The 45,272-nt window shown below is 62.9% G+C and carries 33 protein-coding genes and 3 tRNA genes; 9 read left to right on the top strand and 27 right to left on the bottom strand.

Features of this window, described 5'->3' with window-relative positions:
* The coding region (locus CSE6_RS24045; protein ID WP_152668636.1) for a GGDEF domain-containing protein at positions 1–605 on the top strand (605 nt) is incomplete at its 5' end.
* Between the two features lie 29 nt (positions 606–634).
* Here CSE6_RS24045 and CSE6_RS24040 read toward each other — a convergent pair.
* From CSE6_RS24040 to CSE6_RS24030, 3 genes are all read right to left on the bottom strand, one after another.
* On the bottom strand, positions 635–1,735 hold the full coding sequence (locus CSE6_RS24040; RefSeq protein WP_059441664.1) for a zinc ribbon domain-containing protein: 1,101 nt from the start codon (positions 1,733–1,735) through the stop codon (positions 635–637).
* 70 nt (positions 1,736–1,805) lie between these two features.
* The gene (locus tag CSE6_RS24035; RefSeq protein ID WP_059441663.1) at positions 1,806–2,663 is read right to left on the bottom strand and encodes a DUF2145 domain-containing protein; all 858 of its coding nucleotides are present in this window, start codon (positions 2,661–2,663) and stop codon (positions 1,806–1,808) included.
* A gap of 21 nt (positions 2,664–2,684) precedes the next feature.
* Positions 2,685–3,191: a hypothetical protein gene (locus tag CSE6_RS24030; RefSeq protein ID WP_045840195.1), complete on the bottom strand. Its 507-nt coding sequence runs from the start codon at positions 3,189–3,191 to the stop codon at positions 2,685–2,687.
* Between the two features lie 269 nt (positions 3,192–3,460).
* On the opposite strand from CSE6_RS24030, the gene CSE6_RS24025 reads away from it, so the two are divergent.
* The gene (locus CSE6_RS24025; RefSeq protein WP_193751169.1) at positions 3,461–4,153 is read left to right on the top strand and encodes a DUF3047 domain-containing protein; all 693 of its coding nucleotides are present in this window, start codon (positions 3,461–3,463) and stop codon (positions 4,151–4,153) included.
* A 10-nt stretch (positions 4,154–4,163) separates the two neighbouring features.
* Here the strand turns inward: CSE6_RS24025 and CSE6_RS24020 are convergent, their stop codons facing one another.
* Together CSE6_RS24020 and CSE6_RS24015 are read right to left on the bottom strand one after the other, a co-directional pair.
* A complete protein-coding gene (locus CSE6_RS24020) occupies positions 4,164–6,116 on the bottom strand; it encodes an MFS transporter (RefSeq protein ID WP_059441661.1) in 1,953 nt (650 codons plus the stop codon).
* Positions 6,117–6,221: 105 nt separating this feature from the next.
* Positions 6,222–7,022 carry a hypothetical protein gene (locus CSE6_RS24015; RefSeq protein WP_059441660.1) on the bottom strand — a complete coding sequence of 267 codons (801 nt, stop codon included), beginning with the start codon at positions 7,020–7,022 and terminating at the stop codon, positions 6,222–6,224.
* Positions 7,023–7,132: 110 nt separating this feature from the next.
* On the opposite strand from CSE6_RS24015, the gene CSE6_RS24010 reads away from it, so the two are divergent.
* From CSE6_RS24010 to CSE6_RS23990, 5 genes are all read left to right on the top strand, one after another.
* A complete protein-coding gene (locus CSE6_RS24010) occupies positions 7,133–7,864 on the top strand; it encodes a helix-turn-helix transcriptional regulator (protein WP_003065639.1) in 732 nt (243 codons plus the stop codon).
* 200 nt (positions 7,865–8,064) lie between these two features.
* Positions 8,065–8,469 (top strand): YXWGXW repeat-containing protein, encoded by a 405-nt coding sequence (locus CSE6_RS24005; protein ID WP_034377972.1) that lies wholly within the window; start codon positions 8,065–8,067, stop codon positions 8,467–8,469.
* A 211-nt stretch (positions 8,470–8,680) separates the two neighbouring features.
* A complete protein-coding gene (locus tag CSE6_RS24000) occupies positions 8,681–9,691 on the top strand; it encodes a tripartite tricarboxylate transporter substrate binding protein (RefSeq protein WP_034352982.1) in 1,011 nt (336 codons plus the stop codon).
* A gap of 198 nt (positions 9,692–9,889) precedes the next feature.
* Positions 9,890–11,353, top strand: coding sequence for an NAD(P)-binding domain-containing protein (locus CSE6_RS23995; protein WP_059441659.1), 1,464 nt, complete (start codon positions 9,890–9,892; stop codon positions 11,351–11,353).
* 15 nt (positions 11,354–11,368) lie between these two features.
* Positions 11,369–12,523 (top strand): peroxidase-related enzyme, encoded by a 1,155-nt coding sequence (locus tag CSE6_RS23990; RefSeq protein WP_083994807.1) that lies wholly within the window; start codon positions 11,369–11,371, stop codon positions 12,521–12,523.
* 241 nt (positions 12,524–12,764) lie between these two features.
* Here the strand turns inward: CSE6_RS23990 and CSE6_RS23985 are convergent, their stop codons facing one another.
* The 4 genes from CSE6_RS23985 to CSE6_RS23970 form a co-directional block, all read right to left on the bottom strand.
* The gene (locus CSE6_RS23985; protein WP_003065653.1) at positions 12,765–14,015 is read right to left on the bottom strand and encodes an FIST N-terminal domain-containing protein; all 1,251 of its coding nucleotides are present in this window, start codon (positions 14,013–14,015) and stop codon (positions 12,765–12,767) included.
* Positions 14,016–14,087: 72 nt separating this feature from the next.
* Positions 14,088–14,948 (bottom strand): PhaM family polyhydroxyalkanoate granule multifunctional regulatory protein, encoded by an 861-nt coding sequence (locus CSE6_RS23980; protein ID WP_059441658.1) that lies wholly within the window; start codon positions 14,946–14,948, stop codon positions 14,088–14,090.
* A gap of 127 nt (positions 14,949–15,075) precedes the next feature.
* Complete coding sequence (locus tag CSE6_RS23975; protein ID WP_059441657.1) at positions 15,076–15,591, bottom strand: copper chaperone PCu(A)C; 516 nt, start codon at positions 15,589–15,591, stop codon at positions 15,076–15,078.
* Between the two features lie 139 nt (positions 15,592–15,730).
* Complete coding sequence (locus CSE6_RS23970) at positions 15,731–16,132, bottom strand: hypothetical protein (RefSeq protein WP_045840201.1); 402 nt, start codon at positions 16,130–16,132, stop codon at positions 15,731–15,733.
* A gap of 115 nt (positions 16,133–16,247) precedes the next feature.
* Between CSE6_RS23970 and CSE6_RS23965 the strand changes: the two genes are divergently transcribed.
* On the top strand, positions 16,248–16,907 hold the full coding sequence (locus CSE6_RS23965) for a glutathione S-transferase (protein ID WP_059441656.1): 660 nt from the start codon (positions 16,248–16,250) through the stop codon (positions 16,905–16,907).
* A 44-nt stretch (positions 16,908–16,951) separates the two neighbouring features.
* Entirely contained in the window at positions 16,952–17,365 is a 414-nt protein-coding gene (locus CSE6_RS23960; protein WP_003065663.1) for a VOC family protein, read from the top strand.
* Between the two features lie 219 nt (positions 17,366–17,584).
* Here the strand turns inward: CSE6_RS23960 and recD are convergent, their stop codons facing one another.
* From recD to CSE6_RS23870, 18 genes are all read right to left on the bottom strand, one after another.
* Positions 17,585–19,675 (bottom strand): exodeoxyribonuclease V subunit alpha, encoded by a 2,091-nt coding sequence (gene recD / locus CSE6_RS23955; protein ID WP_059441655.1) that lies wholly within the window; start codon positions 19,673–19,675, stop codon positions 17,585–17,587.
* Positions 19,672–23,481, bottom strand: coding sequence for an exodeoxyribonuclease V subunit beta (gene recB / locus CSE6_RS23950; RefSeq protein ID WP_059441654.1), 3,810 nt, complete (start codon positions 23,479–23,481; stop codon positions 19,672–19,674). The genes recD and recB overlap by 4 nt, the downstream gene beginning before the upstream one ends.
* Positions 23,478–27,065 (bottom strand): exodeoxyribonuclease V subunit gamma, encoded by a 3,588-nt coding sequence (gene recC, locus CSE6_RS23945; protein ID WP_059441653.1) that lies wholly within the window; start codon positions 27,063–27,065, stop codon positions 23,478–23,480. Before recC ends, recB begins: the two co-directional genes overlap by 4 nt.
* Before the next feature lie 240 nt (positions 27,066–27,305).
* Positions 27,306–27,381, bottom strand: a tRNA-Phe gene (locus tag CSE6_RS23940).
* Between the two features lie 176 nt (positions 27,382–27,557).
* Positions 27,558–27,633, bottom strand: a tRNA-Phe gene (locus CSE6_RS23935).
* A gap of 84 nt (positions 27,634–27,717) precedes the next feature.
* Positions 27,718–28,383: a response regulator gene (locus CSE6_RS23930; protein WP_034382905.1), complete on the bottom strand. Its 666-nt coding sequence runs from the start codon at positions 28,381–28,383 to the stop codon at positions 27,718–27,720.
* Positions 28,384–28,422: 39 nt separating this feature from the next.
* Positions 28,423–30,744, bottom strand: a complete 2,322-nt coding sequence (locus CSE6_RS23925; RefSeq protein WP_012836793.1) for an ATP-binding protein — start codon at positions 30,742–30,744, stop codon at positions 28,423–28,425.
* Positions 30,744–31,313: a DUF4390 domain-containing protein gene (locus CSE6_RS23920; RefSeq protein WP_034359628.1), complete on the bottom strand. Its 570-nt coding sequence runs from the start codon at positions 31,311–31,313 to the stop codon at positions 30,744–30,746. Before CSE6_RS23920 ends, CSE6_RS23925 begins: the two co-directional genes overlap by 1 nt.
* A 43-nt stretch (positions 31,314–31,356) precedes the next feature.
* Positions 31,357–32,742: a 16S rRNA (cytosine(967)-C(5))-methyltransferase RsmB gene (rsmB, locus tag CSE6_RS23915; protein ID WP_059441652.1), complete on the bottom strand. Its 1,386-nt coding sequence runs from the start codon at positions 32,740–32,742 to the stop codon at positions 31,357–31,359.
* A gap of 207 nt (positions 32,743–32,949) precedes the next feature.
* The gene (gene rpoC, locus CSE6_RS23910; protein ID WP_003065685.1) at positions 32,950–37,173 is read right to left on the bottom strand and encodes a DNA-directed RNA polymerase subunit beta'; all 4,224 of its coding nucleotides are present in this window, start codon (positions 37,171–37,173) and stop codon (positions 32,950–32,952) included.
* A 121-nt stretch (positions 37,174–37,294) separates the two neighbouring features.
* Positions 37,295–41,407 (bottom strand): DNA-directed RNA polymerase subunit beta, encoded by a 4,113-nt coding sequence (rpoB, locus tag CSE6_RS23905; RefSeq protein WP_003065687.1) that lies wholly within the window; start codon positions 41,405–41,407, stop codon positions 37,295–37,297.
* A gap of 274 nt (positions 41,408–41,681) precedes the next feature.
* Entirely contained in the window at positions 41,682–42,059 is a 378-nt protein-coding gene (gene rplL, locus CSE6_RS23900) for a 50S ribosomal protein L7/L12 (protein WP_003065690.1), read from the bottom strand.
* 36 nt (positions 42,060–42,095) lie between these two features.
* The gene (gene rplJ / locus CSE6_RS23895; protein ID WP_003065692.1) at positions 42,096–42,620 is read right to left on the bottom strand and encodes a 50S ribosomal protein L10; all 525 of its coding nucleotides are present in this window, start codon (positions 42,618–42,620) and stop codon (positions 42,096–42,098) included.
* A 227-nt stretch (positions 42,621–42,847) separates the two neighbouring features.
* Entirely contained in the window at positions 42,848–43,543 is a 696-nt protein-coding gene (gene rplA / locus CSE6_RS23890) for a 50S ribosomal protein L1 (RefSeq protein ID WP_003065693.1), read from the bottom strand.
* Entirely contained in the window at positions 43,544–43,975 is a 432-nt protein-coding gene (gene rplK, locus CSE6_RS23885; RefSeq protein WP_034359623.1) for a 50S ribosomal protein L11, read from the bottom strand. It abuts the gene before it with no gap.
* Between the two features lie 125 nt (positions 43,976–44,100).
* The gene (nusG, locus tag CSE6_RS23880) at positions 44,101–44,688 is read right to left on the bottom strand and encodes a transcription termination/antitermination protein NusG (protein ID WP_003065695.1); all 588 of its coding nucleotides are present in this window, start codon (positions 44,686–44,688) and stop codon (positions 44,101–44,103) included.
* Positions 44,688–45,071: a preprotein translocase subunit SecE gene (secE, locus tag CSE6_RS23875; protein ID WP_012836790.1), complete on the bottom strand. Its 384-nt coding sequence runs from the start codon at positions 45,069–45,071 to the stop codon at positions 44,688–44,690. Before secE ends, nusG begins: the two co-directional genes overlap by 1 nt.
* A gap of 87 nt (positions 45,072–45,158) precedes the next feature.
* Positions 45,159–45,234: transfer RNA gene (locus CSE6_RS23870), tRNA-Trp, on the bottom strand.
* Between the last annotated feature and the right edge of the window lie 38 nt (positions 45,235–45,272).

Raw genomic sequence — 45,272 nt, 5'->3', positions numbered from 1 at the left:
CGCTGTCATTTCGCGTGGGGCTATGCATGCTGGTGCTGGGCCCGCTGGCGGTGGCCGGATCGCATATGGCTCGCAACGAGCTGATGCAAAAGCTCAGTCATGCCGTCAACCACGACTTTCTGACCGATATGCTGGCACGCGGTGCCTTCATGAAGCAGGGGCAAAGAATACTGGAGCGTTGCCGCCAGGATGGCCAGCCCTTCGCCATTCTGATGCTGGATCTCGACCACTTCAAACAGATCAACGACAGCTTCGGCCATGCGGGAGGCGACCAATTGCTGCGCAGCTTCAGCCAGACCCTGAGCCAGGTGCTGCGCGCTCAGGACATCGTGGGCCGTATGGGAGGCGAGGAATTCGCCGTGGCCCTGCCCAAGGTGGACGCAACCGCTGCGCAGGAGATCGCCAAGCGCATCAACCGCGCCATCCGGGAGCTGCGCGTGCCCATGAATGACAAGACGATGAGTGCCACGGTCAGCATTGGCCTGGTCCATACCGCAAGCCTGCAAGCGCATCAAAGCCTGGACCTGCTGCTGCAGCAGGCAGACCAGGCTTTGTATGAGGCCAAGGCCGCCGGGCGCGATCGCGTCAGTTCACAGCTTTGCTGAGCGCGACATGCCGATAGCCCGGCCCAAGGTCATCCGGGCTCGCCGGACCCGGAGGCGAGCGGTGCTGCCTCCGCCGCATCGGGACGCGGCAGCATCTTGCCGGCCGCAGTGCCGCAGCTATGACAAAAGCGTGAGAACGCGCTCTTGCGGGTATTGCAGCTGCAGCAATGGTCGAACAGACCGATACCGCAATGGGGGCAGAAGTCGATCTCGGTGTTCTTGAGATCCACTGGGCGCTCGCAGCCCGGGCACACATTCTTGGACAGACGCTCCAGCGCCACGTCATAGCTCAGCTCCTCACGGCGCTGCTCTTCGGGCAAGGACTCCTGCAGCTTCTGTTTTTCCAGATAGCGGTTGAGCGCCAGAATGGCATAGCGCCCCAGCAATACCGTCACCAAAATGCCTACGATATAGCGCACATAGCCGCCGTAGTCGGGCAGATAAGGCACCAGCTCGACAAAGAAGGCGAACAGCGCAAAAAAGATAAAACCCCAGACAAATGGCCACCAGGTGCTCTTGCGCTTCTTGGCGAACAGCCAGCCCGCCACGCCCAGCAGGGGCAAGGTGATGGCCAGGCGGAACAGAAACACGCGCAGCTCGCTGGCTCGCATGGCGGCTTCGTACTGAGGATAGGCCTGCTCGCGCAGATTGCTCATCTCCGCCTCGGCGTTGGAGACTGCCTGATTGGCCTCCAGATGGGTCTGGGCCTCTTTCTCGCGCTCCTGGCGGGCCTTGTCCTCAGCCTGCTTGAGCTCGTCCAGCGCCTTGCTGCGTGCGACCAGTTCTGCATCCTGCTCGGGGCGCTCTGTCGCACGGCGGGTCGCCACCCAGTTGTCAAAGGTGTCGCGCGCCGACTGGTAGCGTGCACGCTCGGCGTCGAACTTGAGTTGAGCCCTGTCCAGCGCCTTCTGGGTCACGCCGGCTGTCTTCTGGGCCTGGTCGATTTCGGCCCGCACACGCTGTGCATCCGCCTCCGGAATGAAGGATTCGATCTCCAGCGAGCGATCGGGCTGCGGCAGATTGCCCACCACCAGCCCGCCCAGGCCTATTAGGAAGAAGGCAAACACCAGCGCCACCAGCCAGAGGCCACGGCGAAACCATTTCTCGGGCAAACGCAGAGACTTGCTCATTTTCAATTACTCCAAAAACGTAGCGCCATGCACATACTCAGCAAGGCCTTGAAGCCAACAAGGCTCAAACTCACTGCACCGTACGCACGGCCGATGCCAGTTGCGTGCGCTGCAACCACTGGGTCACGGAGTCCACCGTCACCGTCTCTATGCGGCTGGCATAGCGCTTTTCATTCGGATGATCGTCAAACGCGATATTGGCAGCCGTCATGCGCCCGCCCAGTCGCGAGAACGCCCGAATAATGAGCGCGCTGGGCTCATAGCCCTTGGACTGCAACCAGGCCTGAGCCTGTGCGCGGTTCTGAATCGCCGCCGGCTCCATGGCAGCGGCCAGCGTCTCGATCGCCCATTGGTTCGACTGCTGGTACTTGCTGCTCCAGACATAGCTGACCATGCTGTAGGGCTCGTTTTGCAGGCGCAGCACCGTGGGAGCGCTCAGGAACTTGAGCAGGGCCTGCTGCACCGCCGGTGTCGGGATCTGGATGGCGGCTTCGTAGCGCCACATATCGTCAAGGAAGAACTCGCCAAGGCCCTGGCGATAGATATGGCCGGAGGCAGTGCCGCACTCGTTGAGCTTGTGGGCCACGCGCCAGGGGCCGGCGGGCGTTCTGTAGGCCCAGCCATAGTGCGAGTACTTGAGATCGTATTTGCTCAAGTCCTGCCCTTGCCGAGCCAGCAGCACGACCTGGGTACCGTTCTTCTGAAACTCGGCATCCAGCGCCTTGGCGGTGCGCGCGGCCAGATTCAGCCCCTTGGCCATCACATCGGCGGTCAGCGGACGGTCTTCACAGCTGCGGCCGGCCTGGGCCGAGCCGGCCCAGGCAATCAACGCGGCGCCCAGCGCCAGCGCCACAGGGCCGGGGATGGGCATGCCGGCGCGTCGAGCGGGCGCCATGGCTTGTACAACGCTTGTCGCTTCCTTGATCATGCGAGCCTCCAGTTTCTTGAATTACAGACGCTCGTTGTGCATCAGCGCCTTGCCGATTTCGTTGGGGATGAAGGCCAGCACCTTGCCTGCCGTGGACAGAATCACGCCGGCCGCCGTGGCGCTGGTCTGCACCACCGTGCCCACGCCGACCGACAGGGCTCCTGCAGCCTGGCCAGAGACCTTGACCACGGCCGAAGTGCCGTCGGCCACATTCTTGAGCACATAGGTCACGCCTGTGGCACTGCTTTCCACGGCCTCAACGATCACGGATGCACCTGCCGCCGACAGAAACAGGGGTATTGCCACGACTTCCTCCGAAGCGCCACCCGATGCCGCTGCAACCACCGATGCCACAGGCAGGGCCGACAACACCAGAGAGGCTTCGCTCTGGGCGTGGACCGCACTGCCGCCCAGCAATGCAAAGGCCGCGCCCAGGGCGCACAGGCTGTTGCGAAGAGGACGGATAAAGGTCAGGACGTTGATCACAAATGGCTCCCAGTGGTTATTGAAATGGGCCGCGATTTGCATGCGGCGACGAACGAATCATCCATGCGCCCGAAACTTCGGCCCTGTGTTTTGTCAAAATCAGCAAGCGGCAGGTCTCGCAGTATCGCAAAGTGATACTCACCGCCCGCTGCCAGCGCTCAAACCAGTTGCAGCTTGCACATCTTGCCCCACTCCCGCGCCCACAACTTTCAAAAATCATCAGGCACTCCATGCGGCTTCACTCTCAGACCTTCGCCCTGCACAAACCTTCACGCCGGCAAAGCCGGCTTGTTGCAGCGCTCGCCACGGCCATGTCCACGCTAGCTGTCTCTGCACTGGCGCAGGGCAGCAGCATTCCCGCTTTTTCGCAGATGCAGCAGGGCCCTCTGGGAGGGCCCTGGCACTTTGCCACCCTGCCCAACAAGAACCCGACGGCATTCAATGTGGTGGACCAGGATGGCGGGCATGTGTTGCGCGTGAGCACACAGGACGCCTACGGCAATATGGTTCACACGCTGCACCTGACTGCTTCGCCCGATCTGCAACTGCAGTGGCGCTGGCGCGTGGATCAGCTGATCGACAAGGCCGACATCAAAACCAGAGCCGGCGACGATGCTGCGCTCAAGCTCTGCATGTCCTTCGACTTTGACAAATCGCAGCTGAGCTTTGGTGAACGGGCCAAGCTGCGCCTGGGCAGAATCAGCACCGGAGAGGATATTCCGGCCGAGACGCTGTGCTATGTCTGGGACAACAAGCAGCCCGTGGGCTCGGTTCTGCACAATGCGTTCACGCATCGCATGCGCTATATCGTGCTGCAAAGCGGCAGCACGCACAAAGGCCAGTGGGTGACGGAACAGCGCAATCTGACGTCCGACTATCTGCACGCGTTTGGCGACGAGTCCCAGGCCATGCCCACCATCATCGGCGTCACCGTCTCGGCGGACTCGGACAACACCCATGGCGAAGGACTGGCCTACATGGGTGATATCCGGCTCCTGCCCTGATCATCCAGCCTCAACGCCGGAGCAAATCCGCCACGTTCTGCTGCAGCAGGGCCGGCGTGACAGAGGCAGCCGCCACGGGCTCGCCCACTTCCAGCCCCACACGATTGAACAGGCCGCGGCGCAGCGGCTTGACCATGGCCACATTCCTGCCGCCGCGCGACTCGATGCGGCTGAAGTAGGAGCCCCAGAGATTGGTCAGCGCCATGGGAATGACGGGAACCTGCAGGCCGTCGTCTCGCGCGTGGTCGAGAATCTTCATGATGCCGCCCTTGAACGGCTGCAGCTGGCCGTCAGAGGTGATGCCGCCCTCGGGGAAGATGGCCAGCAGGTCGCCCTCGCGCAGCACCTCCGCGGCCCGCGCGAACGCGGCTTCATAGGTTGCAGGGTCCTCCTTGTGCGGCGCGATCGGGATCGCCTTGGCCAGCTTGAACAGCCAGCCCAGCACCGGCGTCTGGAAGATGCGGTGATCCATCACGAAGTGAATGGGGCGCGGGCTGGCCGCCATGAGCAAGATGGCGTCGACAAAGCTCACATGGTTGCAGACCAGCACGGCCGCGCCATCGCGCGGAATATGCTCGTCGCCACGCACCTTGAAGCGGTAGACAAAGTGGGTGATGACCCAGGCCACAAAGCGCAGCAGATATTCGGGCACCAGCAGGAACACATAGAGCGCCACGATGGCGTTGGCAATGCCGGTGATCAGAAACACCTGGGGAATGCTGCAACCTGCGGCCAGCAAGGCACCGGCCAGCACGGCCGAGGCGATCATGAACAGCGCGTTGAGGATATTGTTGGCCGCGATGATGCGCGCGCGGTGCGTGGGCTGGCTGCGCATCTGGATCAGCGCATACATGGGCACGCTGTAGATGCCCGCCGACAGCGCCAGCAGGCCCAGATCCAGCATCACGCGCCAGTGTTTGGCCTCGCCAAAAAAGGCGCTCACACCCATCAGCTCGGACGGCGGCAGCGCGCGCGTGGCGAAGAACAGATCAATCGCAAACACGCTCATGCCTATCGCGCCCAGCGGCACCAGGCCGATCTCCACCTGGCGGCGGCTAAACACTTCGCACAGCAGCGAGCCAATGCCTATGCCCACCGAGAAGATCACCAGCAGCAGCGATGCCACATGCTCGTCGCCATGCAGCACCTCCTTGGCAAAACTGGGAAACTGCGAGAGAAACACCGCGCCGAAGAACCACATCCAGCTGATGCCCAGCAGCGAGCGGAACACCACGGGCTGCTGGCGTGCCAGCTGGAGGTTGCGCCAGGTTTCGGTGAACGGGTTCCAGTTGATGACCAGGCCCGGATCGGTCGCGGGCGCATGAGGGATGAACTGCGCGCAGATGCGGCCCACGACCGCGACAACCACGCAGGCCATGGCGACCTGCATATGACCGACCTCGGGCACGGCGATCAGCAGGCCGCCAGCGACCTGACCGAGCAGGATGGCGACAAAAGTGCCCATCTCCACCATGCCGTTGCCGCCCGTGAGTTCGCGGTCGTTGAGCACTTGGGGCAGATAGGCGAACTTGACGGGGCCGAACAGCGTGGAGTGCAGCCCCATGAGGAACACGCACAGCAGCAGCACCGGCACATTGGCCTGGACAAAGCCCCAGGCCGCAATCAGCATGATGGCGATCTCGAGGTTCTTGACCAGACGGAACATGCGGGTCTTGTCCCACTTGTCGGTCAGCTGACCCGAAGTGGCCGAAAACAGCAGATAAGGCAGGGTGAACAGCGCACCGATCACCAGGCCGGCCATGGAAGGCGGCAGCCACGAGACGCTGAGCTGATAAGTGACCATCACCGTGAAGGCGAACTTGAAGAGATTGTCATTGCCCGCACCGGCAAACTGCGTCCAGAAAAACGGCGCAAAGCGGCGCTGGCCCAGCAGGGCGAACTGGTTGGGGTGGGCATGCTGCGGTGCAGCGGCGGCCGTATGCACGGTCGGCGTGGAATTCATGGATCTCTCCCTGTGGCGCTGCAGGCATTGTGCCAACTTGCCCGGATCTTTTTGTAGGTTTTATGCCGCTGATGCTTGATGAACATGCGCCCGCCGCTATGAATATTACGACTCACGCCACTGCTTCAAGGCACGCAGCACAGGCCACGCGGCGGCCGCGGCCATCCAGTGCTTGATGCTGTGGCCGGAGACTGCCTGCGCGGTCACATCGAACACATCGCCGTCCGACAGCTCCAGCAGCTTAGCAACGAGGTACAGACCGATCACCCAGCCCAGCTCCACGGGCAGCGCGTGACGACGCGGCGCCACAAAGGCCAGCCACAGGAGAATCAGCATGCCGCCGCCTTGCACCAGCACCCAGGGCAGCACATTGCTGGTCTGCGCCCAGACCGCCACGCTGGCAGGTGCGGCCACCAGCAATACTCCGGCAGTGATGCGGGCGCTGATGTCGTCAATACGCGTCTGTACCGCCAGGCCCAGCAAGCCGGCGAAAGCCAGGCTCATGCCCAGCCGGTCCCAGACCAGGCTCGAATCCTGCGGCGCCCAGTGATAGTACGCAGACCCTGCCCCCGAGCACAGCAGGCCCGTGAAGAACAGGGCACACAGGGCACGCGCCGTGCCGTTGAGCTTCTGGTAGTCGGCACGTGCCAGTGCGACCCAGCCCGCCAGTCCCGCCAGTACAAACCCCAGATTGCTCAACACATCGGCCGCATGCGGCACGCCCAGCCAGCCGCGCCGGTCGGCAAAGGCGTGATAGTGCTCGGGCTGAGCCATGCCAGGCATCAGCAGCGCCAGCGTGAACAGCAAGGCCATGCCCCCGAACAAGGCAAAGCGCTGCTCCAGCGTGCCCGAGGTCTCGGGGTTCGTCATTTCCACAGTCGTGATCGATGAGGTATGCAGTTGCATGGCGCTTCCTTGTGTGAATGCCGCGCAGTATGGAAATCCGCCGAAGCAGCGGCATCAATCTTCTAAACTTGCGCCATATCGCTGCACTGCCAGTACTACCAACCGATACCATGAGCACGACTGCCGATCTCGTCACCGCCATCAAGAAAGAACTCAAGGCCGCGCAGATGACCTATGCCGACCTGGCCCAGGCCATAGGCATGGCCGAATCCAGCGTCAAGCGCATGCTGGCCAAGGGCGACATGCCGCTGTCGCGCATCGACGAGATCTGCCGCGCCCTGCACCTGGACTTTGCCGATCTGGCGCGCAATGTGGCCGACAGCCGGCCGCTGCTGCAGCAGATCACGCGCGAGCAGGAGATTGCCGTGGTTGCCGACCGCAAGCTGCTGCTCACGGCGATCTGCGTGCTCAGCCAGTGGACGCTGGAGCAGATCGTCGCCACCTACCGCATCAGCGAGCCCGAGGGCATAGGCTATCTGGCGCAGCTGGACCGCATCGGCATCATCGAGCTGCGTCCTGGCAACCGCTACAAGCTGCGCCTGGCCAAGACCTTCCGCTGGCAGACCAACGGCCCGGTGATGGACTTCTTCCGTGAGAACGCCGTGCTGGACTATTTTGGCGGCACTTTTGCAGGCGAGGACGAGACCATGCTGCTGGTGCATGGCTCCATCGCCCCCAGCCTGGCGCCCAGCTTCGTGGAGCGCATTCAGCGCATCGGTCAGGACTTTTCACAGCAGCATCTGCAGGATCAGCGCCTGGGCCCCAACAAGATCGAGGGCTACACCCTGGTGCTGGGCATGCGCAAATGGGAGCTGCCCGCCTTTGCGGCCTTGCGCCGGTAGACCTTCACTCCCAAATATGTAGCTAAATGCGCTTGCTGTATCTGCATCAGCCGCCTGTTTTATACATTCTTCACCAAACAGACACACAAGATTGCAAGACTTCGCACAGCGGCAACCCACGGTTGACGCTGGCCTTCCAACATGGAGCCCAAGGGATGCCTGGACCCACAGACAGCCCGCTACCCATGAAGGAGGCGTATATGCTGACAATCCGCAACACCATCCACACCGTCGCTGCCGCAGGCGCACTCGCCTTGCTGAGCTTTGCCGGTAGTGCACAGGCCCAAAGCGCTTACTGGGCGGGTGCCAGCCAGGGTGCCTATGTGAACGTGCAGTTCAACGCACCGCCCCCGGTCCGCTATGAAGCCGTGCCCGCTCCGCGCCGTGGCTATGTCTGGGCTCCTGGTTACTGGGAGCCGCGCGGCCACCGCCATGTCTGGCGCGCCGGCCACTGGGTGCAGAACCGCCCCGGCTATGTGTACCGCCAGCCCACCTGGGTGCAGCATGGCAACCGCTGGGACTACCGCGCCAGCCGCTGGGACAGGGATGGCGACGGCGTGCCCAACCGCCATGACCGCAACCCCCACAACCCCTATCGCCGCTAAAAGCCTGTTGAAGCTTTAAGCCCTGATCGCTCCCTCCGCTGGCCCTCCGAGTCATCACTTTCCAGCGGATTTCAGCCCATATCTCGCAAGAGATCTGGGCTTTTTTTTGCATTAACCCCACAAGCTTAATGCTGCATAAGCATATAGAAGCAAATCATTAAATTACGGACACAATTCACAGCATTCAAGGTTCCTCTGGACAAGTCCCATCATGCGTTTGCTGCCCCGTTTCATCTCCGGTCTTGTTGCCACAACGGCGGCCGCCGCCCTGCTTCCCCTGGCCAGCCAGGCGGCCGACCCCGGCGCTGCCAGCTATCCGCATCAGCCCATCACCATGATCATGGGCTTCAACGCAGGCTCGGGTGTGGACGTGATCGGCCGCGTGGCGCAGGAGCCGCTGGGCAAGATTCTGGGCCAGCCCGTCATCATTGACTACAAGAGCGGCGCCGCCGGCAATATCGGCAGCGAGTTCGTGGCCCGCGCCAAGCCCGATGGCTACACCATCTACTTCGGCACCGCCGCCACCCACGGTAGCAATGCCGCGCTGTACAAGAAACTGCCGTTCGACGTGGAGGCCGACTTTGTGCCCGTCGCACCGCTGGTGGACGTGGCCAATGTGCTGACCATCAATCCCAATGTGATCAACGTCAAGAACCTCAAGGAGTTCGTCGACGAGGTCAAGGCCCATCCCGGCAAGTACAACTACGCCTCCACCGGCAATGGCGCAGGCACCCATATGGCATTCGCCGAGTTCAACTCGCGTCTGGGCCTGGACATGGTGCACGTGCCCTACAAGGGCGGCCCCGAAGCCATCACCTCGGTGCTGCGCGGCGAGACCTGCTGCATCATGAACCAGGTGCAGACCGTTCTGAGCCACTACAAGGCCGGCAAGGTGCGCCTGCTGGGCGTGACCACGGCCAAGCCCGTGGAAGCCGTCAAGGAAGTACCCACCATTGCCGCCAGCGGCCTGCCGGGCACCAAGGGCTTCAACAGCTCCATCTGGTTCGGCATCTTCGCGCCCAAGGGCACGGACCCGGTCATCGTCAAAAAGCTCAACCTGGCCGTCAACGACGTGCTCAAGCAGCCCGAGGTGCGCGAGCGCTTTGTCTCCCAGGGCAACACCATCCGCGAAGAGACACCCGAGCAGTTCAAGAAGACCGTGCATGAAGATCGCATCAAATGGGCCAAGGTGGTCAAGGATGCCAAGATAAGTATTGACTAACACCCCCTGAGCGGCCCTGCCGCGTCCCCCCCTCTCTCTACGCGCTGCGCGCCAAGGGAGAGGAACGACACCCTCGGTGCGGGGGCCCCTTCCTCGGTGTCTCTCACTTGGTCCTGCTTCGGTTCAAGCAGTGTTAAGTTATCGGTGTTTGTTTGATGCGTCTGCGGCTCAAGCCTCAGGCGCTTTTGGGTTTTAGCTATGTCTTATTCAACTTCTACGGCAGGCGCCGCCACGGGGCTTGCAGTGCTGGAAGAGCGCCTGCGTGACGACTTCGTCACTCTGGGCTGGCCTGCCAAGGCCTGGATTCCTCCCTCCACGCGCAAGGGACTGCCGGTGCATGACGTGCTCGTCATCGGCGCCGGCCAGGCCGGTCTCGCGCTCAGCATGGCGCTGCAGCAGGTCGGCATCAAGCCTGTGCTGCTGGACAAGTCCGCGCCAGACTTCGAAGGCCCATGGGCCACCACGGCGCGCATGGAAACCCTGCGCTCGCCCAAGGAGCTGACCGGCCCTGCCATGGGGGTTGCAGCTCTGTCCTTTCGCGCCTGGTTCATCGCCCAGTTCGGCCTGGATGCCTGGACAGCGCTGGACAAGATCCCGCGCCTGCAGTGGATGGACTATCTGCGCTGGTACCGCCGCGTGACCAACGCCGATGTGCGCAACGGCCATGAAGTCATTGCCGTGCGCCCGCAGGCCGATGGCGTGGTGGAAGTCGATGTCAAGGCCAATGGCGTGACCGCCACCTGGCAAACCCGCCGCCTGGTGCTGGCCACAGGCCGCGACGGCCTGGGCGGCGCCACGGTTCCCGCCTTCATGCGGGGCGTGGACAGGAAATTCTGGGCCCATTCCTCCGATGCCATGGACTACGCCACGCTGGCGGGCAAGCATGTGGGCGTGGTCGGTGCCGGGGCTTCGGCCATGGACAGCGCCGCGACGGCTCTCGAAAACGGCGCGGCCAGCGTGGACATGCTGATCCGCCGCCAGCAGTTGCCGCTGATCAACAAGTCCAAGGGCTCGGGCGTGCCCGGTCTGACCCACGGTCAGTATCTGCTGCCCGATGCATGGAAATGGCGCATCCGCCACTACATCAACGCCCAGCAGGTGCCGCCCCCACACGGCAGCACGCTGCGTGTCTCGCGCCATGACAATGCCTTCTTCCACCTGGGCTGCGCTGTGCAGAGCGTGGAAAAAGCGGGCGACAAGCTGCAGGTGCAGACCTCGGCCGGCGTGTTCGTGCTGGACTTTCTCATCGTCTCCACGGGCTTTGCCATCGACTGGAGCCTGCGTCCCGAGTTTGCCGACATCGCGCCGCACGTGAAGCTGTGGAACAGCCGCTTCACGCCCGAGACCGGCGATGAGGATGCCGAGCTGTCGGCATCGCCAGATCTGGGCCCGCTGTTCGAGTTCCAGGGCGACCTTCCCGGTCTCGACCGGATTCACTGCTTCTGCTACCCCGCTGCGCTCTCGCACGGCACGGTGTCGGGCGATATTCCCGCCATCAGCGACGGGGCGCGCAAGCTGGCCCAGGGCCTGGCCTCGCTGTTCTATCTGGACGATATCGAGCAGCACTTCGACAAGCTCAAGGCCTATGCCGAGCCCGAACTGGACGGCACGGAATGGACCGCAGCCGACAGCGCTGCGCGCATCCGCCAGCTGCAACCCTAAATCAAGAGACTTCGCATGACAGACACCATAGACCGACTGGCTGGCCTCGAACAGGGCAGCCCCACATTCACCACTCGCCACGAGCGCGAAAAAGTCGCTCTGGCCACCCAGGCCTGCGAAGACCTGCTGCTGGGCAATCAGCTGGACAGCGATCTGACCCAGGCCGAGCGCCTGGTGCTGGCTGCCGAGCAGGCCCGCGTCAGCGGCGTGAACGTGCTGGAAGCCGAATACCGTGCGCGCGCCGAGGCCTTGGGCCAAGCCATCACGCCCGAGCTTCGCGCCATCCTCGATCAGCCCGGTGCCCAGACCGGCAATGCGCGCCTGGACGCCATGCTGCACTTTGTGCGCACGCTGGCCCTGAACCCGGCCCAGAGCGATCAGGCCGCGCTGCTGGCCATTCCGGCCGCCGGCCTGTCGCTCAACGACACCGTGCTGCTGGCCCAACTGATCGGCTTTGTCTCGTATCAGGCCCGCCTGCTGGCGGGTGTGAAGGCCATGGGAGAGCTGGGCGGCGCGACCGAAGCGTCGGCCCCCCAGCCTGCCGATGCCGCGCCCTTTGTCCACCCCGCCAATCTGCCGCCGCCCGGCGAGCCGCTGCGCCGCAACGGCTTTACCAGCGAGACGCTGGATTGGAAGGCCTGGCTGCAGGTGCTGGACCCCGACACCGCAACGCCCGAGCAGCAGCATGTACTGGAAGTCAGCCACCCCAAGGCCAAGAGCATGGACTTCTATCTGCTGCTGGCGCGTCAGCCCCAGGTGCTGCTGGAGCGCTCCCAGGCCTTCAACGCCATCATGTATGCACCCGGCGGCCTTTCCCGCGCCGAGCGTGAAGTGGCGGCCACTGCCGTCTCGCGCTCCAACGGCTGCGTGTACTGCGCATCGGTGCACGCTCAGCGCTTCGAGCAGCTGGCCAAGCGCAACGATGTGATGGCCCAGCTGTTTGACGAGCCCGAGACCGCCGGCACCAATGCCCGCGAGCGCGCCATCATCCAGGCTTCGCTGACACTGACGCGTGCGCCGGGCAGCTTTGGCCCGCAGGATCTGCAACCGCTGCGCGATGCAGGTCTGTCCGATCTGGAAATTCTGGACATGCTGCACTCAGCCGCACTGTTTGGCTGGGCGAACCGCCTGATGCTGAATCTGGGCGTGGAAATTTACGCCACCCCCTGAGTCGCTTTGCCTAGGCGGCCCAGCGCCTTCCCCCTCTCTCTACGCGCTGCGCGCTACGGGAGGGGGACGACAGCGTCGCTGCGCGGCGGCGCTTGCTTGCTGTCACTGGTTTCAGGCCGTGCCGGTTTTTGGCACAGCTTTTATTTTTTGATAGCAGCTTGCGCAATTAAAACCGTAATCTCAGAACAAATATCTCCTAAAACCTATTTGAATCAAGCGTTAGCAGCTATCAAATTTCAGGCTATTTACCAGTGAACACCGTCAGCACGCCGGCCAGCTGATGCACATGCGCATCCATCAGCTGTGCCTCGGCCACCAGGCCGATCAGAGGCACCGGCCCCAGCGCATGGCGCAGCAGCTTGAGCTCGGCATCGGCGCCGCCAAACAGCTCGCTGCCCCGGCCCTTGCTGCTCACATAGATGGCACCGCGTATATGCTGGGGCTGGGCCGCCTCGGCCATGGTCTCGGGGCCGGCATCGGCAAAGTCGGGCTGCAGCGCGTCTTTGAGGGCCGCGCCCATCTGCATCAGCTCATGACGGGCCGCGCTGCTCTGGCGCTGGCAGAAGATCACCGTATGCTCGGCCTCCACGGGCGACGACAGCGCAACGCCCTGGCGCACCGGATCCAGCCCCACAATATGCAGCACCTGGGCCTCGTCGGTGAGCGCCCCGCGCTCCAGACCCCGGCCCAGCGGGGCAATCGCGGCCTGGGTCTTGCGCAACTGCGACAACGCAGCCTGCCAGCCGCCTCCGGCGCTGGGGCTGGCTTCCACATCCAGCATCTGCAGCAGTCGGGGCAAGGCGGGCTCGCCTTCGAGCTCCAGCACCACCGGGCCTCTGGCCTCGGTAATTTCGAGCCCCGCGCCCAAAGGCGCGCAGCCCTGGGCCAGTCTTGAAATACAGGCTACGTCAGCATCGAAGGCCACGCCGGAGAAGCCGGCATGAAAGATGCCGACGCTGGCCTGGGCACGCAAGCGGGGCAGATCTTCGGCGCGGCAGGCAAACTGCACGCCCTGCTCGCTGCTGAGCGCCCCGAACAGATTTCCAGAGCTGATGCGCTCGGAAAGCTCTAGCAGCAGCTCTGCGAGATCAGGCTGATCGATGCTGGAGTGCACCAGGGCCGAATGCGCCTCGAATCCGGCTTCGGCGCCGCTTTGCGCCAGCGGTGCCACGCCGGAATAGACGCGGTAATGGGCTGCGGGCAGGTCCAGCAGCATGACCGCCAGCGAGGAGCTTTCGGAATACTCATGCTCCATGGCCAGTACGGCGTGACCGGAGCTGCCCACCCAGTCGGTAACCTGGGGCAACTCGCGCGCCAACAGCGCCAGCAAGGGCTGCGCATGAGGCACCAGCCCCTGCGCGATATAGACCAGACCCAGCCGATGCGGCTGCAGTGACTGGCGCAGCAACTGCCCACGCAGCTGCAGCACGACTTGCTCAGTCGCAGCGCGCCAGTCTTCATGGCTGGCATGAGCGACGGGAAACAGTGACATAAGCCCTCCTGTTCTTGCTGGAGCGTGGATGCCTTGCAACCACGATTTTCCACCTTAGCGGGAAGGGATTGCTCAGGGCTTGCGCGAGGTAGCAGAGGTTTTGGCTGTAGTCTTTTTGGCGGCAGGCTGCTTGGCAGCAGTTTTTTTAGCGGCTGCGGTCTTGCTCGCTGCCGTTTTGGGTTGACCGGTCTTGGCCGCAGCCTTGCGTGCAGGCTTGGGTTCAGCTGTCGCGGCGCTCTTTTCCGCAGTTTTCGCCGCAGCTGCAGTGCCAAAGCCGCCAGCCTGCGCCATCACCTTTTCCATGGTGGACTTGGCAAAACCGCTGGCCATCTCGGTGGCGCGCTGGGCGGCCGCCAGCGTCTCGGGCGGCACGGGCTCGGCCATGGCCTTGGCCGCGATCTGCTGGAACTGCTGGGTCAGCGCTCCCCACCATTGCATGGCCTGGCTCAGGGCGGCCTGAGAAGAGGGGCCCGCCTGGGTCCGGCTGTCGGCCTCGGCCGCTGCGGGCTCTGCTTCAGGCTCCGGCTCTGCCGCAGGCTCGGCGGCTGGCGCGGCCGTGGCGGCCCCCATGGGCCAGCCGGTATTGCCGGTCGCAGCGGGCTCTGCCGGCGCTGCACCGGGGAAAGGAAAGGACTTGGCCAGCTCACTCATGCTGACATTCATGTCCTTGAGCGTGGACAGCGTCATGCGCTGCACTTCCAGCGCCTGGATGGTGGCAGTCAGGGCGCGGCTGTTTTGTTCCAGCCAGAACTGCACGGCTTTCAGCTCGGCAATGCGCTTGTCAACCTCTTCCACGCTTACGGTGGGAGCCACCCATTGCGGCACGCGGCCCATGGGATTGGCTGCAGCGCCAGCGCTTTGCGCCAGCCCCTGCAGAAAATCAAAGCCGGGAATGAACTTGCCGAAACCAAATGCCGATGCGTCGCCGCTCATAGTGCTCTCCACTGCAGGGATGGATACCAGAATCCGCATCCGGACGGGACCGGACACGGAACTAGCTTACTGCACTTGCGATGTTTGCTGCAAACAAGGGAGCAGGTCGCGCGCCTGGCTCAAGTCATCAATGCTGATGACCACCATGACCCATGTGCTGGTGCCCGGCACCAGCCGCCGCAGGGGCAGCCACGCGCACCGGCAGCTGCAGGCTCAGGCGCGACACTGCGCCCTTGGCATCCTTGAACACCAGGGTCACGGGCACCTGGCTGTCCTTGACCAGCGGGGCCTTGAGCTGCTGCAGCATCAGGTGATAGCCGCCGGGCTTGAGATCCACGGCCACGCCCTGGGGCAGATCCAGGGCCTCGATGGCGCGCATGCGCATCACGTCGCCCTCCATCTTCATCTCGTGCACCTCGGCCACGGCGGCGGCCGTGGTTTCCACACCGACGAGCTTGAGCGGCTCCTGGGCCGTCAGGCGCATAAAAGCCCCCGAAGCCTGCTGACCCGCCACGCTGGCGCGGGCCCAGGCGTTCTCGACCTTGACATGGGCGACATCGGCATGGGCCCAGGCGGCCCCCGAAACCAGCAGCGAAGCGACCAGCGAGCCCAGGGCCATCACGGTAAAACGACGCGTATTCATGAAACCATCTCCATTCAAATTCAGTCTGGACTTACGCAAACGAGGGTGCATCAAGATGCTCTCCTTGAAACCAAGACCTTGCTTGGGCCTGATTTGCGTATGTCGTGTCAATCTCAAATCGATCTGAGACGCTTGACCATCAAGCGCCTTCAGCTATGTTTTTCAGGGTTTCAAAGGGCGGCGCACGTACGGGCGGAAGGGTGGAGACAAAAGCTCTGTGAGCGACCTCGGCCCAAGGCCGGGCATCGACAACGGCGCGGTGACTGCCCGGATCTGGCTGCCGCGCTGGCGGCGGCGCCAGCAGCGGCAGGCACAGCGCGCAATCCAGTCCATGCGGGGTGGCGGCATCGTCGCTGGCGGGGCTGGGCACCCAGTGTGTGCTGCCGCTGGCCGTGCACACAGCCTCCCAGCCGGCAGGCGGCGTGGCGCGCGCCCAGGGCGTGAGCATGCTGACCAGCAGCACGCAGAACCACGCACCCAGCACCCAGCGAGCCAGAAGGGCTGCCGGTTTGTGCCGAGGAGGGTGCGCGCGCCAATGCATGGAGCGATTGTAGAAGCCGGCCCGCTATCCGGTTGGCGACGCAGGGCTTGCGCCACTTGCCTCTACGATAACTGGCCACGTATACCTATTCACAACCACCGATCAGGAGACAAGCATGCTGACTTTGTGCGGATTTTCAGCCAGCAACTACTACAACAAGGTCAAGCTGGCCTTGATGGAAAAGCAGATTCCCTTCGCCGAGGAACTGGCCTGGCTTGGCAGCACCAACCCCGAGGAATCTCCGCTGGGCAAGGTGCCGTATCTGCGCACCCAGCATGGCGCCATCAGCGAGTCCGACGCCATCATCGAATATGTGGAAACACTGTCCAGCAAGGTGCCGCTGCTGCCCGCAGACCCCTTTGCTGCCGCCAAGGTGCGTGAGCTTTGCGTCTATCTGAATCTGCACCTGGAGCTGGTGGCGCGCAACCTCTATCCCCAGGCCTTCTTCGGCGGCAAGATCAGTGACGGCACACGCGACAAGACGCTGGAGCAGTTGAAAAAGAACATCGCAGCCTTTGCCAAGCTGGCCCGCTTCGATACCCCGTTCATCGCGGGCGACAGCTTCACGCTGGCCGACTGCAGCGCCATCGTGCATCTGCCGCTGGTCAGCAGCGCCAGCAAGATCCTGGGCGGCAGCGATTTGCTGGCCGAGCTGCCGGTGCGCGACTATCTGGCCCGCATGAGCGAACGCCCCACGGTGCAGAAGGTCAACGCCGACCGCAAGAGCAACACCGAGGAGCTGATGGCACGCATGCAGGCCAAGGCTGCGCGCTGAAGCGTGCCGGGTACGGGCCCGGTGATGCTACGCTCGGCCCCATCATGCAAAGCGCTTTTCATCTTGCCTACCACGTGACCGATCTAGACCAGGCCCGCCGTTTCTACGGCGGCGTCCTCGGCTGCCGCGAGGGCCGCAGCACCGACACCTGGGTCGATTTCGACTTCTTCGGCCACCAGATCTCCCTGCACCTGGGCCAGCCCTTTGCCGTGAGCAACACCGGCAAGGTCGGCAACCATATGGTGCCCATGCCCCATCTGGGCGTGATCCTGCTCAAGCCCGACTGGCTGGCCCTGGCCGAACGCCTCAAAGCCGCTGGCACCACCTTCATTCTGGAGCCTCAGGTGCGCTTCGAAGGCGAGCCGGGAGAGCAGTGGACCATGTTCTTCACCGACCCCTGCGGCAATCCGATCGAGGTCAAGGGATTTGCCAACTGGGACGCGGTTTACGAACACTGATCCCCTCTGAGCCGCTTCGCGTCTTCCCCCAAAGGGGGACGACGACCTTGGCTGCGCGGCGGCCCTAGCTGGCCGTCTCGCGCTTAGACTGCGCCAGTGTCACTGGCTCATCACTTCGAGCAAAGCCGGATGGGAAACCTTTATAGGTTGAGCGAAATCAGCCTCCAGCGTTACCTGGATTGCGGTCACCGCTATCAAAACAGAGCCTCCCCCCCTAGGCTACTGAGCACGTTCCATGAATCCCAGCAAACCGCTGCTGCGCTGCGTGGGACTGCCCATCGCCGACACCAGCAGGCCGGGCACTTCCGCCCACAGCGAGAACGCCTTGCGTGCTCGCGTGATGCCGGTATAGACCAGCTCGCGGCTGAGCACGTTGCCGCCCTGCGCGGCCAGCACCAAAGCCGTGTGCTCGAACTCCGAACCCTGGCTCTTGTGCACCGTCATGGCAAATGCGGTCTCCACATGGGCCAGGCGCGCCGTGCTGACATGGTGCAGCAGCTCGCCCTGCATGAAGTACACGCGCAGCCGCGCCGGGTCGGCAAAGCTGGGCAGGGCCATGCCGATATCGCCGTTGAACACGCCCAGCTGCGCATCGTTGCGCGTGACCATCACCGGACGACCCATATACCACTCGCCCTCCTTGCGAATGACGCCCATGGCCTGCAAGGCCTGCTCCACCGCGCGGTTCAGGCCCGCCACGCCCCAGCTGCCATCGCGCACGGCGCACAGCAGGCGGTAGCGGTCGAAGGCTGCCAGCACCTCCCTCACCCATTGCCGGTGCTCGGCCTCGGTGGCAAAGCCGCGCCCCTTGCCCTGCCCATGTTTTTCCAGCACCTCGGCATAAGCGGCATAGCTGGCCATGCCGCCACGGCCTTGCACGGCGCTGCGCACCACGGCATCGACCTCACCGCCTTCGCGCGCCCAGAGTTCGGCATGCTGACCAGCCTGGGTTTGCGTGCGCAGCAGCGCCATGGCAGCCGGTGCATCGCCGGCATTCACGGCCTGTGCCAGCTGACCGATAGGGCCGCCAAAGCGGCGGCTCTCGCGCAGCATGACCGTGTGCTGGGCCAGCGGCAAGGCCCTGGCCGGCGCCAGGTACTGCGCAGGCAGGGGCTGGCCCGTCACGCGCTCGGCATAGGCCGCAGTGTCCGGTGTGTAATTGCCCCGCTGCGCATCGCGGCACAGATCGCCCAGCACGGCACCGGCCTCCACCGAGGCGAGCTGATCCTTGTCGCCCAGCAGAATCAGGCGCGCCGTGGGCGGCAGGGCCTGCAGCAGCGCGGCCATCATCTCGAGGTGGATCATGGAGGCCTCATCGACGATGAGCACATCCACGTCCAGCGGATTGCCCGCATGGTGGGCAAAGCGCCGCGTGTCGGGTCTTGCACCCAGCAGCGAATGCAGGGTGCGTGCTGCCCCCATGCGTTTGACCAGCGCTTCCAGATCCAGCTCGCGGCCCACGGCCTCCTTGAGCTCCAGCAGCGAGCTGTCGATGGACTGCTTGAGCCGCGCCGCCGCCTTGCCGGTTGGCGCAGCCAGCGCAACGCGCAGCTGGGCGGCATCCGGCGCCGTGGCAAACAGCAGCGCCAGCAGGCGGGCGGCCGTATAGGTCTTGCCCGTGCCCGGCCCGCCGGTGATGACGGACATGCGCCCGCGCAGCGCCAGCGCGCAAGCCAGTTTCTGCCAGTCCACCGCATTCGCGGCAACGGCGGTCGCGCCGAAGAGCCGCCCCAGCCATTCCCGCACCCTGGGCTCGTCCAGCGCCACCGCATCGGCCGCCGTGCGCTGCGCCATATGGGCAGCAACACTGCGCTCGTAGTCCCAGTAGCGGCGCAGATACAGCATGGGCGCAGCGCCGTCCAGCAGCACCAGTGGCTGACCTCGGTCTGCCACTACCACTCCCGGCTGCACGACTCGCACCACGGGGCTGCGACGCAGGGCCTGCAGCCAGTCAGCCAGCCGGCCGGGCAATTGCTCCCAGAGCGATTGCTGCAGACGCTCGGCCTCTTTGGGCCAGGCGAGAACCTGATTGGGATCGCCAGCCAGCGCCTTCAAGGGCAGACAGCTGTGACCGCGCCCCTCCATCTGCGCCAGCACGGCGGTGGCTACCAGCAGCGCAGGCCCGGCCTCGGCGTCCTGCGCGGCTACAAAGGCCGCCAGGGCACTGTCCAGGCGGCGCAGCAGGCCCGCATCGGCCAGTCGCTCCAGCGCGGCCAGCCAGTCCGTGGTGCTCAGTGCAATTGAGTCACCATCTGCGGGGGCTGCAAACAGGTCCAGCGTCTGCAGATCGGCTTTGCGGCGGCCCTTCATGGCTGCACCTCCTTCGATTCTTTCTCGCAGTCGCCAAGCAGCGCCTCAAGCCCGTCCAGCAGCGCCAGCGGCGGCTTGAGCACATGCATGCCGGCGGCCTCGCCATCGAGACCGCGCAGGAAGAAATAGAGCGCGCCGCCCAGCTGTTCGCGAGGGTCGTAAGCCGCGCCCAGCCGGCTTTGCAGCAGGCGGTGCAGAGCCAGCAGATACAGCGCAGCCTGCACGTCATAACGGTGCTCGAGCATGGCCTGCTCCAGCGCCTGAGGGGCGTAGGCCGCACCGTCCTGGCCCAGGTGGTTGGTCTTGTAGTCCAGCACCCAGTAACGTCCGCCATGGTGAAACACCAGGTCGGCAAAACCCATCAGCATGCCATGCAGCTCGCGCTCGGGCAGCGCCGGGCGCGGCTGACCGGGCAGGATATGCCTGCGGCACAGCGCGTCGATGCGCGGTGCCGACAGGCGCCGCGCCGGCAGCCAGAACTCCATCTCGGGCAAGAGCGCATCACCTTCGCCCAGTTGTGACAGCGAGACACCAAGCGGCGCCAGCGGCTGGTGCACCACGGCGCGCAGCCACTGCAGCACATCGGCTGCCTGCTCCTTGCGGCCCGCGCGCTCGCAGCGGCGCAGCAGTCGGGCCGCCAGGGGCTCGCTATTGTCGGGATCATCCTCGGGCTGCAGCGCAAAGTCCTCTGCGGCCAGCCATTCCAGCTGGTCGTGCAGAAAATTGCCCACCACCGGGCCGCGCATGAAGCGGTGCCACACCGCCGCATCGCTGCGCGCGCCGGCTGCGAATCTGGTCAAGGTGGGCAAGGCGGTCATGACGTCGTTGATGACGCTCAGGTTCAGAGCAGCTTCACCCGCCTCCTGGACCTGCAGCGCACGCTCGTCCTCGGCAGGGCTTTGTGCGGCCACCGGCAGGACCGGCAGGCTGGGTGCCGCCATGGCGCGGGTCAGCGACGAAAAGCTGCCAATGCCCCAGCGGCGGTCGAACTGCGCCTCGTACACGGGCGCGGCGGCCAGGACGGGCAAGGCCTGCGCGGCAATATAGCGCGTGGGCACGGGCAGTTCGGCCGGCAGATCCACGACGGCGATCTGCGTGCAACGCTCGCTCAGGGCCTGGATGCTGGCGCGCCAGCTGGCTGCGGCCTGCGAAACATCTCCGGCCAGCAGATAGCCTGCCGCACCCTGTTCGTTCGCACAGTTTTTGCTGTTGCCGCGCTTCATGGGGGCCAGCCCCATCCACAGCGCATGGCGCGGGCGGGTCAGCGCCACATACAGCAGGCGCAGATCCTCGCGCAGACGTTCCTTGTCGGCCTGCGCCAGCTGTGCATCGTCATAGTCCAGCACCAGCTCGCGCGCGGGTGCGCCATCGATCTGCACGGGCAGCGAAAGATAGGCTGCCTTGCCGTCCACAGGCCGGAAGCTGCCGCCAAACGGCAGGCAGACCAGCGGGTACTCCAGCCCCTTGCTCTTGTGCACGGTGACGACCTTGACCAGATCGGCATCCGATTCCAGCCGCACGATCTGAGCATCGCCGGCCGCGCCCGGGCTCTCGATCTGGGTGGCCAGCCAGCGGATCAGCGCCTGTTCGCCCTCCAGCTGGGCGCTCGCGCCTTGCAGCAGCTCGGCCAGGTGCAGATAGTTGGTCAGACGGCGCTCGCCGCCCATGTCCTTCAGCCAGCGCGCCGGCAATTCAAAGCGGTACAGCGTCTGGCGCAGCATGGCCAGCACGCCCAGGCGCAGCCAGAGGCTGTGCAGCTCCTTGAGCAGCTCGCTGCGCGCATCGAAGGCCTCGTCATCGCTGGCCAGCCATGCGAGCTCGTCAAACGACAGCCCCATCATGGGCGTGGCCAGACCGGCACGCACGGCCAGTCCGTCCAGAGGGGCGGCCACGGCACGCAGCCACAGCAGCAGATCCTGTGCCTCGCCGCTGGCGAAGACCGAGTCCTGATCGGAGAGATAGACCGACGCCACATTGCGCCGCGCCAGCGCACGGCGCACGGCAGCGGCCTCCTTACCCGTGCGCACCAGCACCGCGACATCGGCCGGGCGCAGGCGCTGCAGCGGCTGGCCGGCCTCGGCAAAGCCCGTGGCACCGTCCATCAGCCACTGCACGATCTGGCTGGCGCAGAACTCCGCCCCACGGCGGCGGATGTCGTCATTGCTCAGCGGCTCATCGCTGCTGCCATCCCAGGCAATGGTCAGCGCGGCCATGCGCTGGCTGCCCTGCATCAGCAGCTCCTTGCGGCCATTGGCCTTGACGCTCTCGAACGGCAGCGGATTGCTTTGCCCGGCGCGGAACATGAACGCACCCTCGCCTTCGCGCACTTCAGCCTGCACAAACCATTGGTTGACCGCATCGACCAGCGCCTCGGTGGAGCGGAAGTTGGTGTCCAGCACATAGTGGCGGCCCTCGGTCGCCTGCCTGGCCTGCAGATAGCTGTAGATGTCCGCACCACGAAAGCCGTAGATGGACTGCTTGGGGTCGCCGATCAGCAGCAGTGCGCTGTCCGCGCTGTTGTCTGCCGTTCGATAGATCTGGTCGAACAGCCGGTATTGCAGCGGCGAGGTATCCTGGAACTCGTCAATCAGCGCCACCGGATACTGGGCCAGGATGCCGGCTTGCAGCGCGGGGCCGTTGTCGCCAGCCAGAGCCGCATCCAGGCGCTGCAACATATCGGCAAAACCGAAAGTGCCGGCCTGGCGCTTGAGCCACAGCAGGCGCTGCTGCACGTGGACTGCCGCATGCAGGCGCAGCGCCACATGGAGGGAAGGCAGCTGGACCAAGGCCTGAAGCAGCTGCTCCAGCTCGGCAGATGCGGGGGGCAGCTCCACCGGCGCATCACCCTTGCGCGCTTCATCCAGCCCGGCAGGAACCAAACGGGTGGCCCCCGTCTTCATCGCCGCCGCCAGCCCATCGTGCGGCGCGGCAGCCCACTCCCGCAAAGCTTTCAGCCAGTTCTTGTAGTTGGCAGGCTTGAGCTTCAAACCATTCCAAGCACTTTTGTTGGTGGCCAACTGGCCGTCCAGCCAGTCTTCCAATTGCTGTGCTTTTTGCTCCCAGCCATCACTGAGCATTCGCAGTTGCTGCTCACGCTCCGCCTGCGTCTGCGCAATGCAGTCCCCCAGCGTACCGGCGCCCGCCGTGGCGGCTATGTTTTCACGCAGCAGCGACTGCATATCCTTGACCAGGGTCTGCACATCGGGCCAGACCTGCAGTGCCGTCTCCAGCACCTCGCCCGACAGCGGGTAGCACTGCTGGCGCCAGTAATCCTGGGCAGCCTCGGTCTGACGCTGGCTTTCATCGGCCTCCAGCGTTTCATCAAACAGATTGCCGCTGTCGAAGGCATGCTCGCGCAGCATGCGCTGGCACCAAGCATCTATGGTGTGAATGGCGGCATCGTCCATGCACTGCGCAGCCATGTCCAGCCGCCAGGCCGCTGTGTCGCGCTGCTCGCCTTCGGCATAGGCATCGCGCAGGTCGCGCAAGAAGCTGTCGTGCGCCGCCGGTTCGGCCTCGCCGCGAAAGCATTGCACGGCCTCGATCAAGCGGGCACGGATGCGGTCCGACAGCTCGCGCGTGGCGGCCCGCGTGAAGGTCATGACCAGAATATCGGGCGGCATCAATGCTCGGGCAAAGCCGTTCTCTGCGCCATGGCCCAGCACCAGTCGCAGATAGAGTGCGGCAATGGTCCAGGTCTTGCCTGTGCCCGCGCTGGCTTCGATCAGGCGCGAACCCCAGAGCGGGAAATGCAGGGGCTGCAGCGCCTGGCTGCCGGGCTTCATCGGGTTGGCGGGCGTGCTCATGCCGGCTCTCCTGGTTGTTCGTCCTGGTCTGCGCAATGCAACAAGGGCAGATCCTCGGTCTGCACCTGCGCGGCCAGCCAGTCATGCAGCGGGCCATAGACCTGCTTGGCCAGGACGTGGAAGCGCAGATCGGCCGTCAGCGCCTCCCAGTCGGGGTAGCAGCGCGCCCAGCTGGGGTCTTCGCATTCGCCGCCCAGCATATAGCCGCCCTCATAGGCCTGTGCGGCGGCGCTCGGATCGTCACGACCGGCTGCGATGGCGGCTTTGAGAGGCAGCGGCAAGGGCTCGTTCTGGCCCGCCAGCCACAGCTGCATCAAGGCTTGCAGGCGCTGCGTGGCCGCCTCCGGCTCCAGCGGCTGCACCCAGACCAGGGTGTCGCGTGCGATCACGCCCATCAGCGTGTCGCTGCCCCTGCTTGAAAGCGCCAGACTGCGCACATAAATGGGCAGCAGCTTGTGGGCCTGAAGCTCGCCTTTCTTGTTCAGCAGCGTGCGCGGCTCCAGCACGAACCAGCAGCGGCTGTGGCCTGCATCCGAAGACGGCTCTTCACACTCCTGCAAGCCATCCATCCAGTCATCCAGCGTGACCGCATCGGAGTGCAGCAGCAAACGCTCGCGCGGCGCCGCATGGGGCCATAGCCCCATCTGCTGCTGCCAGGCCAGCAACGACGGCGTGGCCTGGGCCTGCAAGGCCTCGGCCTCGCGCCTGCCAAGCCCTGCCAGCGGCAACACGCCGGCACGCCCCAGGCGCTGCACCTGACGTTGCACCTGCAGGCCCACGTCCAACGCGGCATCATGCGCCAGCTGCGTGCGCACGCCTTGCTGCAGCTGCTGAATCAGGCCGTAGGCGGTCAGGCCATCGACGCTAAAAAGCTCGTCGTCCTCCAGCAGCTCCTCGTCCTGCTCAAAGCGCACCTGCAGGCGGTTGCGCAGAAAGCTGCGTGCGGGATGGCGCAGAAATTCCGTCAGGCGCGCCAGCGTCAGCGGCACTTCGGGATCGGGCTCGAAGGCAGCCACAACAGGCAGCACCTGCGCGTCCCGCTCTTCATGCGCGCCATACCATTCGCGCGCGAAAGTCGACAGCCCCGAAGCCTGCTCAAAATAGCGGCGGCTGAAGGGTTGCAAAGGATGCTGCCGGGTACGCTGGGCCAGCAGCAGCCCCCCTCGCTCCCTGGCGGAAAGTCCTGCGCTGCCTTCGCCCTGCCAGCCCTGGCTCAGATAGTCGCGCAACTGCGAGACCAGCACCGAGGGGGGCTGCTCGCTGTTGTCGCGCACATGGCGACCGGCCCAGCTGATATAGAGCTTGCTGCGGGCCGACAGCAAGGCATCCAGCATCAGCTGGCGGTCATCGTCGCGGCGCGCGCGGTCGCCGGGACGCTGCTGCCCGGGCAAGGCCATCAGATCGAAATCCACGCGCGTGGCGCGGCGCGGGTAGTCGCCATCGTTCATGCCCAGCAGACACACCACGTCGAAGGGAATGGCGCGCATCGGCATCAGCGTGCAAAAAGTCACGCCGCCGGCGCGAAAGCGCTGGTTGAGCGCGGGCTCGGACAGGGCCTGCAGCCAGGCTTCCTGTGCCACTTCCAGCGGAATGAGGGCCTCAAAACCCGCTTGCTCGCAGGCAGCCTGCCAGCCGACCAGGGCCGTGTCGAGTGCGGCGCACAAGGCCTGGTCTTCATCGCCCTGCGCGACAAAGAAATCATCGAGCAGTGCACGAAAGCGCTGCGCCCAGGCCTGGGGGGCAGCCGCCTCGCCGGCGGTTTGCCACCATTGCAGCATGCGCCCCAGCAAGCTGGCCAGCGATCCGGCCAGCTCAGCCGTCAGGCCGCCCACTTCGTCATAGGGTTCCATGCCGGCAAACACCTGTGCCTCGTCGAAGGCGGCCTCCAGCGCCGGCCCGCTGGCATAGCCCAGCAGCATGCGGCGCAGACCGAACCAGGCGCTGTTGGGATCACCGCAGGCCGCCAGGCCCAACTGTGCGCGCTGCGCATGGTTGAGCCCCCAGCGAATGCCCGCACCGGCCATCCAGTGCGTGAGCTGGGGCAGATCGTCGGCCGCCAGACCCACGCGCGCCGCCACGGCGGGGACATCGAGCAGATCGCACAACTCGCTCAGACGGCAGCGCTGCTGCGGCAGCTTGAGCAGCCATTGCAGCGCCGTCACCAGCGGACTGCTGGCACGCGCGCCCACGTCGGCGATATCAAACGGAATATGGCGCGCATCGTGGCGGCCGTACTGGCCGAACACGGCGCGGATGGCGGGTGCAGCCTCTTCGATCGACGGCAGCATGACCACCACCTCGCGCGGCGCCAGCGCTGCGCGGCCCGCAGCGGCAGGCTCGGCCAGCCATTGCAGCAGCTGGTCGTGCAGCACTTCGAGCTCGCGCACCAGGCCATGGGCCTTGTGAAAGACGATGGACTGGTCGGCCGCTGCGATCTCGACCACGGGGTGCTCCGACATGGGCACCAGATCGCGAATGCGCTGCTGCACCTGGGTCAGCAGCGGTGCATTGATCAGCTCGCTCGCGTCGGCCTCGTCATACACATCCACACGCGGCCAGCCCCATTGCACGGCCGTGTCTCCCGTGGTGTCGAAGGCATCGAGCTGGCGCACATAGTCGCGGCTCTGCCGCCCCCATGCCGCCAGCAGCGGATGGGCATGGGCGTGCATGGCCGCCAGCGGAATCTGCGCCAGGTCCTTGCCGCCCTTGTCGGCATGACGGCGGCGCTGCTGGCGCAGCAGCTCGCGCCCGTCGATGGCATCGGCCCAGTGAAAGCGGCAGGGGTTGGGCACGGCAATCAGCACCTGGCTGTGCTGGGCAATACCGCTCAAAAACTGCATCAGCGACAGCGGCATCTGGCTCATGCCGAACACCACCACGCGACGCGCCAGCGGCGTGACGGGCGGCTGGCCGCTTTGCAGCGCGTCCAGAATCCGCGCCAGCAGGGCCGGGCGGGTGGCGGCACGCTCCTGCTCATCGAGTTCGTCCAGTACCTTGCGCCACAGCTGGGGCTGCCAGAGCTGCCCTTCGGGAACGGGCGCATCGGGGCGGCCCGCTGTACGCAGCACATCCTCGCCCTTCTCCCAGGCGGCCAGCCAGTCGGCGCGGTAGATCTGGTACTGGTCGAACAGGTCGGCCAGCTTTTCGGCCAGCTGCAGCAGACGCTGCGGCTCGCCAGGGCGCAGAAAGTTGGCAATCGGTGCGAACGCAGGCTCGCCCAGGCATTGCGGCAGCAGACGCATCAGGCGCCAGATCATGGGCGTCTTGTCCAGCGGCGATTCACGCGGCACCTCATGCCTGCCCAGAATCTGCCGGTAGCTGCGCCAGACAAAGCGCGCCGGCAATTCGACCTGTGCAGCGGCGCACACGCCCTGCTGCTCGGCCATGCGCATCTTGAACCATTCGGCCATGCCGTTGCTTTGCACCAGCACGATCTCGGGCTCCAGCGCCTGCAAGGGATGCGCCGCCAGCCAGGCCAGCACGGTATCGGCCAGCGCCTCGGTCTGGTTGCCGTGAATGGCGATCAGGCCCGGCTGCCAGTTAGCTGCCGGTTGCGACGCCCTTGATTGCTGCTCTGCTGTCACACGCGCTCCTGTGCCTGTCTGTGCACGATGAAAGCTGCAAGCTTAACGGCAGCATGCAGGCGCTATCAAATGGAAAGCTGGTTGCGCATACCAACAAAGCGAACTGGAGCTGAAACGCTTTGAAATCAAGCAAAGACAAGCGCAATCCGCTCTGCTTTTTATTACCCAAAGCCCATTGCGGACATTCCGAAGCTGCAATGAGAAAAGCCCCAGATCATTGCTGATCTGGGGCTTTGAATCTGGTGGCCTGGGACGGAATCGAACCGCCGACACAAGGATTTTCAATCCTCTGCTCTACCGACTGAGCTACCGGGCCTTTGCTGTTCAGCAACTTGAATTTGCTGAAGCTGCAATTATAGGCATATTTTTTCCGCTTCCTGCCCCGCCTGGGCATTCCAGCCCGAATGCATTCACCGGTCTGCAATGCAGCCGAAAAGAGCAGGTCCGTATGCAGAAAAGCCCTGGATCATTGCTGATCCAGGGCTTTGAATCTGGTGGCCTGGGACGGAATCGAACCGCCGACACAAGGATTTTCAATCCTCTGCTCTACCGACTGAGCTACCGGGCCATTTATCAGCACCCTTGAGCGCCGAAGCCACGATTATAGGCACACTTTTCGACCCTAAATCGAAAACTGCGATTTTTTTGGAAATTATCCGCGGCGATTGCGCCCGAGGTCCACGCCCAGTTGACGCAGCTTGCGATACAGGTGGGTACGCTCAAGGCCGGTCTTCTCGGCCACGCGCGTCATGGAGCCGCCTTCGCGTGCCAGGTGGAATTCGAAATAGGCTTTTTCAAAGCCGTCGCGCGCCTCGCGCAAGGGGCGGTCGAGATCGAATCCTTGGTGCGAGTTGGGCAGATTGTCTTCCGCCGCCTGGGCCGTGATGCTGACCACGGCCGATGGCGCCGTGCCGTTGCTGGCATGCGCTGCAGTTTCCGGGCCCTGGCTGGCCGTGCTGCGCGCCAGCCCCTGCTCCACCGCCTTGAGCAGCTTCTGCATGGTGATGGGCTTTTCGAGGAATGACAGTGCACCGATGCGCGTTGCCTCGACGGCCGTTTCGATGGTCGCATGACCGCTCATCATGATGACGGGCATGGTGAGCTGACCGGCCGTGGCCCATTCCTTGAGCAGGGTGACGCCGTCGGTGTCCGGCATCCAGATGTCCAGCAGCACCAGATCGTAGTTGTGGGTTGCCCTGGATACGCGTGCCTGCGTGGCGTTCTCCGCCACGTCCACACTATGACCTTCGTCGTTGAGGATTTCCGACAACAAATCCCGGATCCCCAGTTCGTCGTCGACCACTAGTATGTTTGCCATGTGTCTAAAGCCTGTTGCTATGCCTTGTGCGAAGCGGGATCAAGCCGCCCCCGCACGGTCGTTAGGTACAAATGATAGCGACACTCGCGCGCCTTGCACTACCCCGTCTTCCTCTCGATTACCCAGGTCCACTCTTGCGCCATGTTCATCGGCGATTTTTTTGACCACGGCCAAGCCCAGGCCTGTGCCGCGAGACTTGGTGGTCACATAGGGCTCGAAGGCTCTTTGAAGAATATTGGGAGCAAAACCTGTGCCACTGTCGCTGATGCTCAGGCGCACACGCTGGGCCGTGTCCATCCAGCGGGTTTCGATGGTGACGGAGCCTGGAGTCTGCCCTGTTTCCTGCGCTCTTTGCGCCGTGGAATCTTGCGCATTTTGCAAAAGATTGTGGATGACCTGACGCAATTGCTGGCTATCGCCCTGAATCAGCGGACAGGCTTCGTCGAGCGATGCCTCCACACGCACCGCCGCATTCTCTTCGCCATAGAGCTGCAGCACCTCCGCGACCAGTGCATTCAAATCCAGCGCTTGCAGATTGGCAGCCGGCAAACGTGCGTACTCGCGAAACTCATCGACCAGACGCTTCATGGCCCCCACCTGATCGACGATGGTCTTCACGGATTTGGCCAGCAGCGCCTGCTCCGCAGGCTGCAGCTTGTCGGTCAGCTTCATCGCCAGACGCTCGGCAGACAGCTGAATCGGCGTCAGCGGATTCTTGATCTCATGCGCCACGCGGCGCGCCACTTCGCCCCAGGCCTGTGCGCGCTGGGCAGAGACGATCTCCGAGATGTCGTCAAACACCAGCAGACGCTGGTCGTCGGGCAGCTCCGCGCCGCGCATGACCAGGCTGGTGGTGTTGTGCACCACATCGCCGTTGCCGTTGCCCGCGTCCAGCTCATAGACCTGCTGCCAGCGGTCCCGCCCCTGCTCGGCCGAAGCATCGCCGAGAAAGATCTCGAACTGCTCCTGCACCACGCGCGCAAAGTCCTGCAAACCAGAGACATCGCGCAGGCGCTTGCCCTGGAACACCGCCATGGGAGCACGCAGAATGCGTGTTGCACCAGGGTTGCTGAGGACGATGCGCCCGGAGCGATCGAGCACGATGACGCCCGAAGTAAGGTTGTCCAGAATGGTCTGCAGATTGCTGCGCGCCGCATCGAGCTGCAGCAGGTTGCGGTTGGCGTCGGAGCGTGCGTCGGCCAGTTGCTGGGTCATGACGGCAAAGGAGCGCGTCAGCCCGCCAATCTCGTCCTTGCTCTGCAGCGCAGGCTTGGGGCGCAGATCTCCACGCGCCACATCGCGCATGCCCTGGGCCAGCAACAACAAGGGCTTGGCCAGTTGGTTGCCCAGCACCACGGCCAGCACCACGGCCCCAAACACGGCCAGAAAGAGCGCCAGCGTCAGAGTGCCGATATACATGCGCTGCAATCCACCACGAGCAAGTGCTCGCTCCTGATACTCGCGATTGGCCTCCTGCACGGCCAGGGCATTGCTGACCAGGGCTTGCGGCAAGGGAATCGTGGCCTGCAGATAACGCGCCTCCTCCAACAGATTCACCGCCGAGCTGGGCACCAGCGCCAGTGTGCGCACCTTGGCGTTGGCCGCAGCCTGATCGGCAGGCACGTCACCGGCATCATCCAGGCCTTCGATGCTGGCCACGGCACGCTGACCGCCCTGCTCCCTCAAGCTGCGCAGCAGCTGGGTGTTGGGCCGCTCGGGTGCCAGGCTGAACTGAGACTGACCGGCACTGGCAATGGCCTTGCCTGATGCATTCCAGAGCACCACATCGGAGGCTCCGATCTGATCTCGGATGCGCTCCAGCATCAGTGCCGCCCCTGCATCCGAAGTCTGAGACAGCTGAAGGCCTGCCGTGCGCGTGTTGTTGGCCATGTCATTGGCCACGGTATCCAGCGTGGCACTGGCCAGGCTCACGCCCGCAGACAAGGCCCCCTCGACCTTGACGTCAAACCAGCTCTCTATCGAACGCGAAACAAACTGGTAGGACACCACATAGATCAACAAGCCCGGCAGCAAGCCCACCAGGGTGAAGATGCCAGCCAGCTTGAGCAACAGCTTGCTGCCAAAACGCCCGCGCCTGAGCCGCAGAGCCAGGCGCAAGCCGCCCCAGAACAGCACCAGCAGCAGCAATCCGGCCACAACGACATTGGCGGCAAACAGCCAGTTGTAGTTGCGCTCGTAGGCCAGCCGGTTATTCGTGGCCAAAGTCAGCAGGAACAGCAGCAGCACCCCCACCACCACCATCAGCGCCACGCCCGTGCCAACGGCCCAGCGCGTGGCGCGCGACCAGCGCGCGGCAGAGGAGCCGCCGGCTTCGCCGTCCGGGAGCTTGATGTCAGCCATCAGGGAGCGGCCTCCAGCGTCTGCGTGCGCGACAGTTGCAGATTCCAGCCCGAGCGCCCCAGAGCCCCAATCTGCAAAGGTCTGGGCAGGGACGACAGATCTACGCGAAAGCGCAGTTGCACCGAGACGCCGGAAGTGGAGCCGAGCTGACCGGACTCCAGAATCTTCCAGCGGTAAATGCGTTGAATGGCTGCGATGGCATCCTCCAGCTGCTCGTAGGACTGGCCCAGCGCCAGTCCGGTGCCGCTGCCGCCGGTGAAGGCGGAATTGGAGATATGCAAACGCCAGCGCCTGGTCAGCGGCTGGTGCGTAATACGGTAATAGCGGGTGGCGACGCCCAATTGCTGATCGGACCAGTACCAGCGCTCGCGCTGCACCTGAGCCTCGGCAATGAAATACATGGGAATGCCCTGGCGCAGGGCATCTTCAACCTGACCGGGCAGCTCGAACTGCAGATTGGCCGAGAGAAACACCCCCTCGTCGGTACGCGTGACCTGCATGGAGCTGATATCCGGCGGCACGGTATCGGCCCGGGCCAGCACGAAAACCAGGGACAGCGCCAGCACCAACGAAGCTGCACGGGCCGCACGCCGCAAGGCCCCCGCTACAGCGTTAGCGCAATTTTTCCAGCAGAGCGTAAAAAAAGCCGTCGTGGTCACCCAGGGGATTGTCTGCCACGGAATCGTGTTTGGCAGCTTTGCCGGGAATTAAATGACCCGGAGCAGGCAAGCTGGCCGCCGTAGTGTTGCGTGCAAGAAACGCTTGCATCTGGGCATCGCCCTCTGCCTTGAAGACCGAGCAGGTGCAATAGACCATGCGGCCGCCGGGCTGCAGCAGCGGCCACAGGGTATCGAGCAGCCTGGACTGGATGTCTGCCAGCTGGGCCACATCGCTCTCACGGCGCAGCCAGCGCACATCGGGCTGGCGACGCACAATGCCAGATGCCGTGCAAGGCGCATCGAGCAAGATCGCATCGAAGAGCTGACCGCCACATTGCGATTCGAACCACGCCTGGGGCGCGGACGCATCGGCCACCAGCACCTTGGCCTTCAGGCCCAGGCGCGACAGGGTTTCACCGATGCGGCGAGCCCGCTCGGGGTCAATCTCCAGGGCCGTGACTTCGATGCCGCCGGGCGCAGCGCGCTCAAGCAGATGGGCAGTCTTGCCGCCGGGTGCAGCACAGGCATCCAGCACGCGCAGCGGGCGGCCCTGGGGCTGGGGCAAGCCAGCCAGCAGCAGCGGTGCAGCGGCCTGTGCCGCGCCGTCCTGCACCGAGGCCCAACCTTCTTCAAACTGCGGCAGCTCCTGCACAGGCACCGCCTGCTCCAGCTGCAGACCGCATTCGGCGACTGCGGTCGCTTTCAGATTCATGGCTTCCAGCGCCTTCCGATACTGAGCTGGAGTGCTTTTCTGTGCATTCACCCGCAGCGTCATGGGCGGCTGGGCGTTGTTGGCCGCCAAAATGGTCTGCCAATCCTGGGGATGGTCTTTTTTGAGCCGGGCAATCCACCATGCAGGGTGATTCCAGACGGCCACAGGATCGTTGTCGGTCGCGCTCACCAGGGCATCGCGCTCGCGCAGAAAGCGGCGCAGGCAGGCGTTGATGAAGCCGGACTGCGCGCGTGCCGCGCCGTTCTTGGCGGCTTCCACGGCCTGGTTGACCAGGGTGAAGGGCGGATATGGGGCTTGGGTCTCATCCCAGGCCAGAGCCAGCGCCGTGCTCAGCAAGGCACTGACCTTGGGTGCCGGTGGGCGCGGCGCCAGTTGCTTTTGCAGCGCCTGGGCACGCCCCAGATTGCGCAGCACCTGGAACAGCAAGGCCTGCACTCCCGGACGCAAGCGCTGCGGCACCTGTGCCAGCACAGCCTTGCTGGACTGACCACCCAGGATGCCGTGCAAGGCCTTGGCCACTGCATCCAGCTGTTGCCACAGGGCAGGAGCGTTGGGCACGGCAGCACCGGCAGCGGCGTTCTTGGGTTGGGAAGGCTTGGAAGTCATGAAGAGCAGACCTGAAAATCTTGTAGAACTGACGCAGACCAGGATGCACAGCGGGCATTTCTATCGAGAAAACACCATGTCTGATCCGAGCTTGCGCAAGTCGTGTCTTGATCAATGAAAAACGCTCCCGTCTGCACAAGGCAGAGCGGGAGCGCGGTGCATCAGCAGCGAACCGCAGCCGTTTCCGGCCGCGGCCCAGTGCCATGCTTAGTCGGCAGAGGCGTCGCCAGCAGGTGCTTCGACGTCATCAGCCAGCACACCGGCCAGCTCGGCTTCTTCGGCTTCGGCGATGGCACGACGCTCGGCATCGTCCATTTCGTCCTTGGCCTTGCGAGCCTGGTGATAGGCCAGACCGGTACCGGCGGGGATCAGACGACCCACGATCACGTTTTCCTTCAGGCCACGCAGTTCGTCGCGCTTGCCCATGATGGCAGCTTCGGTCAGAACACGGGTGGTTTCCTGGAAGGAAGCCGCAGAGATGAACGAGTCGGTCGACAGCGAAGCCTTGGTGATACCCAGCAGCACGTTGGAGTACGTGGCAGGCAGCTTGCCTTCCTTCTGCATCTGTTCGTTGGTGTTGAGCACCTCGGAACGCTCGACCTGTTCACCCTGGATGTAGGTGGTATCGCCGGAGTTCTCGATGATCACGCGACGCAGCATCTGACGCACGATCACTTCGATGTGCTTGTCGTTGATCTTCACACCCTGCAGGCGGTAAACGTCCTGCACCTCGTCCACGATGTAGCGCGACAGCTCTTCGATACCCAGCAGACGCAGGATGTCTTGAGGATCGGCAGGACCGTCAACGATGGACTCGCCCTTGTTCACAACCTGGCCTTCGTGGACCAGAATGTTGCGCTCCTTGGGCACCAGTTCTTCCCAGACCTTGCCTTCCAGATCGGTGATCTGCAGGCGGATCTTGCCCTTGGTTTCCTTGCCGAAGGACACGGTACCGGTCATCTCGGCCAGAGTGCCCTTGTCCTTGGGCGTACGAGCTTCGAACAGTTCGGCCACACGGGGCAGACCACCGGTAATGTCGCGGGTCTTCTGACCTTCCACAGGGATACGGGCCAGCACTTCGCCGGGGCCCACGTCCTGGCCGTCGCGCACCTGAATCAGGGCGCCGACCTGGAAGCCGATCGTCACGGCGTGGTCGGTACCAGGGATCTTGACTTCCTGGTTGTTGGCGTCGATCAGCTTGACCTGGGGACGCACCACCTTGGCAGAGCCACGACGCTTGGGATCGATCACCACCAGAGTGGACAGACCGGTCACTTCGTCGACCTGCTTGGCCACCGTCAGACCTTCTTCCACATTCTCGAAACGCACTTGACCGGCGTATTCGGTAATGATGGGTCGGGTCAGCGGGTCCCAGTTCGCCAGGATCTTGCCGGCCTTGATGGCTTCATCGGGCTTGATGGTCAGCACGGCGCCGTAGGGCACCTTGTGACGCTCGCGCTCGCGGCCGTTTTCGCTGATCACGATCTCGCCGGAACGCGAAATCACCACCAGCTCGCCCTTGGTGTTGGACACATAGCGCATCGTGCTGTTGAAGCCGATGACACCATTGGACTTGGCTTCCACGCTCGAGGCGATGGCGGCACGCGAAGCGGCACCACCGATGTGGAAGGTACGCATGGTCAGCTGCGTGCCGGGTTCACCGATGGACTGGGCAGCGATCACACCCACGGCTTCGCCGAGGTTGATCAGGCCGCCACGACCCAGGTCGCGACCGTAGCAGGTGGCGCACAGGCCGAAACGGGTTTCGCAGGTCAGAGCCGTGCGCACCTTGATTTCGTCCACGCCCTGGGCTTCCAGCTCTTCGATGGTGTCTTCGTTGAGCAGGGTACCGGCAGGCACCAGCACGGCACGGGTTTCGGGGTGCAGCACTTCTTCGGCGGTCGAACGGCCCAGCACGCGGTCGCGCAGGGATTCGATCACTTCACCGCCTTCGACGATGGCGCGCATCAGATAGCCGTTGGAGGTACCGCAATCCTGTTCGTTCACGACCAGATCCTGCGTCACGTCCACCAGACGACGAGTCAGGTAACCGGAGTTAGCCGTCTTCAGCGCCGTGTCGGCCAGACCCTTACGGGCACCGTGGGTCGAGATGAAGTACTGCAGCACGTTGAGGCCTTCGCGGAAGTTCGCGGTAATAGGCGTCTCAATGATGGAGCCGTCAGGCTTGGCCATCAGACCACGCATACCGGCCAGCTGACGAATCTGCGCTGCGGAGCCGCGGGCGCCGGAGTCGGCCATCATGTAAATCGCGTTGAACGATTCCTGATCGACTTCGTTGCCGTGACGGTCGGTGGTTTTCTGGACCTTGAGCTGGTCCATCATCACCTTGGACACGTCGTCGCCGGCCTTGCCCCAGATGTCCACCACCTTGTTGTAGCGCTCGCCGGAGGTCACCAGACCCGAGACGTACTGCTGCTCGATTTCCTTCACTTCGGACTCTGCGCGGGCCAGGATGTCGGCCTTTTGCGGAGGCACCAGCATGTCGTCGATGGAGATCGAGATACCGGCGTGCGTGGACAGACGGAAACCGTTTTGCAGCAGCTTGTCGGCAAACACGACCGTGGCCTTCAGACCGCACTTGCGGAAGGAGGCGTTGATCAGCTTGGAGATTTCCTTCTTCTTCAGCGCCTTGTTCATGTTGCTGAAAGCCAGGCCCTTGGGCAGGATTTCAGACAGCAGGGCACGGCCCACGGTGGTTTCCACGAGCGAGGTCACGGGCTCGAATTCGCCGGTTTCCTTGTTCTTGTTCCACTCGGTCAGGCGCACGCTGATCTTGGCGTGCAGCTCGGTCTCGCCGGCATCCAGAGCGCGTTGCAGCTCCATCAGGTCGGCAAACACCATGCCTTCGCCCTTGCCGTTGATCTTTTCACGCGTGGCGTGATACAGACCCAGCACCACGTCCTGGGAAGGAACGATGGAGGGTTCGCCCGAAGCGGGGAACAGCACGTTGTTCGAGGCCAGCATCAGCACGCGGGCTTCCATCTGCGCTTCCACAGACAGGGGCACGTGAACAGCCATCTGGTCACCGTCGAAGTCGGCGTTGAAGGCCGCGCAGACCAGCGGGTGCAGTTGCAGGGCCTTGCCTTCGATCAGGATGGGCTCGAAAGCCTGGATACCCAGACGGTGCAGCGTAGGCGCACGGTTGAGCATGATGGGGTGTTCCTTGATGACTTCTTCAAGGATGTCCCACACCACGGGCGTACCGGCTTCCACTTCCTTCTTGGCAGCCTTGATGGTCGTGGCAATGCCGCGCTGCTCGAGCTGCGCGAAGATGAAGGGCTTGAACAGCTCCAGCGCCATCAGTTTGGGCAGACCGCACTGGTGCAGCTTGAGGTAAGGACCCACGGTAATCACGGAACGACCGGAGTAGTCCACGCGCTTGCCCAGCAAGTTCTGACGGAAACGACCGCTCTTGCCCTTGATCATGTCGGCCAGAGACTTCAGGGCACGCTTGTTGGCGCCCGTCATGGCCTTGCCGCGACGGCCGTTGTCCAGCAGCGAGTCCACCGCTTCCTGCAGCATGCGCTTTTCGTTGCGCGCGATGATTTCAGGAGCCTTGAGCTCGAGCAGACGACGCAGACGCGAGTTGCGGTTGATGACGCGGCGGTACAGGTCGTTCAGGTCGGAAGTGGCGAAACGGCCACCGTCCAGAGGCACCAGAGGACGCAGATCGGGAGGCAGCACGGGCAGCACTTCCATCACCATCCACTCGGGCTTGATGCCGGACTTCTTGAACGCTTCCAGCAGCTTCAGGCGCTTGGCGTTCTTCTTGACCTTGACTTCGGAGCCGGTCAGATCGTTGCGCAGGCGCTCGATCTCGACGTCGATGTCGATGCCTTCGAGCAGGTCCTTGATGCCTTCAGCGCCCATCTTGGCGGTGAACTCATCGTAGCCGTACTCGAGTTGCTTGGCGTCGTAGTCGTCCTCGGTCATGATGCTGAACTTCTTCAGCGGAGTCATGCCGGGGTCGGTCACCACATAGGCTTCGAAGTACAGCACGCGCTCGATGTCGCGCAGCGTCATGTCCAGCACCAGGCCCAGGCGCGAAGGCAGGGACTTCAGGAACCAGATATGGGCGCAGGGCGCGGCCAGGTCGATGTGACCCATGCGTTCGCGACGCACCTTGGTCTGTGTGACTTCAACGCCGCACTTCTCGCAGATCACACCGCGGTGCTTGAGGCGCTTGTACTTGCCGCACAGGCATTCGTAGTCCTTGATCGGGCCAAAGATCTTGGCGCAGAACAGACCATCACGCTCGGGCTTGAAAGTACGGTAGTTGATCGTTTCAGGCTTCTTCACTTCACCGAAAGACCAGGAACGGATCTTCTCGGGCGAGGCCAGGCCGATCTTGATGGCATCGAAATGCTCATCAGGCGTAAATTGCTTGAACAGGTCGAGTAGCGATTTCATGTAACTCTTTCCTTTTCGTCAAAAATCATTGCAGCCACCGCTGGATTTGCCTTGGTTTCAGCAACGAACCAAGCGCAAATCCTTTGTTTTAAAGCGGTTGCAGCTCTCTGTTTAATAGTGCTTAAGAACGTTCGAGCTCGATGTCCAAGCCCAGAGAGCGGATTTCCTTGACCAGCACGTTGAACGATTCGGGCATGCCCGCTTCGATCGAGTGCTCGCCCTTGACGATGGACTCGTACACCTTGGTACGACCGACCACGTCGTCGGACTTCACAGTCAGCATTTCCTGCAGCACATAGGCGGCGCCGTAAGCTTCCAGCGCCCACACTTCCATTTCACCGAAACGCTGACCACCGAACTGGGCCTTACCGCCCAGAGGCTGTTGCGTCACCAGCGAGTAAGGACCGGTGGAGCGGGCATGCATCTTGTCGTCAACCAAGTGGTGCAGCTTCAGGTAGTGCATATAGCCCACGGTGGTCGGACGCTCGAAGCGCTCGCCGGTGCGGCCGTCATACAGATACGCCTGAGTGCGTGTCTCGGTCAGGCCCTTGGCGGCAGCGATGTCGTCAGGGTAGGCCAGCTTCAGCATGTCCTTGATTTCGGCTTCGGAAGCACCGTCGAACACCGGCGTTGCGAATGGCACGCCCGTGGTCAGCTCCTTGGCCATGGACATGACTTCGCCGTCATCCAGCTGAGACAGCTCTTCCTTGCGACCGCTGCGGTTGTAGATCTCTTCCAGGAAGGCGCGCACTTCAGCAGCACGGGCTTCCTTTTGCAGCATGTCGCCAATGCGCTGGCCCAGGCCCTTGCCGGCCCAGCCCAAGTGCACTTCCAGCACCTGACCGATGTTCATACGCGAAGGCACGCCCAGCGGGTTCAGCACGATGTCGGCAGTGGTGCCGTCGGCCAGGAAAGGCATGTCTTCCACAGGAGTGATCTTGGAGACCACACCCTTGTTGCCGTGACGACCGGCCATCTTGTCGCCGGGCTGCAGACGACGCTTGACGGCCAGGTAGACCTTGACCATCTTCAGCACGCCGGCAGGCAGCTCGTCGCCTTGCGTGAGCTTCTTGCGCTTTTCTTCGAACGCCAGGTCGAAGGTGTGACGCTGCTGCTCGATGGAGTTCTTGATGGACTCCAGCTGAGCGGCCACATCGTCTTCGGCAGGGCGAATGTCGAACCAGTGGAACTTCTCCACGCCGTCCAGATAGGCCTTGTCGATCTTGGCGCCCTTGGACAGCTTCTGAGGACCACCGTTGGCCACGCGGCCGGTCAGCAGCTTCTCGATACGGTCGAAAGCGTCGGCTTCCACAATGCGCAGCTGGTCGTTCAGGTCCAGACGGAAGCGCTTGAGTTCATCGTCGATGATCTGCTGGGCGCGCTTGTCGCGCTGGATGCCTTCACGCGTGAACACCTGCACGTCGATCACGGTGCCTTGCGAGCCCTGATCCACACGCAGAGAGGTGTCCTTCACGTCGGAAGCCTTCTCGCCGAAGATGGCGCGCAGCAGCTTCTCTTCAGGCGTCAGCGTGGTCTCGCCCTTGGGGGTGACCTTGCCCACCAGCACATCGCCGGGTTGCACTTCGGCGCCCACGTAGATGATGCCGGACTCGTCCAGGCGGTTCAGTTGCTGCTCGGACAGATTGGGGATGTCGCGTGTGATTTCTTCGGCACCCAGCTTGGTGTCACGAGCCATCACCACCAGCTCTTCGATGTGGATCGAGGTGTAGCGATCGTCAGCCACGATGCGCTCGTTGATCATCACCGAGTCTTCGTAGTTGTAGCCGTTCCAGGGCATGAACGCGATCAGCATGTTCTGGCCGATGGCGATTTCGCCCAGGTCGGTCGAAGCGCCGTCCGCCAGCACATCACCCTTGGCCAGCTTGTCGCCACGGCTGACGATGGGGCGCTGGTGGATGTTGGTGTTCTGGTTGGAACGCTGATACTTGATCAGGTTGTAGATGTCCACGCCGACTTCACCGGCCACGGCTTCGTCGTCGTTCACACGGATCACGATACGGGTGGCGTCGACATAGTCCACGATACCGCCGCGCTTGGCAGTGACCACGGTGCCGGAGTCCACGGCAGCAACGCGCTCGATACCGGTACCGACCATGGGCTTTTCAGGACGCAGCACAGGCACGGCCTGACGCGACATGTTGGCGCCCATCAAGGCACGGTTCGCATCGTCGTGTTCCAGGAACGGAATCAGCGAGGCGGCCACGGACACGATCTGCGCAGGCGACACGTCCATGTATTGCACGCGCTCGGCCGACACCAGGGTCGATTCACCGGCTTCACGGGCCGACACCAGCTCGCCCACCAGATTGCCTTCGGCATCCAGATCGGCGTTGGCCTGGGCGATCACGTACTTGCCTTCTTCGATGGCCGACAGATAGTCGATGTCCATCGTCACCTTGCCGTCCACCACGCGACGGTACGGGGTTTCGATGAAACCGTACTCGTTCAGGCGGGCGTACAGAGCCAGCGAGTTGATCAGACCGATGTTGGGACCTTCAGGCGTTTCGATAGGGCAGACGCGGCCATAGTGGGTCACGTGCACGTCACGCACTTCAAAGCCGGCACGTTCGCGGGTCAGACCGCCTGGGCCCAGGGCGGAAACACGACGCTTGTGCGTGATTTCTGCCAGAGGGTTGGTCTGGTCCATGAACTGCGACAGCTGCGAGGCACCGAAGAACTCCTTCAGGGCCGCAGAGATGGGCTTGGAGTTGATCAGGTCGTGAGGCATCAGAGGCTCTTGCTCGGCCTGACCCAGACGTTCCTTCACAGCCTTTTCGATACGCGCCAGACCGGTGCGGTACTGGTTCTCGGCCAGTTCGCCCACGCAACGCACGCGGCGGTTGCCCAGGTGGTCGATATCGTCGACTTCGCCACGGCCATTGCGCAGGTCCACCAGGATCTTGACCACGGCCAGGATGTCTTCGTTGGACAGCACCATGGGACCGGTCGCACCTTCGCGGCCGATCTTGGCGTTGAACTTCATGCGGCCCACGCGCGACAGATCATAGGTGTCGGCGTTGTAGAACAGGCGCTGGAACAGGGCCTGCACGGCGTCCTCGGTAGGAGGCTCGCCAGGGCGCATCATGCGGTAGATGGCAACGCGGGCAGCGAACTCGTCCACGGTTTCATCGGTGCGCAGGGTCTGCGAGATGTAGGCGCCCTGGTCCAGTTCGTTGGTGTAGATGCACTGAACGTCCTGCACACCAGCGCTGCGCAGCTTCTTGAGCAGGGCTTCGGTCAGCTCTTCGTTGGCCTTGGCGATGATTTCGCCGGTATCGGGATCAACGATGTTCTTGGCCAGCACACGACCCAGCAGGAAGTCTTCGGGCACGCTGACGAACTTGGTGCCGGACTGCTCCAGCTCGCGGGTGTGGCGAGCGGTAATGCGCTTGTCCTTGGCGACCACGACCTTGCCGGACTTGTCGGTGATGTCGAAACGCGCGACTTCGCCCTTCAGGCGATCGGCCACGAATTCCATCTGCGCACCGCTGTCCATTAGGCGGAAGTTGTCGTTCACGAAGAACGTTGCCAGGATGGTCTCGGGCGTCATGCCGATGGCCTTCAGCAGGATCGACACAGGCATCTTGCGGCGACGGTCGACGCGGAAGTACAGCAGGTCCTTGGGGTCGAACTCGAAGTCCAGCCAGGAGCCGCGGTAAGGAATGATGCGAGCCGAGAACAGCAGCTTGCCCGAGCTATGGGTCTTGCCCTTGTCGTGCTCGAAGAACACGCCAGGCGAACGGTGCAGCTGAGACACGATCACGCGCTCGGTACCGTTGATGATGAACGAACCCTTGTCGGTCATCAGGGGCACTTCGCCCATGTAGACCTCTTGTTCCTTCACTTCCTTGACCACCTTGGACTGAGCCGTGGAGGACTCGCGGTCATAAATGATCAGCTGGACCTTGGCGCGGACAGCGGAGGCGAAGGTCAGACCACGGGTCTGGCATTCACGCACGTCGAAAGCGGGCTTGGCGAGGTTGTACTCGACAAACTTCATCTCCACAAAACCATTGTGGGAGACGATGGGGAAGGCGGAATTGAAGGCCGCTTGCAGGCCATCAATGGTACGTTTTTTGGGGGCTACATCTGCCTGCAGGAATGCTGTATAGGCATCTTTTTGCATCTGCAGCAGATAAGGCACTTCGAGCACGCTATCGCGGCTCCCGAAGCTTTTGCGGATTCGCTTGCGTTCGGTATAAGAATAGGCCATGAGATCTCCGGGCAAAGACATGAGTCCTGGGTCTGCGACGACTGCCCCACAGGGTTCTCCTGCGGGCTTGGCGGTTGGCCACTACCAACCATGGCTGACGGCGATGCGTTGCACATCGCCCGAACCAAGGCATCTTCTGCTGTCGGATTGTCAGAAGACACTAAAAAGCAGACTCCCTAGGAAACCTGCTTTTTGGTGTGTTCTTTAAGCGCACTCCACAAGCGCCAAAGGCTGGAGACCCTTTTACGAGTCTCCAGCCCTTGATTTCACTGAATTACTTCAGTTCAGCCTTGGCACCGGCTTCAACCAGCTTCTTCACAGCGGCTTCAGCGTCAGCCTTGGGAGCGGCTTCCTTCACTGTCTTGGGAGCGCCGTCGACCAGATCCTTGGCTTCCTTCAGACCCAGGCCGGTGATTTCGCGCACAGCCTTAATCACGGACACCTTGTTAGCGCCAGCGTCGGTCAGAACGACGTTGAACTCGGTCTTTTCTTCAGCAGCAGCAGCGCCACCAGCAGCGCCGCCAGCAGCGGGAGCAGCCATAGCAGCGGCGGACACGCCAAACTTCTCTTCAATAGCCTTGACCAGGTCGTTCAGTTCCAGAACAGTCATGCTGTCCAGGGCGGTCAGGAATGCGTCTTTATCGAATGCCATTTTGATTTCCTAAAATTGGTTGGTTTTGCCGAGCACTCAGGCTGCGGCTGTTTCTGTTGCCGCTTCGGCAGAGCCTTCGCCCTTCTTGGCCGCCAGAGCGCCCAGCACAACGGCTGTACGCGAGATAGGCGACATGAGCAAGCCGCACAGTTGTGCGAGCAGTACTTCCTTGGAGGGGATGTTTGCCAGTTGCTTAACGCCGTCGATGTCCAGGGCCTTGCCTCCGAACGCGCCACCGCGAATCACCAACTTGTCGTTGGTCTTCGCGAAGTCGGCCACCACCTTAGCGGCAGCCACTGCGTCTTCAGAGAAGCCATAGATCAGGGGACCAGTCATCTGGTCAGCCACCACGTCAAACGCGCTACCGGCAACAGCACGGCGGGCCAGGGTGTTCTTCAACACGCTCAGGCTCACACCCTTGCTGCGAGCATCGGCACGCAGTTTGGTCATGTCGGCGACCGTGATGCCACGGTATTCCGCGATCACAAGCGTTTGAGCTTTAGCGGCGAGGCTGGTCACTTCGTTGATGACCGCTTCTTTCTCACTGCGATTAAGACTCAAGGTCTACTCCTTCAAATGCATATGCAAGGCAAGCCCTGCATACACGCTCTTGTTGCAGCGACCAACTGTTTAGGAAAAATTTCCATCTGCAGCGGGATCGCCATCTGCGTTGGCCTTCGTGATTAAGTGATCAAATCACACCAACGGTCTTGGATGACCTGCAGGAGCAACAACTCCCGCAGCCCACCACACCAGATGAGCAAAGCTCATCTGACGATTTCTAGCAATTACGCCGAGATGGATTGTGTATCGACGCGAACGCCCACACCCATGGTCGACGAAACAGCCACCTTGCGCAGGTACAGACCCTTGCTGGAAGCAGGCTTGGCCTTGTTCAGTGCATCGATCAGAGCAGCCAGGTTGCCCTGCAGCTTGTCGGCATCGAACGAACGGCGACCGATCGTGCCGTGCACGATACCAGCCTTGTCCACGCGGAACTGCACCTGACCAGCCTTGGCGTTCTTCACGGCCGTAGCGACGTCAGGAGTCACGGTGCCAACCTTGGGGTTGGGCATCAGGCCGCGGGGGCCCAGGATCTGACCCAGCTGACCCACAACGCGCATAGCGTCGGGAGCAGCGATCACCACGTCGAAGGGCATGTCGCCGGCCTTGACTTGAGCAGCCAGGTCGTCCATGCCGACCACGTCAGCGCCGGCGGCCTTGGCTTCTTCAGCCTTGGCGCCTTGTGCGAACACAGCCACGCGAGCAGTCTTGCCGGTACCGTGAGGCAGCACCACGGCGCCACGCACCACTTGGTCCGACTTCTTGGCATCCACGCCCAGTTGCACGGCCACGTCGATGGATTCATCGAACTTGGCAGTTGCAGCTTCCTTCACCAGCGCCACGGCGTCAGCGAAAGAGTACAGCTTGTTGGAATCAACCTTGCCCTGGAGAGCTTTTTGCTTCTTGGTCAACTTGGCCATTTACACACCCTCCACGATCACGCCCATCGAACGGGCAGAACCAGCCAGCGTACGCACAGCAGCGTCAACGTCAGCGGCGTTCATGTCCTTCAGCTTGGTCTTGGCGATTTCTTCCAGCTGAGCACGTGTGATCTTGCCAACCTTGTTCTTCAGAGGATTGGAAGAGCCCTTGTCCAGCTTCACAGCCTTCTTGATCAGAACGGTTGCGGGAGGGGTCTTGATGATGAACGTGAAGCTCTTGTCAGCAAAAGCCGTGATCACCACGGGCAGAGGCAGGCCGGGCTCGACACCTTGGGTCTGGGCGTTGAACGCCTTGCAGAATTCCATGATGTTGAGGCCGCGCTGACCCAGCGCAGGACCGATGGGAGGAGAAGGATTGGCCTTACCAGCTGGCACTTGCAGCTTGATGAAGCCGACGATTTTTTTCGCCATGTTGAGCTCCTTACGGGTATAGCGCCATTTGCAATATCTGCAAACAGCTCCCCGAGGTTGCTGACTCTACAAAAAAGCTTCGCATCGAGTCAAAAAATGCGAAGCCCTAGATTCTATTGCGAATCTCAAGTTTTCTCAACTTGAGAGAATTCCAATTCCACAGGAGTCGCGCGGCCAAAGATGGTGACCGAGACACGCAGACGGTTCTTTTCGTAGTTGACTTCCTCGACGGAGCCGTTGAAGTCCGCGAACGGACCTTCCTTGACACGAACCATTTCGCCGACCATGAACTCGACCTTGTGGCGGGGCTTTTCGGTACCCTCCTGCATCTGGTCGACGATCTTGCGAACTTCTTCTTCAGAAATGGGGGCAGGACGGTTCTTGGCACCGCCGACGAAACCGGTCACCTTGCTGGTGTGCTTCACCAGGTGCCAGGTATCGTCATCCATCACCATTTCGACGAACACATAACCGGGGAACAGGCGGCGCTCTGTGGTGCGGCGAGTGCCGTTGCGCATTTCCACCACTTCTTCGGAAGGCACCAGGATGCGGCCAAACTTGGACTGCATGTCCGAGCGAGCAATACGCTCCGCAATATTGCGCTCGACAGCCTTCTCCATACCCGAATAGGCATGGACGATATACCAGCGCAGATCGGGATTGGCGGGTCCCGCTGCTCCACCATTCACATCTGTTTCGACTGCATCAGCCATTACTTCCTCCAGCCCAAAATCAAGTCGTACAAGACCCATTCAAGCGTCTTATCGGTGAACCACAAGAACAAGGCCATCACCACCACAAACGCAAAGACATACAGTGTCATCTGCATGGTTTCCTTGCGGGTGGGCCAGACCACCTTCTTCACCTCACGCCAAGCATCACGAGCAAAGCCAATGAAGCGCTTGCCCGGCTCAGAGATCAGAAACACGCCAGCAGCCAGCACCAGGCCGACAATCAGAGCCGCCCACTGAACCAGCGCACCTTGCTTGCTCAACAGATAAAAGCCAGCAATAGAAGCAACAACTAAAGCCGCAACAGCGGCTAATTTTGCTTTGTCAGCAGCAGAGCTGACTGTTTCAACCTGAGTAGTGGCCATATTTTGTTTCAAATGCACAAAAATGTGCAATTTCAAGACACAAAAGCCCGCCAAAGGCGGGCTCTTGTTGATTCCACCATTAAGAGGTGGCAGGGGCAGTAGGAATCGAACCTACAACCTTCGGTTTTGGAGACCGACGCTCTGCCAATTGAGCTATACCCCTACAAATCAATTATGCAATGATCGTGGCAACCACACCGG

It is taken from the genome of Comamonas sp. E6 (assembly GCF_001010305.1).
Lineage (GTDB): Bacteria > Pseudomonadota > Gammaproteobacteria > Burkholderiales > Burkholderiaceae_C > Comamonas > Comamonas thiooxydans.
This window is presented reverse-complemented; position numbering and strand designations above follow the sequence as displayed.

Excerpts from the sequence above, each read along its gene's own strand:
- CSE6_RS24040 (WP_059441664.1), bottom strand. The coding sequence starts at position 1,735 with ATGAGCAAGTCTCTGCGTTTGCCCGAGAAATGGTTTCGCCGTGGCCTC.
- CSE6_RS24035 (WP_059441663.1), bottom strand. The coding sequence starts at position 2,663 with ATGATCAAGGAAGCGACAAGCGTTGTACAAGCCATGGCGCCCGCTCGA.
- CSE6_RS24030 (WP_045840195.1), bottom strand. The coding sequence starts at position 3,191 with ATGCAAATCGCGGCCCATTTCAATAACCACTGGGAGCCATTTGTGATC.
- CSE6_RS24025 (WP_193751169.1), top strand. The coding sequence starts at position 3,461 with ATGTCCACGCTAGCTGTCTCTGCACTGGCGCAGGGCAGCAGCATTCCC.
- CSE6_RS24020 (WP_059441661.1), bottom strand. The coding sequence starts at position 6,116 with ATGAATTCCACGCCGACCGTGCATACGGCCGCCGCTGCACCGCAGCAT.
- CSE6_RS24015 (WP_059441660.1), bottom strand. The coding sequence starts at position 7,022 with ATGCAACTGCATACCTCATCGATCACGACTGTGGAAATGACGAACCCC.
- CSE6_RS24010 (WP_003065639.1), top strand. The coding sequence starts at position 7,133 with ATGAGCACGACTGCCGATCTCGTCACCGCCATCAAGAAAGAACTCAAG.
- CSE6_RS24005 (WP_034377972.1), top strand. The coding sequence starts at position 8,065 with ATGCTGACAATCCGCAACACCATCCACACCGTCGCTGCCGCAGGCGCA.
- CSE6_RS24000 (WP_034352982.1), top strand. The coding sequence starts at position 8,681 with ATGCGTTTGCTGCCCCGTTTCATCTCCGGTCTTGTTGCCACAACGGCG.
- CSE6_RS23995 (WP_059441659.1), top strand. The coding sequence starts at position 9,890 with ATGTCTTATTCAACTTCTACGGCAGGCGCCGCCACGGGGCTTGCAGTG.
- CSE6_RS23990 (WP_083994807.1), top strand. The coding sequence starts at position 11,369 with ATGACAGACACCATAGACCGACTGGCTGGCCTCGAACAGGGCAGCCCC.
- CSE6_RS23985 (WP_003065653.1), bottom strand. The coding sequence starts at position 14,015 with ATGTCACTGTTTCCCGTCGCTCATGCCAGCCATGAAGACTGGCGCGCT.
- CSE6_RS23980 (WP_059441658.1), bottom strand. The coding sequence starts at position 14,948 with ATGAGCGGCGACGCATCGGCATTTGGTTTCGGCAAGTTCATTCCCGGC.
- CSE6_RS23975 (WP_059441657.1), bottom strand. The coding sequence starts at position 15,591 with ATGAATACGCGTCGTTTTACCGTGATGGCCCTGGGCTCGCTGGTCGCT.
- CSE6_RS23970 (WP_045840201.1), bottom strand. The coding sequence starts at position 16,132 with ATGCATTGGCGCGCGCACCCTCCTCGGCACAAACCGGCAGCCCTTCTG.
- CSE6_RS23965 (WP_059441656.1), top strand. The coding sequence starts at position 16,248 with ATGCTGACTTTGTGCGGATTTTCAGCCAGCAACTACTACAACAAGGTC.
- CSE6_RS23960 (WP_003065663.1), top strand. The coding sequence starts at position 16,952 with ATGCAAAGCGCTTTTCATCTTGCCTACCACGTGACCGATCTAGACCAG.
- recD (WP_059441655.1), bottom strand. The coding sequence starts at position 19,675 with ATGAAGGGCCGCCGCAAAGCCGATCTGCAGACGCTGGACCTGTTTGCA.
- recB (WP_059441654.1), bottom strand. The coding sequence starts at position 23,481 with ATGAGCACGCCCGCCAACCCGATGAAGCCCGGCAGCCAGGCGCTGCAG.
- CSE6_RS23930 (WP_034382905.1), bottom strand. The coding sequence starts at position 28,383 with ATGGCAAACATACTAGTGGTCGACGACGAACTGGGGATCCGGGATTTG.
- CSE6_RS23925 (WP_012836793.1), bottom strand. The coding sequence starts at position 30,744 with ATGGCTGACATCAAGCTCCCGGACGGCGAAGCCGGCGGCTCCTCTGCC.
- rsmB (WP_059441652.1), bottom strand. The coding sequence starts at position 32,742 with ATGACTTCCAAGCCTTCCCAACCCAAGAACGCCGCTGCCGGTGCTGCC.
- rpoC (WP_003065685.1), bottom strand. The coding sequence starts at position 37,173 with ATGAAATCGCTACTCGACCTGTTCAAGCAATTTACGCCTGATGAGCAT.
- rpoB (WP_003065687.1), bottom strand. The coding sequence starts at position 41,407 with ATGGCCTATTCTTATACCGAACGCAAGCGAATCCGCAAAAGCTTCGGG.
- rplL (WP_003065690.1), bottom strand. The coding sequence starts at position 42,059 with ATGGCATTCGATAAAGACGCATTCCTGACCGCCCTGGACAGCATGACT.
- rplA (WP_003065693.1), bottom strand. The coding sequence starts at position 43,543 with ATGGCCAAGTTGACCAAGAAGCAAAAAGCTCTCCAGGGCAAGGTTGAT.
- rplK (WP_034359623.1), bottom strand. The coding sequence starts at position 43,975 with ATGGCGAAAAAAATCGTCGGCTTCATCAAGCTGCAAGTGCCAGCTGGT.
- nusG (WP_003065695.1), bottom strand. The coding sequence starts at position 44,688 with ATGGCTGATGCAGTCGAAACAGATGTGAATGGTGGAGCAGCGGGACCC.
- secE (WP_012836790.1), bottom strand. The coding sequence starts at position 45,071 with ATGGCCACTACTCAGGTTGAAACAGTCAGCTCTGCTGCTGACAAAGCA.